Annotated in this window: 55 protein-coding genes and 1 tRNA gene (1 of these 56 running past the window's edge); 24 read left to right on the top strand and 32 right to left on the bottom strand. The window is 51.9% G+C overall.

The genetic code is table 11. The annotated features are described in order from the left end of the window. A protein-coding gene (locus ACFPOF_RS10580) for a TraR/DksA C4-type zinc finger protein (protein ID WP_378132276.1) crosses the window boundary here: on the bottom strand, window positions 1-250 show its 5' portion. It extends 161 nt beyond the left edge of the window; only the first 250 of its 411 coding nucleotides appear in the window; its start codon is at window positions 248-250; its stop codon lies off the left edge, out of view. Between the two features lie 53 nt (window positions 251-303). After that, entirely contained in the window at window positions 304-747 is a 444-nt protein-coding gene (locus tag ACFPOF_RS10575) for a VanZ family protein (RefSeq protein ID WP_378132274.1), read from the bottom strand. Window positions 748-853: 106 nt separating this feature from the next. On the opposite strand from ACFPOF_RS10575, the gene ACFPOF_RS10570 reads away from it, so the two are divergent. Next, window positions 854-1,378, top strand: coding sequence for a type 1 glutamine amidotransferase domain-containing protein (locus ACFPOF_RS10570; protein ID WP_378132272.1), 525 nt, complete (start codon window positions 854-856; stop codon window positions 1,376-1,378). Window positions 1,379-1,454: 76 nt separating this feature from the next. Here the strand turns inward: ACFPOF_RS10570 and ptsP are convergent, their stop codons facing one another. The 6 genes from ptsP to ACFPOF_RS10540 form a co-directional block, all read right to left on the bottom strand. Then, window positions 1,455-3,209: a phosphoenolpyruvate--protein phosphotransferase gene (gene ptsP / locus ACFPOF_RS10565; RefSeq protein WP_378132270.1), complete on the bottom strand. Its 1,755-nt coding sequence runs from the start codon at window positions 3,207-3,209 to the stop codon at window positions 1,455-1,457. Continuing rightward, window positions 3,206-5,053 (bottom strand): glucose PTS transporter subunit IIA, encoded by a 1,848-nt coding sequence (locus ACFPOF_RS10560; protein WP_378132325.1) that lies wholly within the window; start codon window positions 5,051-5,053, stop codon window positions 3,206-3,208. Before ACFPOF_RS10560 ends, ptsP begins: the two co-directional genes overlap by 4 nt. Before the next feature lie 280 nt (window positions 5,054-5,333). Then, window positions 5,334-5,762 carry a CoA-binding protein gene (locus ACFPOF_RS10555; RefSeq protein ID WP_378132268.1) on the bottom strand — a complete coding sequence of 143 codons (429 nt, stop codon included), beginning with the start codon at window positions 5,760-5,762 and terminating at the stop codon, window positions 5,334-5,336. A 55-nt stretch (window positions 5,763-5,817) separates the two neighbouring features. After that, a complete protein-coding gene (gene aroA, locus ACFPOF_RS10550) occupies window positions 5,818-7,110 on the bottom strand; it encodes a 3-phosphoshikimate 1-carboxyvinyltransferase (RefSeq protein WP_378132266.1) in 1,293 nt (430 codons plus the stop codon). A 57-nt stretch (window positions 7,111-7,167) separates the two neighbouring features. Next, complete coding sequence (locus ACFPOF_RS10545; protein WP_378132264.1) at window positions 7,168-7,548, bottom strand: fluoride efflux transporter FluC; 381 nt, start codon at window positions 7,546-7,548, stop codon at window positions 7,168-7,170. Continuing rightward, a complete protein-coding gene (locus ACFPOF_RS10540; protein ID WP_378132262.1) occupies window positions 7,545-7,925 on the bottom strand; it encodes a fluoride efflux transporter FluC in 381 nt (126 codons plus the stop codon). Before ACFPOF_RS10540 ends, ACFPOF_RS10545 begins: the two co-directional genes overlap by 4 nt. A gap of 79 nt (window positions 7,926-8,004) precedes the next feature. On the opposite strand from ACFPOF_RS10540, the gene ACFPOF_RS10535 reads away from it, so the two are divergent. Next, the gene (locus ACFPOF_RS10535; protein ID WP_378132260.1) at window positions 8,005-8,304 is read left to right on the top strand and encodes a rhodanese-like domain-containing protein; all 300 of its coding nucleotides are present in this window, start codon (window positions 8,005-8,007) and stop codon (window positions 8,302-8,304) included. On the opposite strand, the gene ACFPOF_RS10530 is transcribed toward ACFPOF_RS10535, so the two are convergent. Further along, the gene (locus tag ACFPOF_RS10530; RefSeq protein WP_378132258.1) at window positions 8,301-8,831 is read right to left on the bottom strand and encodes a shikimate kinase; all 531 of its coding nucleotides are present in this window, start codon (window positions 8,829-8,831) and stop codon (window positions 8,301-8,303) included. The genes ACFPOF_RS10535 and ACFPOF_RS10530 overlap by 4 nt on opposite strands. A gap of 219 nt (window positions 8,832-9,050) precedes the next feature. Between ACFPOF_RS10530 and ACFPOF_RS10525 the strand changes: the two genes are divergently transcribed. Next, the gene (locus ACFPOF_RS10525) at window positions 9,051-9,251 is read left to right on the top strand and encodes a hypothetical protein (RefSeq protein WP_378132256.1); all 201 of its coding nucleotides are present in this window, start codon (window positions 9,051-9,053) and stop codon (window positions 9,249-9,251) included. On the opposite strand, the gene gndA is transcribed toward ACFPOF_RS10525, so the two are convergent. After that, window positions 9,252-10,667, bottom strand: a complete 1,416-nt coding sequence (gene gndA, locus ACFPOF_RS10520) for an NADP-dependent phosphogluconate dehydrogenase (RefSeq protein WP_378132254.1) — start codon at window positions 10,665-10,667, stop codon at window positions 9,252-9,254. A gap of 169 nt (window positions 10,668-10,836) precedes the next feature. Between gndA and ACFPOF_RS10515 the strand changes: the two genes are divergently transcribed. Beyond that, window positions 10,837-11,370 (top strand): YceI family protein, encoded by a 534-nt coding sequence (locus ACFPOF_RS10515; RefSeq protein ID WP_378132253.1) that lies wholly within the window; start codon window positions 10,837-10,839, stop codon window positions 11,368-11,370. Between the two features lie 78 nt (window positions 11,371-11,448). Here the strand turns inward: ACFPOF_RS10515 and ACFPOF_RS10510 are convergent, their stop codons facing one another. The 3 genes from ACFPOF_RS10510 to ACFPOF_RS10500 form a co-directional block, all read right to left on the bottom strand. Next, a complete protein-coding gene (locus ACFPOF_RS10510; protein WP_378132251.1) occupies window positions 11,449-17,484 on the bottom strand; it encodes an Ig-like domain-containing protein in 6,036 nt (2,011 codons plus the stop codon). Window positions 17,485-18,167: 683 nt separating this feature from the next. Next, window positions 18,168-18,767, bottom strand: a complete 600-nt coding sequence (locus ACFPOF_RS10505) for a hypothetical protein (RefSeq protein ID WP_378132249.1) — start codon at window positions 18,765-18,767, stop codon at window positions 18,168-18,170. Between the two features lie 114 nt (window positions 18,768-18,881). Then, window positions 18,882-19,946, bottom strand: a complete 1,065-nt coding sequence (locus ACFPOF_RS10500; protein ID WP_378132247.1) for a LacI family DNA-binding transcriptional regulator — start codon at window positions 19,944-19,946, stop codon at window positions 18,882-18,884. 146 nt (window positions 19,947-20,092) lie between these two features. Between ACFPOF_RS10500 and ACFPOF_RS10495 the strand changes: the two genes are divergently transcribed. Further along, window positions 20,093-22,636 (top strand): beta-mannosidase, encoded by a 2,544-nt coding sequence (locus ACFPOF_RS10495; protein ID WP_378132245.1) that lies wholly within the window; start codon window positions 20,093-20,095, stop codon window positions 22,634-22,636. Between the two features lie 93 nt (window positions 22,637-22,729). On the opposite strand, the gene ACFPOF_RS10490 is transcribed toward ACFPOF_RS10495, so the two are convergent. After that, window positions 22,730-23,365 (bottom strand): FMN-dependent NADH-azoreductase, encoded by a 636-nt coding sequence (locus ACFPOF_RS10490; RefSeq protein WP_378132243.1) that lies wholly within the window; start codon window positions 23,363-23,365, stop codon window positions 22,730-22,732. Between the two features lie 275 nt (window positions 23,366-23,640). On the opposite strand from ACFPOF_RS10490, the gene ACFPOF_RS10485 reads away from it, so the two are divergent. After that, a complete protein-coding gene (locus ACFPOF_RS10485) occupies window positions 23,641-24,432 on the top strand; it encodes a TetR/AcrR family transcriptional regulator (protein WP_378132241.1) in 792 nt (263 codons plus the stop codon). 65 nt (window positions 24,433-24,497) lie between these two features. Here ACFPOF_RS10485 and ACFPOF_RS10480 read toward each other — a convergent pair whose 3' ends face one another. Both ACFPOF_RS10480 and ACFPOF_RS10475 read right to left on the bottom strand, forming a co-directional pair. After that, window positions 24,498-25,286, bottom strand: coding sequence for an ABC transporter permease (locus tag ACFPOF_RS10480; protein WP_378132239.1), 789 nt, complete (start codon window positions 25,284-25,286; stop codon window positions 24,498-24,500). Then, on the bottom strand, window positions 25,283-26,173 hold the full coding sequence (locus ACFPOF_RS10475; RefSeq protein WP_378132237.1) for an ATP-binding cassette domain-containing protein: 891 nt from the start codon (window positions 26,171-26,173) through the stop codon (window positions 25,283-25,285). Before ACFPOF_RS10475 ends, ACFPOF_RS10480 begins: the two co-directional genes overlap by 4 nt. 232 nt (window positions 26,174-26,405) lie before the next feature. Here ACFPOF_RS10475 and ACFPOF_RS10470 point away from each other — a divergent pair, with 232 nt between their 5' ends. After that, the gene (locus tag ACFPOF_RS10470; protein ID WP_378132235.1) at window positions 26,406-27,050 is read left to right on the top strand and encodes a DUF1054 domain-containing protein; all 645 of its coding nucleotides are present in this window, start codon (window positions 26,406-26,408) and stop codon (window positions 27,048-27,050) included. A gap of 173 nt (window positions 27,051-27,223) precedes the next feature. Here ACFPOF_RS10470 and ACFPOF_RS10465 read toward each other — a convergent pair whose 3' ends face one another. The 4 genes from ACFPOF_RS10465 to ACFPOF_RS10450 all read right to left on the bottom strand — a co-directional run bounded on the left by ACFPOF_RS10465 (window position 27,224) and on the right by ACFPOF_RS10450 (window position 32,658). Then, window positions 27,224-30,250, bottom strand: a complete 3,027-nt coding sequence (locus ACFPOF_RS10465) for an efflux RND transporter permease subunit (protein WP_378132233.1) — start codon at window positions 30,248-30,250, stop codon at window positions 27,224-27,226. A 181-nt stretch (window positions 30,251-30,431) separates the two neighbouring features. Further along, window positions 30,432-30,791 carry a DUF4180 domain-containing protein gene (locus ACFPOF_RS10460; RefSeq protein ID WP_378132231.1) on the bottom strand — a complete coding sequence of 120 codons (360 nt, stop codon included), beginning with the start codon at window positions 30,789-30,791 and terminating at the stop codon, window positions 30,432-30,434. Beyond that, window positions 30,775-31,347: a PadR family transcriptional regulator gene (locus ACFPOF_RS10455; RefSeq protein WP_378132229.1), complete on the bottom strand. Its 573-nt coding sequence runs from the start codon at window positions 31,345-31,347 to the stop codon at window positions 30,775-30,777. The genes ACFPOF_RS10460 and ACFPOF_RS10455 overlap by 17 nt, the downstream gene beginning before the upstream one ends. Window positions 31,348-31,482: 135 nt before the next feature. Next, on the bottom strand, window positions 31,483-32,658 hold the full coding sequence (locus tag ACFPOF_RS10450) for an MFS transporter (protein ID WP_378132227.1): 1,176 nt from the start codon (window positions 32,656-32,658) through the stop codon (window positions 31,483-31,485). Window positions 32,659-32,856: 198 nt separating this feature from the next. On the opposite strand from ACFPOF_RS10450, the gene ACFPOF_RS10445 reads away from it, so the two are divergent. Next, entirely contained in the window at window positions 32,857-34,329 is a 1,473-nt protein-coding gene (locus tag ACFPOF_RS10445; RefSeq protein ID WP_378132225.1) for an aminotransferase class I/II-fold pyridoxal phosphate-dependent enzyme, read from the top strand. Window positions 34,330-34,377: 48 nt separating this feature from the next. After that, window positions 34,378-34,797, top strand: coding sequence for a DUF1885 family protein (locus ACFPOF_RS10440; protein ID WP_378132223.1), 420 nt, complete (start codon window positions 34,378-34,380; stop codon window positions 34,795-34,797). A 267-nt stretch (window positions 34,798-35,064) separates the two neighbouring features. Here the strand turns inward: ACFPOF_RS10440 and ACFPOF_RS10435 are convergent, their stop codons facing one another. From ACFPOF_RS10435 to ACFPOF_RS10425, 3 genes are all read right to left on the bottom strand, one after another. Beyond that, the gene (locus tag ACFPOF_RS10435; RefSeq protein WP_209747709.1) at window positions 35,065-35,361 is read right to left on the bottom strand and encodes a DUF1292 domain-containing protein; all 297 of its coding nucleotides are present in this window, start codon (window positions 35,359-35,361) and stop codon (window positions 35,065-35,067) included. A 147-nt stretch (window positions 35,362-35,508) separates the two neighbouring features. Next, a complete protein-coding gene (locus ACFPOF_RS10430; RefSeq protein ID WP_378132221.1) occupies window positions 35,509-36,084 on the bottom strand; it encodes a copper amine oxidase in 576 nt (191 codons plus the stop codon). A gap of 144 nt (window positions 36,085-36,228) precedes the next feature. Further along, complete coding sequence (locus tag ACFPOF_RS10425; protein ID WP_378132219.1) at window positions 36,229-36,441, bottom strand: hypothetical protein; 213 nt, start codon at window positions 36,439-36,441, stop codon at window positions 36,229-36,231. A 201-nt stretch (window positions 36,442-36,642) separates the two neighbouring features. Here ACFPOF_RS10425 and ACFPOF_RS10420 point away from each other — a divergent pair, with 201 nt between their 5' ends. Further along, complete coding sequence (locus ACFPOF_RS10420) at window positions 36,643-37,377, top strand: MBL fold metallo-hydrolase (RefSeq protein WP_378132323.1); 735 nt, start codon at window positions 36,643-36,645, stop codon at window positions 37,375-37,377. A 234-nt stretch (window positions 37,378-37,611) separates the two neighbouring features. Here the strand turns inward: ACFPOF_RS10420 and ACFPOF_RS10415 are convergent, their stop codons facing one another. After that, a complete protein-coding gene (locus tag ACFPOF_RS10415; protein WP_378132217.1) occupies window positions 37,612-37,815 on the bottom strand; it encodes a hypothetical protein in 204 nt (67 codons plus the stop codon). Window positions 37,816-38,018: 203 nt separating this feature from the next. On the opposite strand from ACFPOF_RS10415, the gene ACFPOF_RS10410 reads away from it, so the two are divergent. The 8 genes from ACFPOF_RS10410 (at window position 38,019) to ACFPOF_RS10375 (ending at window position 42,666) form a co-directional block, all read left to right on the top strand. Further along, a tRNA-Val gene (locus tag ACFPOF_RS10410) sits at window positions 38,019-38,094 on the top strand. Window positions 38,095-38,912: 818 nt separating this feature from the next. Continuing rightward, window positions 38,913-39,080, top strand: coding sequence for a hypothetical protein (locus ACFPOF_RS10405; RefSeq protein WP_378132215.1), 168 nt, complete (start codon window positions 38,913-38,915; stop codon window positions 39,078-39,080). Next, complete coding sequence (locus ACFPOF_RS10400; protein ID WP_378132213.1) at window positions 39,077-39,553, top strand: Y-family DNA polymerase; 477 nt, start codon at window positions 39,077-39,079, stop codon at window positions 39,551-39,553. Before ACFPOF_RS10405 ends, ACFPOF_RS10400 begins: the two co-directional genes overlap by 4 nt. 110 nt (window positions 39,554-39,663) lie before the next feature. After that, window positions 39,664-39,978 carry an ArsR/SmtB family transcription factor gene (locus ACFPOF_RS10395; RefSeq protein WP_378132211.1) on the top strand — a complete coding sequence of 105 codons (315 nt, stop codon included), beginning with the start codon at window positions 39,664-39,666 and terminating at the stop codon, window positions 39,976-39,978. Between the two features lie 13 nt (window positions 39,979-39,991). Then, complete coding sequence (locus ACFPOF_RS10390) at window positions 39,992-41,284, top strand: arsenic transporter (protein ID WP_378132209.1); 1,293 nt, start codon at window positions 39,992-39,994, stop codon at window positions 41,282-41,284. 27 nt (window positions 41,285-41,311) lie between these two features. Next, the gene (gene arsC, locus ACFPOF_RS10385) at window positions 41,312-41,734 is read left to right on the top strand and encodes an arsenate reductase (thioredoxin) (RefSeq protein WP_378132207.1); all 423 of its coding nucleotides are present in this window, start codon (window positions 41,312-41,314) and stop codon (window positions 41,732-41,734) included. Between the two features lie 2 nt (window positions 41,735-41,736). Next, complete coding sequence (locus ACFPOF_RS10380; protein WP_378132205.1) at window positions 41,737-42,213, top strand: ArsI/CadI family heavy metal resistance metalloenzyme; 477 nt, start codon at window positions 41,737-41,739, stop codon at window positions 42,211-42,213. A gap of 21 nt (window positions 42,214-42,234) precedes the next feature. Further along, a complete protein-coding gene (locus ACFPOF_RS10375; RefSeq protein ID WP_378132203.1) occupies window positions 42,235-42,666 on the top strand; it encodes a protein-tyrosine phosphatase family protein in 432 nt (143 codons plus the stop codon). A gap of 525 nt (window positions 42,667-43,191) precedes the next feature. Here the strand turns inward: ACFPOF_RS10375 and ACFPOF_RS10370 are convergent. From ACFPOF_RS10370 to ACFPOF_RS10355, 4 genes are all read right to left on the bottom strand, one after another. After that, window positions 43,192-43,677, bottom strand: coding sequence for a YhjD family protein (locus ACFPOF_RS10370; RefSeq protein ID WP_378132201.1), 486 nt, complete (start codon window positions 43,675-43,677; stop codon window positions 43,192-43,194). Next, window positions 43,674-44,933 (bottom strand): DNA polymerase IV, encoded by a 1,260-nt coding sequence (locus ACFPOF_RS10365; protein WP_378132199.1) that lies wholly within the window; start codon window positions 44,931-44,933, stop codon window positions 43,674-43,676. Before ACFPOF_RS10365 ends, ACFPOF_RS10370 begins: the two co-directional genes overlap by 4 nt. Continuing rightward, window positions 44,930-45,106, bottom strand: coding sequence for a hypothetical protein (locus ACFPOF_RS10360; protein ID WP_378132197.1), 177 nt, complete (start codon window positions 45,104-45,106; stop codon window positions 44,930-44,932). The genes ACFPOF_RS10365 and ACFPOF_RS10360 overlap by 4 nt, the downstream gene beginning before the upstream one ends. Before the next feature lie 344 nt (window positions 45,107-45,450). Next, window positions 45,451-45,816, bottom strand: coding sequence for a hypothetical protein (locus tag ACFPOF_RS10355; RefSeq protein WP_378132195.1), 366 nt, complete (start codon window positions 45,814-45,816; stop codon window positions 45,451-45,453). A 303-nt stretch (window positions 45,817-46,119) separates the two neighbouring features. Between ACFPOF_RS10355 and ACFPOF_RS10350 the strand changes: the two genes are divergently transcribed. The 4 genes from ACFPOF_RS10350 to ACFPOF_RS10335 all read left to right on the top strand — a co-directional run bounded on the left by ACFPOF_RS10350 (window position 46,120) and on the right by ACFPOF_RS10335 (window position 49,459). Continuing rightward, complete coding sequence (locus ACFPOF_RS10350) at window positions 46,120-47,046, top strand: ComEC/Rec2 family competence protein (RefSeq protein ID WP_378132193.1); 927 nt, start codon at window positions 46,120-46,122, stop codon at window positions 47,044-47,046. Next, on the top strand, window positions 47,047-47,259 hold the full coding sequence (locus ACFPOF_RS10345; RefSeq protein ID WP_378132191.1) for a DUF3006 domain-containing protein: 213 nt from the start codon (window positions 47,047-47,049) through the stop codon (window positions 47,257-47,259). Between the two features lie 133 nt (window positions 47,260-47,392). Continuing rightward, the gene (locus ACFPOF_RS10340; protein ID WP_378132189.1) at window positions 47,393-48,283 is read left to right on the top strand and encodes a hypothetical protein; all 891 of its coding nucleotides are present in this window, start codon (window positions 47,393-47,395) and stop codon (window positions 48,281-48,283) included. Between the two features lie 267 nt (window positions 48,284-48,550). Then, window positions 48,551-49,459, top strand: coding sequence for an S-layer homology domain-containing protein (locus tag ACFPOF_RS10335; protein ID WP_378132188.1), 909 nt, complete (start codon window positions 48,551-48,553; stop codon window positions 49,457-49,459). 17 nt (window positions 49,460-49,476) lie between these two features. On the opposite strand, the gene ACFPOF_RS10330 is transcribed toward ACFPOF_RS10335, so the two are convergent. The 4 genes from ACFPOF_RS10330 to ACFPOF_RS10315 form a co-directional block, all read right to left on the bottom strand. Next, window positions 49,477-50,301, bottom strand: coding sequence for an SPL family radical SAM protein (locus tag ACFPOF_RS10330; protein ID WP_378132186.1), 825 nt, complete (start codon window positions 50,299-50,301; stop codon window positions 49,477-49,479). A 110-nt stretch (window positions 50,302-50,411) separates the two neighbouring features. Next, window positions 50,412-52,115 (bottom strand): type 2 periplasmic-binding domain-containing protein, encoded by a 1,704-nt coding sequence (locus ACFPOF_RS10325; RefSeq protein WP_378132184.1) that lies wholly within the window; start codon window positions 52,113-52,115, stop codon window positions 50,412-50,414. Window positions 52,116-52,223: 108 nt separating this feature from the next. After that, window positions 52,224-53,834 carry a response regulator transcription factor gene (locus ACFPOF_RS10320; RefSeq protein ID WP_378132182.1) on the bottom strand — a complete coding sequence of 537 codons (1,611 nt, stop codon included), beginning with the start codon at window positions 53,832-53,834 and terminating at the stop codon, window positions 52,224-52,226. After that, the gene (locus ACFPOF_RS10315; protein WP_378132180.1) at window positions 53,815-55,647 is read right to left on the bottom strand and encodes a sensor histidine kinase; all 1,833 of its coding nucleotides are present in this window, start codon (window positions 55,645-55,647) and stop codon (window positions 53,815-53,817) included. Before ACFPOF_RS10315 ends, ACFPOF_RS10320 begins: the two co-directional genes overlap by 20 nt. A 144-nt stretch (window positions 55,648-55,791) precedes the next feature. Between ACFPOF_RS10315 and ACFPOF_RS10310 the strand changes: the two genes are divergently transcribed. Together ACFPOF_RS10310 and ACFPOF_RS10305 are read left to right on the top strand one after the other, a co-directional pair. Then, window positions 55,792-56,742, top strand: a complete 951-nt coding sequence (locus tag ACFPOF_RS10310) for an ABC transporter permease (RefSeq protein WP_378132178.1) — start codon at window positions 55,792-55,794, stop codon at window positions 56,740-56,742. Between the two features lie 15 nt (window positions 56,743-56,757). Next, entirely contained in the window at window positions 56,758-57,630 is an 873-nt protein-coding gene (locus tag ACFPOF_RS10305; protein WP_378132176.1) for a carbohydrate ABC transporter permease, read from the top strand. Window positions 57,631-57,671 lie beyond the last annotated feature (41 nt).

Raw genomic sequence — 57,671 nt, 5'->3', positions numbered from 1 at the left:
GCAGCTTCGCCTGCGACAGCACAGAGGCCCATTCGTGCATTTCGTCGAACGAAATGCTTTTTGCGATAGGTGCAGCTCCAAGCTGGCCGACGAGTTTGCCGACGTCTTCCTTCACGCCGGGAAACACGTCGTTCCTGCCGCAACCCTCACAATTGTATACGGGCACATTGTTGATATTTACTTTTTTCGCGAAAATAACGGTCCGGAGCATGAGCTTCATCACGCTTCCGCAAGAACAGTGTTTGGACACCGGGGATTCTCTCCTTAAGCAAGAGCTTACCCTATCCGTATTCGCTCAGCGGTCTATGAAATCCTTCCGGATTGCCCCGTGTAATTTCTGGAACCGCCGCCCCTTGCACGAAGAATGCGCAGTGTGACAAGTACTAGAACGGCTGCCGCCGCGGCGCCGATCGCATCATGCAGCAAGTCGGCGGCATCCGGCGTGCGCATCGGCACGAAAGACTGATGCCACTCGTCTGTGACGCCGTATAACGTGCACAGTACGACAGTTAGCAGCACCCCCATCCATGTCGACGAACGCTTGGCCCCTAAAGCGAATGCGAACCCCAACCCAAGGGCGAAATAGGCGACGTAATGCATCGGATTGAAGTCGGACAAGCCTGGAAGCCACTTCTGCACCCATGGCAGAACGGTGTCTAGTTGGTCCCCGCTGCGCGAAGACGTAAAGAAGATCGTCATCATGCACACGAGCGCGGGCACGTACCTCCATCGGATTATGGTTTTCATCTTCTCGCTACCTCCCGGCATCGCTAGTTTCGGCGAAGTCTCTCATTTGATACAATTAAATAGGAATTTAAACATGGAATAATGACAGTGAAACGGAGGACGAACGATGACAGCGATCAAAAGAGTCGTCTGCCTGCTAGACGACGAATTCGAAGATTTGGAACTATGGTACCCGGTCTACCGACTGCGCGAGGACGGTGCGGAAGTGCTGTATGCCGGTCCTGAAAAAGGGCGCAAGCATCTCGGCAAATACGGCGTACCCGCCGTGGCCGACCTTTCTTACGACGATCTCGATGCGGACCGGTTCGACGGCCTGCTCGTGCCGGGCGGCTGGGCGCCGGACAAAATTCGCCGCGATGCCCGCGTGCTCGATTTTACCCGCCGTATGAACGAAGCCGGCAAACCTATCGGTCAAATTTGCCATGCTGGGTGGGTACTCGTCTCCGCAAAAATTTTGCAAGGACGAACGGTCACTTCGACGCCTGGCATTCGCGACGATATGGAGAACGCCGGCGCCACATGGCTGGACGATGCGGTCGTCGTCGACGGCAACATCGTCTCCGCCCGCAGACCGCCCGATCTGCCGCCGTACGCGAAGGCGTTCAGCGATTTGCTGTTCGGAAGACGCTAAACCGCCGAAGATAGCTTCATGCGCCGAGCAGCCTCCTTGGCCATCGCCAGGGAGGCTGCTTGCTGCGTACAGACGGCTATACGATTGGGCGAACGTTACCCGGGGCAAGTGCCGCTTCCATATTGAATTGACCCGCCATCGCCCGTACCTCGGACGCGGATTTGCAGCGAAACAAACCTTCCAGCAGATTGCGGCTATCAATCGCTTTCGTGCGCAGCAAACTCTCCTTCACAGGCAAAATCGCTTGAGCAGACAAGCTCAGCACTTCTATGCCGAGACCGAGCCAGATCGGCAACGCGTTAACGTCACCCGCAACTTCACCGCATATGCTTACAGGGATACCCTTGGTCTGCGCAGCGTGCGCAACAGTGCGAATCATGCGAAGGATAGCGGGATGGAACGGCTCGTACAGATGGCTGATCTGCTCATTCATACGGTCGACGGCCAACGTGAACTGGATGAGGTCGTTCGTCCCTATGCTGAAGAACGACGCTTCCTCCGCAAGTAAGTCCGCGATAGCGACAGCTGCGGGCACCTCGATCATGATGCCGACTTTGATGTCGCTCCGGAACTCGATGCCCTCGTTTTCCAGCTCTTTTTTCGCCTCGGCAAGCACACCGTTCGCTTCCCTCACTTCGTCCACCGATGTAATAAGCGGGTACATAATTCTGACGTCGCCGAAAGCCGTCGCCCGCAAAATGGCGCGTAGCTGCGTCTTGAACAAATCTTTGCGCTCCAGGCAGAATCGAATCGCACGGAAACCAAGAAACGGATTGTCCTCTTCGGGAAGCTCATAATAGTCGAGTTGCTTGTCGCCCCCGATATCGAGCGTTCGAATGACGAGCGGCCGTCCTTTCAGCTTCTGGGCCACGGCGCGATACGTCTCGAATTGCTCATCTTCGGTCGGAAAACGGCCTCTGTCCATGTACAGAAACTCCGTCCGGAAAAGGCCGACGCCATCCGCGCCATTGTGCAAAGCCGCGTCGAGTTCCTTCAAAGAGCTGATATTGGCGGCCAGCGTCAATTGCACGCCGTCCGACGTTGTCGAAGGTACTTCGACCAACTCAAGCAATTGTTCCTTCATTACTTTCTGGCGTTTCCGTATTTCATTGTAACGGCTGACGGTCTCCGAAGAAGGGTCTATCTGGAGCAACCCGGTTTCCCCGTCTACGATAAGCAAATCTCCCGTTACAATTTGCTGTTCCAGCTTCCCTTCAACGCCCATTAACATCGGAATGCCGAATGCCCGCGCCATTATCGCTGCGTGCGATGTCGGGCTGCCGACCATCGTCACGATGCCGAGCACGAGTTCGGGCTTCAAGTGGACAAGCTGCGACGGGGAGAGCTCCCGCACGACAAGCACGAAAGGCTGCGTATCTTCAGGAAGCGCGATTTCCGGCGCTCCGAGCAAATGTTTGAGCAAGCGGTTGCCGACATCCTTGATGTCTAGCGCGCGTTCTTTCATATATTCGTCGTCCAGCAAATCGAACATGGTCACGAAATGATCGATTGCTTCTTTGACGGCGACTTCGGCTACTTTGTATTGCCGCTGAATAATGCCTTGAATTTCGTTCATGAACACCGGATCTTCGAGAATGGCGAGGTGGGCGTCGAAAATGCTCGCTTCCTCGGAACCTACCGCCTCGTCCAGCTCTGTTTTCATCCGGTTGATTTCGGTTTTCGACCGACGAATGCCTTCGTACAGCCGTTCGAACTCCTTGGCCAAGTCGGCCACATCGATTCTTTGATCCGGCAGCTCCCATTCCCAATGAGGGAGAACGAACGCTTTGCCGATTGCAATCCCTTGAGATGCCCCCAGAGCTTGAATCATTTCTCCGCCCCCTTGATCTCTCTCTCTTTCAACACGACCGACATGACCGCCGCCTGGCCTTTTTTGACGACTTTATACGGCGCGAATCTCCAACTCTTCACAATGTCGCTATTTGTGATCACCATCGGCGTCTCGAGCGACTTGGCATGCTGTTTCAGCGTTGGGAGATGAAATTTCAGGAGCGGCTGTCCCGGCGTTACTTCGTCTCCCATCTTGACGAGGCAGCTAAATCCTTTGCCTTCCAATTGGGAAGTATTAATGCCGACGTGCAGCAACACTTCCAGCCCTTCTTTCGTCTCCAGCCCGATCGCGTGCAACGAAGGGTGTATGTGCACGATTTTCCCCTGGAGCGGGGCGACCAGTTCGCCTTTGTCCGGAATGAAGGCGACGCCCCGGCCGACGAGCCGTTGTGCGAATATCGGGTCATCGACATCCTCAAGGCGAATCATCCGGCCTTGAACCGGCGAATGAAACTGAATCTGGCGAACATCAGTCTGGATATGCTTATGGATTTCTTCGCGAATCAATTCCGAGAACGTGCCGAACACGACTTGTACATGACCCGCTCCGAGCCGAATGACTCCCGCCGCCCCCAAGTGGCGAAGCGCCTGGGTGTCGACCCGTCTGTCGTCTTCGAGCGTCAGCCTCAGCCTCGTAATGCACGCTTCCAGCCGAACGACGTTTTCTTTGCCCCCGAGCGCCTGCAAAATAAGCGGAGCGCGGTAGGGGATGTCCCCTGCCCAATCGTCCAGTCTCGTAGCGTCTTCGCGCCCTGGCGTCGCGAGTTGGAACCGCCGGATGCTCCAGCGAAACATGACGTAATAAAGCGCGCCGACGGCGAGCCCGATCGGCAGCAACCACCATCCGCGCTGTGCCAGCGGCATATTAATGAGATATTCGAGTGCCCCGGCAGAGAATGTGAAGCCATGCCTAATATGAAGCTCATATGCGAGCCACATAATACCGCCTGACAACAGCGCGTGGACGATAAACAAGTATGGCGCGACGAAGAGGAACGCAAATTCGACCGGTTCGGTCACCCCTGTCAGGAACGAACTGAGCGCGGCGATGCGGAATTGCTTTCTCGTCTTCGGTTTTAAGTCTTCGCGGGCCTCGTGAATAATCGCGAAAGCGATAGCGGGCAACGCGAACATCATCGTCGGATACAAGCCGGCCATGAAATAACCCGCGGTTGGATCACCCGCGAAGAAACGCGGCATATCACCGAAGTAGACGGCTCCGTCCGATGTGTCGTATTGCCCGACCTGGAACCAGAATACATGGTTGAGCAGATGATGCAGCCCAAATGCAACAAGGATGCGGTGCAAGAAGCCGTAGAGGAAGATGCCGAAGCCACCAGCGGAGTAGACGAGCGTGCCTGCGGAGTCCGCCCAGCCTCTAAGTCCTTCCCCAACGCCGATCATAAGCCAGGCGAAACCGAGCGACACGACACTCATGAAGAGAGGGACAAACCGCGAACCGCCTAGAAATTGCAAAAACTCAGGCAATTGGAACGACTTGAAGCGGTCGTGAGCCCATCCCGACAGAACGCCGATTACCGCCCCGGCGAACATTGAAGGCTGTACGCCGTTCGGGTCATACGTCGTCGTTACGATCGTGAAGATAAACATGCCCGTCAGCGCAGCCATGCCCGCCGTCGCCGTCTGGTTCGATAAGCCAAGAGAGATACCGATCGCGAACACATAAGGAATGTATTGAAAGATCGCCAAACCGGCTGCGTTCAGCAGCTCCGGCACTTGATTCCAGCTGAGAGCGTCCCAAGGGAGACGTGCCAGCATCAAGAAGATGGCAGCCGCCGGCAGCACTGTCATCGGCAGCATCATCGCCCGGCCGAGCCGCTGCAAGTAGCCGATTCCGTACACGTTTTTCCCTCCCTTCTCCTGCAAACGACAATAAGAATGAAAAGAAGATGATCATAAGTAGAGCGCCGATGTATCTCCCTCCAGCCGCTTCCTCTCCGCCCATTGCCTTAACGATATCACAAAGGGGGCAATGGGCTCCAAGAGGCGGACGTAAACTCTTACGGGAGATACATCTGTGCTCTTATGCCGATCATCTCAATCTTTATAACGTCAGTTCAACCAAACGGACGGGAAAAATACTTTATTCTTTCCCGTGTGGCAGGAGAATGGAATCCTCCACTTTGATGCAGCGGTCCATAATGATGTTCAGGCCGCCTGCTTGGGCGATCGAACCCGCTTCTTCGTTCAGGATGCCAAGTTGCAGCCACAGCGTCTTCGCGCCGATCTCAACCGCTTCTTGAGCGATCGGGGGCGTATGCTCCGGTCGGCGGAACACGTTCACGATGTCGATCGGCACAGGTACGTCCTTCAGCGAAGGGTAACTCGTCTCGCCGAGAATGGTCGATGCGTTCGGATTAACCGGGATGATCCGATATCCTTTCTTCTGCATCGCCGCAGATACCATATGCGACGTCTTGTCGGGATCGTCGGACAAACCGACGACGGCAATTGTGTTCGATTGTTGCAAAATCGCTTTGATCTCGTCCCGGGACGGGTGCGTATAAGACATTTTCAGCGCCTCCTTGGCATTGGGAATGACTTGAGCGTAAACATTGGCAGCGGGTTTATTCTGTCCATTCCACTTGTGCGCCAAGCGCTTTTAAGTGGTCGAAGTAAATCGGATACGACTTGGCGACATGGTGCGCGTCCTTGATCCGGATCGGCGCTGCTGAACGAAGGCCGACAATCGTCAGCGCCATGATAACGCGGTGGTCGTAGTGCGCATCGATCTCGACGCCGCCTTCAACTCCTTCTGGGCGCCCGTGGACGATAATCTCGTCTCGTTTCTCCTCGACGTTCGCCCCCGCTTTGCGAAGTTCCGCCAAGTAATCGGTAATGCGGTCGCATTCCTTGTAACGCAAATTTTCTACGTTATAGAACCGCGAAGTGCCCTCGGCGAATACGGCCGCAGCTACCATCGCGAGCACGCCGTCGGTGAACTCGTCGCCGTCGAACTCGCCTGCCGTCAACTTGCCGTTGCCACGCACGTGGACGATATCGTTCTCGTGCGTCAGCGGCACGTTCATCGCTTTCAGTACTTCAACTACAGCGCGCTCCCCTTGTTTGCTGTTTTCCATCAAACGGTGGACGATTACGTCGGACTCGGTTACCGCCGCCGCCGCAAGAATAGCTGCCGAACCCGGATAATCGCCCTGCACCGTGTACGTCTGTGCTTTATATTTCTGTTTGCCATGAATGCGGTAATGCATCAGATCATCGGAAGCTTCAATGACGATACCTGCCTGCTGCAACACTTCGAGCGTCTGGCCGATGACGACTTTCGATTTCAAGTCGTGCAGCACTTCGATCTCGCTATCTTCGTCGAGCAAAGGTGTCACGAACAGCAACGAGCTGAGAAACTGCGAGCTGACGTTGCCCGATACTTGGATTTTGCCGCCGCGCGGATGGCCGCCTTTGATCGTCATCGGCAGCTTGCCGCTATTATGCTCGATCGTTACCCCCATGCTTTCAAGCGCTACGATCAGATCGTCGTGGGGACGTTTCCCGAGCGATTCCGGATACGTGTTCACGAAATGTACTTCCGGCAACAACGCCGCAACCGACATGACGAAGCGAAGCACCGCGCCCGCATTGCCGACATTCAGTTCCTTCGTCGGTTTCGGATGGCGGCCGAAGCCAGTAATGACAATCTTGGACTCGTCCTCTTCGACGATTGCGCCCAAGTCGCGAATGCAACGGCGCATTGCCTCTCCGTCTTCGCTGTGAGCCGGATACAGTATCGTGCTCGTACCTTCTGCAAGCGCAGACACGAGCAAGTAACGGGTCGTATAGTTTTTGGAGGACAAAGCCTGAATTTCTCCGCTTAGCTTCTTTGTCGGGGTAACGATCATATCCATTCAGAAACACGCTCCCAAAAGTAGTTATTCAAAAAGTCCGACATTTTAATAAAATGCCTATGTACGCATCATGTCGCCGATCGCGACCCCGAGTGCAGTCAATCCGAAACCGAGAACATAAGTTGCTGCGATATAACGGAACAGCATTCTCCTGACCCCGCTGCGCAGCATAGACGCCTTCTGCACATTTAATGTCGAATAAGTCGTGAGCCCGCCGAGAACGCCGGTGCCGACGAACGCGTATACAGCAGCATGATCACTTTCGACATGCCATCCGATAAGAAGCCCCATCAAGAAAGACCCGATAAGGTTTACGGTTAACGTCGCGTAAAATCCCGGTTTCTTCTTGGTTGCGACAACCCGGCTCGCGCCGTAACGCGCCAACGCACCGATTGCCCCTCCAACTCCGACAAGGCAGGCGATTCCGAACTGGCTCATCCCCGCTGCACGCCCCTTCCCTTCGACAACCCGATCGAAGCGAGCCACCAGCCTCCGACGCCGCTTAGCAACACGTACACAGCCGCCAAACCGTAAGCATCCTGCTCAAGCAGCTGCCAAAGCTGACCGTTAAAGGCGCTGAACGTCGTATACGCACCGAGGAAACCTGTGCCTGCAACTTCCGCGATCGCGGGCGATACTTTGCCTCGAGTAAGCGCGCCTGTCAGCCAGCCGAGGAGGAATGAACCGGACATGTTAATGAACAACGTAGCCCACGGAAACGGTTCCGCACCTTCGCCGAGCGGGATCGCCCCGATGCCGTAGCGGGCAATCGCGCCGAGGAAACCCGCTGCCGCGATGCCGATCACGATTTTCATGCCCGTCGCCTCCGAATTGACAGCGCCATGCGCAGTTTCTTATGATAAATAAGATTATAGAAAAGAGAGGTTGGCTTTCATGAGCGATTACGCAACGATTACCGTCGAACAATTGAAAGATCGTCTGGACGCCGGAGAGCACATTCGCCTCATCGATGTGCGCGAGGATGAAGAAGTCGCCCAAGGCATCATTCCCGGAGCCGTTCACTTGCCGCTCGGACAAATTCCACAGCAGCTCGCCAGCATTCCGAAAGATGAGGAAGTCGTCTTCATCTGCCGCAGCGGTTACCGGAGCGATCAAGCTTGCCAATATTTGGCCGCTCAAGGCTACAAAGTAACCAACATGCTCGGAGGCATGCTCGCCTGGAACCAGCTTTAACGCATCGGCATCCGGTCAAACAGAAAATCCGCCAGCTCTTGCGGTGTGCGCGCGGACGTGTCGACCGTCTCTTGTGCGAAGTCGTAGGCGTGCCGCCTCGCTTCGAGCAACGCGTCGATACGTTCACCTGCGTCGCCTTCAAGCAGAGGGCGAGTCCCTGCCGCTGCCGCGCTCGTTACTCTGGCGAGCAACGTCTCCCGATCTGCCGTCAACGCGACGACCCAGCCGCCTTTCAGCATCGTTTCCCGGTTTTTTTCCCGCAGCACGGCACCTCCGCCAGTCGCCACCACTTGATTCGAACGACGTAGCATGACCTGCAGTACGTTGCTTTCTAAATCTCTGAAAGCTTGCTCCCCGTCTTCGGCGAAAATGGCTTTGATGCTTTTGCCTGCCGCTTTCTCGATCTCTTCGTCCGTATCTTTGCTTTCCCAGCCGAGTTTCTCCGCAAGCAAACGGCTGACCGTCGATTTGCCCGTACCCATGAACCCGACAATAATCACGTTACGGCTTGTGCCGAATTTTTTCAACGCAAGTTCCCCATTTCGTGTTTTACGCAGTATCTATCATAGCATATCAATTGCGAGGTATAAAACGAGCGAAAATTCCGTAACTTTGATAGTGTACGGAACATTCCGATACATAGCCGAAGGTGATGTTGCGCTCTGGACATTAAACATTCCGTTCCCCAGCACGAACTACCGCTTAAGCGATTGCTTGATCCGTCTTACCCGTTATGTCGGGAGGACGTGTTATGGGCGCTTGGCTTCGTGAAGAAAAAAGTGGCCGATAGAGCGCCCGAATGGTCGGGGCTCGATCGGCCACAACTGCTTGCCCATTTCGCCTGCTTCGCGGATATGGCCTTGTTGCTCCTGCACCGGCGAAGCCCGGGCAATCAGGAAACCGCCTGCTTCCGTAAAATGTTAAGCGAACTGTCGCAGCAGAGCTAATTAACCGTTGATCCAGTTGTGGTGGAAAGTTCCTTCTTTATCGAGCCGCTTAAACGTATGCGCGCCGAAGTAATCGCGCTGCGCTTGGAGCAAGTTCGCCGGAAGGCGCTCGGAACGGTAGCTGTCGTAATACGCGATCGCGCTCGCGAACGACGGAACCGGAATGCCGTAAGCGATCGCCGTGGTGACAACTTCGCGCCATGCGTCCTGATACGATTCGACGACGTTTTTGAAGTACTCGTCGAGAAGCAAATTGCGAAGACCGGGCTCGCGGTCGTACGCGTCCATGATGTTCTGCAAGAAACGCGCGCGGATGATGCAACCTCCGCGGAAAATCTTCGCGATGTCGCCGTAACGCAAGTTCCAGCCGTACTCCTCGGAAGCTGCGCGCATTTGCGCGAAGCCTTGGGCGTACGAGCAAATTTTGCTCGCGAACAGCGCTTTGCGCACTTTCTCGATGAACTCGGCTTTGTCGCCGTGGAACGGCTTCGTTTGCGGACCTTTCAGCACTTTGCTCGCGGCAACGCGCTCTTCCTTCATCGCGGACAGGAAACGCGCGAAGACGGATTCGGTAATGATCGATAACGGAACGCCCAAGTCGAGCGCGCTTTGGCTTGTCCATTTCCCGGTGCCTTTCTGGCCCGCGGAGTCGAGAATGACGTCAACCATCGGTTTGCCGGTTTCTTCATCTTTATGTGCGAAAATATCCGTCGTAATCTCGATCAAATAGCTGTCGAGTTCGCCTTTATTCCACTCGCCAAAAATGTTATGAAGCTCTTCCGTCGATACGCCGACGACGTCCTTCAGCAATTGGTAAGCTTCGCAAATCAGCTGCATGTCGCCGTACTCGATGCCGTTATGCACCATTTTGACATAATGTCCCGCGCCATCAGGCCCGATGTACGTACAGCAAGGATCTCCGTTTACTTTAGCGGAGATGCCCGTCAGAATCGGCTCGACGAGACGATAGGCTTCCTCCGGTCCGCCCGGCATAATGGAAGGGCCTTTCAACGCGCCTTCTTCGCCGCCTGATACGCCTGTTCCGATGAAATGGAATCCTCTGGCCGTCAAATCTTTGCTGCGGCGCTGCGTATCCGGGAAGTACGCGTTACCGCCATCGATAATAATATCGCCTTGATCGAGGTGCGGTACGAGCGACTCAATCGTCGCATCCGTGCCGGCGCCCGCTTGCACCATGATCAGAATTTTGCGAGGTTTCTCGAGGGAAGCGACGAACTCTTCGACAGAGAACGCGCCGACGAGGTTTTTGCCTTTGCCTTCAGTGCTCAGCAGATCGTCCGTTTTCTCGCGCGAGCGGTTGTATACCGCAACGTTAAAACCGCGGCTTTCGATATTAAGCGCGAGGTTGCGTCCCATGACCGCAAGGCCGACGACGCCGATGTTCGCTTTCGACATGTTTTTCTTCATCCTTTTAACACAAAATTTTCACAATACGATTATTGTACTCTTTTTGACCCGAGATGAAAACCATCATTTGTTATGGGCAAAACCGGAAAAATCTACTTGCGTTTTTTCGTTACTTACTGTTTAATAGTAAATATAAATTATTAAGGAGATGTTAAACATGGCGGCAAGCAACTGGACATTAGATAAATCTCATAGCGGAATTTCTTTCAGCGTTCGTCACATGATGATCACGAACGTTCGAGGCAGCTTCAACGATTTCGATGCGACGGTATCCGCCGATCCGGCAGATTTGTCTTCGCTCGACGCAACGCTGACGATCGATGTGAACAGCATTAATACGAAGGACGAAGGCCGCGACGGTCACTTGAAATCCCCGGACTTCTTTAACGCAGAGCAATTCCCGAACATTACATTCAAGAAAACCGCGCTGACGGCTAAAGGCGGAGACGACTACGCGCTGACGGGCGACCTGACAATCGCAGGCGTTACGAAATCGGTTACGCTGAACGCGGAAATTTCCGGCCCGGCCAAAGACCCGTGGGGCAACGTGAAACTCGGTGTAGCCGCAGACGGCGTCATCAACCGCTCCGAATTTGGCCTTACTTGGAACGCTGCGCTTGAAACGGGCGGCCTGCTCGTTGGCGACGCGATCAAAGTGCATATTGAACTCGAATTCGCTCAAGCGAACTAAGAGACACATAACACAATTTAAACAAACTGCCCCTAATCGTGCCTAAGCATGATCGGGGGCAGTTTGTTTAACTAGGTATTAATTCAAGCTCCACGCATGATAGAGTAATACCGCCGCTTCCGCTCTGGATAACGTATCGAGCGGATGAAGATTGCGTCCGTCTCCTTGAACGATCCCTGCGCGGACAAGAGCCGAAACGCTTTCTGCGGCATAAGAGGAGACAGCCGCCCGATCGGCGAAGCGTTCCAACTCGGACGCGCCTCCGGCCTCGTTGTCTTTGCCGGCCGCTTTCATCGCCCGATTGAGCATGACAAGAGCTTCTTGTCTTGCGATCGGCTTTAACGGATTGAATCTGCCTTCGCCTGTTCCATTGACGATACCGAGCGTCTTGGCGATTCGGGCCGAATCGGCATAATAGGCTGCGGCGTCGATATCGATGAAATTCGCTCCTTCGGCATCTGACTTCAGTTCAAATGCACGCACGAGAAGCGTGACATAATCCGCTCTCGTCATTCGAGCCGTCGGCCGGAACTCCGATTCCGAGAGTCCGTTTACAATGCCCTTAGACGCCATCACTTCAATTGCTTTGCGCGCCCAAGAGGTGTTGCCAATGTCCTTGAACGTTGTCTGCACAAAGGCAACGGCGTATTCGCTGAAATGGGTCGTCGAGAAACGAACCGTTCGCGTAGCCGGATCATATTTGCCGTTCGGCACAGGGACGATCTTCCCTGAACGCTCGATGTACCAGACGACGAGATGTTCCGCATGCGCAGCCTCTTCCGCTGTCGGCACATAAGGAATCGTCAGCACTACCGGCGATTTCGGATTACGCCACTCGACTTGCTTGCCATCGACCAGCAATGAGACTTCGATGACCGGATGCCGCCCTACCTTCTTCTGCAATGCCGCATCGAGTGTCGTCACGTCTACGGTTTTCAAGATGAGGGCTACGGTTTGTCCTTCCGTCAGCTTCATTCCGGAAAGCATATTCGACGTCGACTCGATCGTTCCCCATTCGGTTTCGATCCGGACTTTTACTTTCGGATCATTCGCATTCAGTGATTGCTGAGGCAAGTTCACGACATAAGAACCGGCTCCAGTCGCAGCTGGCACTTCGATCCTAACCGTGCGGACGCCTTTCGCGTCAGGAAGCGCCGAGCTCAAAGCCTCTTTCCAGTCGCTTTCCTTCACCGAGACGGATGCAACTCCGGTAGCTGCGTCGACATTAGGCGTAATGGCTTTAATTACACCGTTGCCTACGGTAGCTCCCGGCGCAGCGGTCACTGGTGGCTCGTACGGCGCCGTGACCGTAATTTGCACCGGCTCGACCGCATCCTTCTCGTTATACAGCTCGAGCTCGGACAACGCATAACGGTTGTCGCTTGTCATATTGGCGGCCCACAAGAGGATATATAGACCTTTTATTCCTTCAAAGCTGGTCCCCTCAAAGCTCGGCAATGCAATCGTCTGCTCCTCATACACGTCAGGGCTATTCGTTAGCCATGTCAGCTTTGGACCGGAAGGCATCTCATCCCAATTCTGGCCGTCCACCGTCGTAGATATGTCCATCACCTTCAAGCCCTGCTGCTGCGCGTTGTTGACGATGAGTACCATTTGGTTCATATCCTGCGGTTCATTCCACTTCAAGAAAATACGATGCGGCGGACTGAACTCGTCCTTGGCATTTATTTTGTCCTCCGGAACGCTCACGCTTTGAAAATACGTTCGTACGTCGCCGTCAATGATCTTCTTCGGCGAATGCTCGCCTTGCGGATCGTACTCTACGCTATTCCAATCTAATTCGACCCCGGAATACGTGGAATTGACCGCGCTCGCCTTTCTCGCGAGGTTCTCGTTGCGCTTGACTTTTATTCGATAGGTTTGCGTTGTGGCTCCGTCGGCCGCGGTAACAACGATGGAAATCACGCTATTGCCCATCGGCACCTTTGCAGTAACCGTATATCCCGCTCCGACAGCAACTCCGTTCACCTTCATCGAGCTGTCCGCTCTCTTCATCGTCGGCAAGAGCTGGATCGTATCCTGCGATGAATCGATCTTCACGGTATAGTCGGTCCGGGCACTGTCGAACTCGATGTCCCCAGCCGCTCCCTTAACGACTAATGAGGCCAATGAAGCGTCGCTATTTGGATTCGTCACATGAACAGTGCTCGTCGCCGTGAAATGTCCCTCTTCCGTCGTTGCCGTAATGACTGCCGTCCCTGCGCCTACGGCGTAAACGATACCGTTGGCATTAACGGTAGCAACACTGGTGTTGCTGCTCTTCCATTCCGTCAGCTGATTGCTCGCGTTCCCCGGCGTGAATGCAGCAGTCAGCCTGATCGTCTCGCTGACGTTAAGCTCCGCAGACGCGGGAACAACTTGCACACCCGTTGCGGGAATATCAGAGACCGTCATTTGCACCGGCTCGACCGCATCCTTCTCGTTATACAGCTCGAGTTCAGACAACGCATAACGGTTGTCGCTTGTCATATTGGCGGCCCACAAGAGAATATATAGACCTTTTATCCCCTCAAAGCTCGTACCTTCAAATCTCGGTAATAGAATCGTCTGCTCCTCATACACGGCAGGATTATTCGTTAACCATGTCAGCTTAGGACCGGAAGGCATCTCATCCCAATTCTGGCCGTCCACCGTCGTAGATATGTCCATCACCTTCAAGCCCTGCTGCTGCGCGTTGTTGACGATGAGTACCATTTGGTTCATATCCTGTGGTTCATCCCACTTCAAGAAAATACGATGCGCCGGTTCGAACTCGTCCTTGGCATTTATTTTGTCCTCCGGCACGCTCACGCTTTGAAAATACGTCCGAACGTCGCCGTCAATGATCTTCTTCGGCGAATGTTCGCCCGCCGGATCATATTCTACGCTGTCCCAATACACTTCGACTCCGGAATACGTAGAATTGACGGCGCTCGCCTTTCTCGCGATGTTCTCGTTGCGCTTGACTTTTAAGCGATAGGTTTTGGAGGCAGTACCGTCGTATGACTTGGTGACGAACGTAATAAGGCTGTTGCCCATCGGTACCGTAGCCGTTATCAGTTGCCCACTCGATACAACTTTATCATTTACGAGAATGTTACCTTTTCCGCTTTTCATCCGCGGCTGCAGCTTGATCGTATCAACTTCGGAATTAAGCTTTACCTCGTAATCGTACTTGTTGCTATCGAATTCGATATTCGACCGACCGCCGGTAACGGATAACTCCGACAACGCAGCTTCACTATTCTCATTGATTACTGTAATTGCACTTGTTGCCTTATAAGAACCATCGGACGAAGTGACTGTAATCGTAGCTATACCCGGAGCGATTGCCTCCACTTTGCCTGTTTGGTCAACTTTTGCTACGGCGGCGTTGCTGCTCGACCACGATACTATTCGATTCGAAGCGAGCGGCGGTTCGACTTCTGCTGTCAACCGCATTACATCTCCCGCATAAAGCGATGCCGCAGGCGGGCTGACATGAATACCCGTTACGGGGACAATCGTCTGCTCGACTTGAATTTTAGCGAACGATTTGAAGTTCCCGTCAACCGTTATCGCCGTAACATATGCCGTTCCGCCGGCAACAGCCGTGACTTTACCGTTCGCATCGACCGTGGCGATGCTTCGGTTGGACGTTACCCAGCGTACGCCTTTTTCGGTAGCTGACGCTGGCGATACATTCGCTTGCAGCGTTTGCGTCTCTCCCGCTTTCAAATTCACAACCTCAGGGACACTAACGGAACTTGCCGCGACGTATCCGCTTCGAACTTTCGTCTTATCCAGCCGGAACAAATCGGCGACGCCGCCCTTTAACTCCACGTCCAGCTCGTAGCGGTTTCCGCCGAGGGACTTTAGAGCGACCGGCTCCACCTTGCCCGTATCTCGACTCACCTTCTCCAGCGCTTCCGGAGCATAGGCTGCCAAGTTCAATTCAAGAACGATCTTTTGTTTCGTTTCATCTCCGGACCCGTGTTGATCCGCAGGTAATTTTCCGTTCCCCGACGTCAGCCCGTTCATAACCATGAAATATTCCATATCTGAGCTGCCGAAGAACGAGTCCATTCCCGGCAATGGTTCGAAATAACCGATTAGCGCGTCGCCGTTCAGTCTATCGTTCTCCGAACCAAGGTTTTGAACGGAAACGTTCCTCAAGTAAGAGTGCTTCGACCGGTCGTTCGCATCGAAGACGGACGTCTCCCTCGGAAGTTTGTTGCTCGCTGGCTTGCCATTCTCCATATGCTGTCCCGGTACGATATTGACGTCCGTACTGTTCAAACGAACGAGGTGAGGGCCTAAATTGCGGATTTGCCGTGCCATCTCGGCATATTGATCGTATTGCGCCGTCGGTTTGCGATCCTTATCGAACAAGATGAATACGTCCGGATTGTCGTATTCCCAACGGAACAGGCTAAGCCACTTGCCCCCCAGCGTCAAAGTAGCAAAGGGCATGCCGTTGATCTGAGATTCCGTAATTCGATAGGTTCCCGTGGCGCCCCCGGTTGACCCGGTTTGGAACCCGAGCAGGTATTGACCGAACGCGATCGGGCTCCGCCCCGTACTGTCGTAGCCTCGCAGCGCAAACGTCCGTTGATCGTTAATATTGTCGACGATCGACTTGAACAGATTGTTATCGGTTCCCGGGATCGTGAACATGTAATCGTCGTACGTGAGCAAATCAGGTTCAGCTGTACGCATATATTCCTCGTAATTGTCGCGCTGCCACTGATGGGACTGCTGATTGCTATGGACGAGCACATCCGGATACTTGTCGTGGCTAACTTGGAACCACTCCGCGAACGCCTTCACTATGTCCGGGCTATAGTTTTGTTCGTCTCCGATCGAGACTGTGACCAAATCATCGACATGTTCTAATTGTTGCGCGGTTAGATAGCCGTTATTCTTGACTTCGACCGGCGGCCCCGAGTTGAGACCCCCTCCTCCAAACTCCCCCATCACGAACGACCATTGCATGCCATCCACGCTATTGAAGAGAGTCTCATTAAACCAAGGCGATTCGTAAAAGGTCGCCGTCGTAAAATGGCTGTTCTCCCACTCCTTCTGCGATGCATATTTACGGCCGGTGTCTTCGGTCGGCATCCAAGTTTGCATCTGCAGTCCTTTATCGATGAGTACCCGGCTGGCGCGAGACAGCGTCTTCGGAGGCAGCACCGTTACCGTCCGAACTTTCGCCACGGATTCCCCCTTGGTGTTCGTCACGGTATAACGGACCCGATAGATTCCGCCCTTGCTCGTATCGACCTGACCTGAAGTTTGGATGCTCACGGTCAAGTCGTCTCCGTTGACATCCGAAGCCGTCGCGCCCTTTTCCGTATAAGTTTCGTTTAGCGCCAGCGTCATGTCAGATTCACCGTTCAAACGGATGGAAGGCCAGACAAAGCCTGGTGCTTCACGCATCTGATCTTCTGTTAACGCAACATCGTACATTTGCAGCTCATCCACGTATCCCGGCCATGCGTTATACGTTTCCGGGAACTGGTCTGCACCGATTATGATATGATTTTGATTAGAATTCATCTCAGTATTGTATGATATCGTTTCCACATTGCCGTTAACAAAAAGCTTTATTTGATCAACATCGCGAACGAGCCCGACATGATACCATTTCTTCGGCTCGATCGGCGTTGAACCGATCGTCGTCGTATTCCCTAATGAAGATTGCAATCTACCGTCCGCTCTCCGAGACAGCAGCGTCAACCCGGATTTCTCGCCTTGTTGCTGAAGCAACACGACTTCCCGGTTCGTAAAGGTTGAATTAAAATAGACAAGCAGGCTGATCGAAAAATTGCTCCCCGTGTCGATCAAATGATCGTTCGGCACGGTCGCATAGCTGTTGTATCCGTTGAACAGCATCGCATTGCCGAATTTGCCGCTACCCAGTGCTGCATTGCTGGCAATCAAATTATTCCGCGAATAGGTGTCCGGCGACATGTTGTCTTTCATCGTCTCGAATTTCCATTCCCCGACAGGGGTGGGAGTAAGGCTTCCCACTTCCGCAGATGCGCGGGATAAGCCGTTGCCGATTGGCAAGCCCAAACTACTTAAACATAAACTGAGCACCACAACAATGCTAATCCATCTGAAGCGTTTCATTTTCGTCGATCTCCTCCTTGGCCTACTGGTAAATAAACAATCGATATTGCAAAATCGATTTCCCTTGTTTCACCTTCCTTTCGCAAGAAATAATAACGCTTTCATGAGGGAGTGCTAGCAAGCGGGCAGGGTCTGCCAAGCGTGTAATAACACCCTTATTTTTCATTATACAAATCCCCGCCTACAACGTCTTGTCTGAGAATGCGACAGATTTGCATAGTCCGAAAACAATTTCCGTTGTCAGAAATCCCCTGTACGGTGAACTTCGCAATGTTCATCGTCTTTTTGAGCTCGGGGAAAGATGTCGCATTTTTAAAGTCATCTTCGTCACGTTAAACAAAAACTACGATGGCACAATCGACTAAAAAAAGTCGATATGCAGCGGAATAGCGCTATGGCACAGTTTTATTCGTCCCGAAATGGCTTCGGCGGTGCGAATAAGACGGTGGCATAACGTTATTGGTATTCCACAGAAGTATATTAGGGGGTTCTTGTATGGAATAACGTTACGCCGTAGCCTTATTTGTTCTTCAACAGGCACCGGAGCTGTCGATAGGGTGATCCCGTAACGCTATTCTCTCCCACGGGGCTTTCGCTTGTTTGTGAATTGTGCCGTCGGGCCACACAAAAAAACCGGAGAGCTGTCGCTCCCCGATTCCTTATCTATCGTCACTATTTTGGGGTCATAATTCCAATACTAACATCTCGGTGCGCATGCCCCTCAGCTTCTCCTTGCTTGCTTCCGCTTCTTCCGTATTTCCTTGTACAAGAGCCTCATGAAGGACGGCAAGCTCGTAGTCGATTTCAAGGCGAAGAACGCCCGCTCGTTGCTCGGCTCTTTTGGACTTGAACGCCTGAACCATGTCTTCGATCGTCACCTGAGGACGCTTCTGAAAAATAATCCGATGTTCCATGCCGGACACCTCCACGAGACGGATAATTTCGCCGAACATAATGTTCTCAATTCTGAGCACTTGATGATCGTGAATTCTCTTGACGACGGCGTGACCGCGGGAGCTGTTAATGAGCTTCTCGATCCATTGCGCCAGCCTCTCATCCTTGACCACATAATCCCCGACGAGCTTGTAACGCCCGAGTACCCGGAGAAAACGAAGCTTCAGCAGCTTACGGCCCGTGCGGACGGAAACGATGAAGTGATGATCGTTCTCGTTCCAGTAAAGCGAGTAACCTTCCTGGATGAGTTCCCGGATCAAATTCTGAATTTGGCGACGATCGAAACGAAGCTCCAGATTGCAATATTCCACTTCATGGCTGCGGTTCACGGCCATCCCTCCTCCTGCAATTCGCATGGTTTGAGATATTGACCGAATTGTCTGACTATTGTGGCTTACTTCTATCTTATACTCCATCTTATGTTATGGCAACTTGGTTTCTGACTATTTTCTGGCGGAACGGCTGGTAAATGTTGCGATGGACGTCACCGAACTTCTTGCAACAAGCCTCGGATTGAGTAAAACTCGCAGCGTGTTGCCATTCGGATCGGAAAGACGACGGCGAAGCGTCTCCAAAACAACTGTGCCAACGTTCTCGCGAGGAAAATGGATGGTCGTTAATGGCGGTTCGTACCATTGCGCCGCCTCCAGATTATCAAACCCGATCAAAGAAACTTTGCCAGGCACACTGATCCCGCGGGAAGTTAATAAACTGCCCACGCAAAAAGCGAGCGGGTCGTTCGCGCAGAAAAATGCCGTCGGTAAATTTTCGAGATCTAGTTGATTATGAATCGCCCCATAATAATCAACTTTACTGTCAGCTGCTCGCAGACGAAGATCATAGATAAATCTTTCTTCAAGTTGAAGTCCATAATGCTGCATAGCATCCATGAATCCATGACCGCGTTGCCTGAAGCTCGGCGCCAAGCTGTTATCGCCGATAAACCCGATTTGTCGATGCCCATTGTCGATCAGATGTTTGACAGCGAGAAAGGCGCCTGCATAGTCGTTAGCCCCGATTGAATCAATGTGCGGAACGACATCATATTCATTGTCGATGGCAATAGCTGGAACACCTTTACGAAACAGTTTTAGCGCGAACGCTTCCGGAATGAGTCCGAACAGCAAGTAAACATGCGGTTTAATAATCGGTAATTTGGGCATTTGCTTCAGTTCCGCATCGATCGGCCACAAGTCCAAAGTGCATCCGCCGGCCTTAAGTTCGCGATCGAGCGACATATAGATGGGAGCAAAGTGGGGATCGGCTAGATTGCTCCTGTCCACGACTAATAAAACGTTTATAGGATTACTCGTCCCCTCCTCGAGAACTGTTCCATTGAGCGGTTTTCTTCTTTTGTCGTAACCAAGCTCGGCCGCTGCTTCATTGACTTTACGGCGTGTTTGCTCCCCAATACCCGGATTACCGCTTAATGCTTTGGATACGGCGGCTGTCGACAACCCCAGTTTCTGCGCAATGTCGAGAAGCGTAATTTCTTTTCTTTTTTTCACCCTAACGACAACTCCCGTCATCAATACGTATATTCATCTTATGTTAATCTAACATAAATTAATATAAATTAACCTTTGATTTACTTAATATTAATTTAATATGATGAAACTATATACTATCTCCGTTTCCGATCAGGAGGACGAACATGATAAAAACAATCGACCTTAACGGTGCTTGGCTCTTAAACGGGATCGACGAGTCAGCCCGCAAAGCGCCCATTGCCATCGAGGCACAAGTGCCCGGCCATGTACATCAGGATTTGGAACAAGCAGGTCTGATCCCGGATCCTCGTATTCGAAAAAACGCCGATTTATGTCAATGGGTCGAGCACATGCAATGGACGTATACGAAAACGTTCGAGCTTGCCGAGCTGAGCGAAGGCGCCCCTGTTCTCGCATTCGAAGGGCTGGACACGTTCTCGGACATTTATTTGAACGGCATTTGGCTCGGTACAACCGATAACATGTTTTGCAGCTACCGATTTGAAGTGGCCGGAGTGCTGAGATTGGGCACTAATGAAATTCAAGTTAAATTTAAGACCATTGAGAGCTCGCTATCCGGGAAGCCGTATGCCGACTATCCCGCCGCCTTCTCTAACGAGCGTGTGTATGTCAGGCGTATGCAGTGCACGTTCGGATGGGACTGGGTTCATCGTTTGGTTAGCTACGGCATTTGGAAACCCGTCCGTCTCCTGTTCGAACCTTCTGTTTCAATTCGGGATACTTTCGTATACACGCGTGCATTGGATGCGAGCGGGGCATCCCTCCGTTATACGCTTGAAGTTCGGCGTCGCACATCCGAGCCTGTCAAGGCACGGATAAACATTCACACCCCCGATCTCCATGCTGTATGGCAAACAGAAAAGCCAGTTTACGGCGACAAACTGGAGTTGGACGTTTCCTTGCGCGAACCGCAGCTTTGGTGGCCGTCCGGATATGGGGGTCAACCTTTGTATATAGTCGAGACGACCCTTTACTCCGCTTCGGGAAACGAAATCGAAACGCGAAGCGATTCATTCGGCATTCGCACCGTCAGAATCGAGCAATTGAAAGATCAACCAGGCAGCCCGGAAGAAGAAATGACGAGCGGTTTGAGGCAAGCTCACCCTCAATGGGATCGAAATGGAAATACAGCCGGCAGCAGCTTTACTTTGATCGTTAACGGCCGTCCGATCTTCTGCAAAGGTGCGAACTGGGTACCTGCGGATCCCTTTCCGTCCCGCATTAGCGAACGGCATTATGAGCACCTTCTCCAGCTCGCTCACGACGGACATATCACCCTTTTGAGATGTTGGGGCGGCGGCATTTACGAATCCGAAGCCTTTTGGAAGTCATGCGACAAACTCGGCATACTTGTGTGCCAAGACTTTATGATGGCTTGCGGCTCTTATCCCGACGGCGATACCGAATGGACTAGTTCCTTGCGCTTGGAATTCGAATCGGCCATCCGCACGTTGAGACAGCATCCAAGCTTAGTGTGGTGGAATGGCGACAACGAAAACGGGCTTTTCGACGATGAAGACAATGCTGCCTATCCTGGCAGAAAGATCGCAGAGACGATCACGGGGCGTCTTTGTGCCGAATTGGATCCTTCGCGGCCGTTTACGCCAACGAGTCCTTTCGGGGGCTCCCCCAACCTTTCGTTTACGATTGGAACGAGCCATCATACCGGAATCATGCTGGAAATGTTCGATTATTTACGCGCCCATGATTTACGAGATTATCGGGAATATTTTGCTTCGTTTGTTAGCCGGTTTTGTTCGGAATTCCCGATGTTCGGTACGCCTGAAAAACATACGTTGCTCAAATTTATGACTTTAGAGGATCTTAAGGACCCTGCCTATGAAATGCTGGAGTATCATACTAAAAACCATCCGGGATTAACCGATTTCTCGCTGTTCAAAGTTCTTCTCATGCTTGCCGACAAATTGATGCCGCCATTTTCCACCGTGATGGAACAAATCGAGAAGATGTCTTTCGTGCAGCACGAACTGACGCGTCTGGTTGTCGAAGCCTACAGAAGACAGCGCCATTACGCCAGCGGTATATTGTTTTGGATGTATAATGATTGTTGGCCGGCAAGCGGATGGAGTCTCGTCGATTATTACGGTTACCCGAAAGCCGGCTATTACGGCCTGAAAGCTGCGGCCAAACCTGTCATTTCCTCTATTGCGCATGACAAAGCGAACGGCGCATTTCAGTTTTGGGTGTGCAGCGACAAGCCGGAGGACATTCGGGGCCGAGGACGGTTGCGTGTACTCTCGCTAGACGGAGTCGATCATCATGCGGAGAAATGGTCCAAAGAAGCGGCTTTCATTGTACCTGCAGGTACATCGAGGCAGTTGGATACGATTGCCGATGAAACGCTGTTGCCTTTACTGGATAACCGGCATATTCTTGTCATGGAAATCGAGGGTGACTTCGGAGCCGACCGTAGCGTATGGTTCAACGGGTTGCCTTCTGAAATGTCTTTAACGCCATCAGGCGTACAAATTGTCACGCAAGACGACAATTCATTAGTTGTCAGCTCGGAAAAATTCGCAAAAGCCGTTCATCTGCACGGCGAACTCGTATTCACTGACAATTATTTCGATCTGTTGCCGGGAGAAACAAGAACGATCGGCTATCATGCTATCGACGGCAGTAAAGGCCACGTTAAACCAACTATCGAATTATTCAGCTGGAATTAGGAAAGTTTCGCATGGTTCGGAGAATAAAAATACAGACTGTCGAGATTTCCTCGACAGTCTGTACCCCTGGAATCCGAACGATTAAGCTCGCCACTAGAATGCAAGCGCCAGCTCGCGCGCTTTGTTCATGGCTTCTACCTTGATCGCTTGTGCCCTCTCCGGCATTTGGTTATGACCTTCAACAAACAGTCCTTCCAAGGTTGATATGCCAAAAAACCTCATCACGACATCGAGATGGAAATGCCCCGCCTCCACTGCTGCATTCGGGCCGCCGGAATAAATTCCTCCTCTCGCTTGAATATGCAGTGCTTGCTTGCCTCCCAACAACCCAACTGGCCCTTGGTCCGTATATTTGAACGTCTTGCCTGCAACTGCAACGGCATCGATATACGCTTTCATTAACGGAGGGTACGAAAAATTCCACATCGGCGTCACGAATACGTATTTATCCGCTTCTACAAATTGATCTACCAGTTGTTGAAGCCTTTCGACTTTATGTTTTTCCTCGGGGGTTAAAAGATCCGATCCGGTCCCCGCCCCCAATTTGCTCCATCCGCTGAATACATCTTTATCCAACATGGGAATGTCCGCTTGATATAGATCCAGCACAATTACCGTATCATTCGGATGTCCCTTACGATAAGAATCGATAAATGCTTGCGCAGCCGCCAAACTGGCGGAAGACGATTCATCAAGCGGATGGGCCTGGATGCAAAGAAGTGTTGACATACTGAATTTTCTTCCTTTCAATAGAATTTGCGAGACAAACTCATCTTATCTCCAGAGCCAGCATCCAGGGAGTTCCCAAGACAACAAGCTTATTCTGAAATCGATGATGCCTGTTCCAGGTACCGATACGATGGAAAAACTGAAAAGGTTATCCCATAACGACTCGGATTAGGCTATAGTCCAAAGACATCCGCATGTATATTTGAATTGCCGGATGTGTTATACTGTGTACACAATAAACAATTTCGCAAGTGATTTTACGGAGGAACACGAAGATGCGCAACGGAGACGGTATGGACAACGCAGAGCTGCAAAACTTGCCGAACGGAGTATTGCTCAGTTGGGGATTCGTCAAACAGCAAAGGCGGGGTCCGAAGGGCGAATTAAGCGTCAAACAAATCGTTGAAGCGGCGATCGCCATTGCCGATAAGGACGGGATTTCCGCTGTCTCCATGAGTCGGATTGCCCAGTCATTGGGGTTCTCGACGATGTCGCTCTACCGCTATATCGACAGCAAAGAAGATTTGCTGACGCTGATGCAAGACACGATATGCGAAATTTCGATTCCGCCGGACGAGCCAAACAAAGATTGGCGTGAAATGATGCGTGAATATGTCCGCGCAACGGTCGGCGTTTTTCTCAAGCACCCTTGGTTTGGAGATCTCCCCGTATCCGGCGTGCCGCTCACGCCGAACAACCTCCATATTGTGGATTGGGCGCTTCGTTCTATGAGGGAATTGCCGTTGAACGATTACGAGAAATTGTCGATGGTGTTATTATTAAGCAGCTATGCTAGATCTTCAGGCCTGATTATGCGGGACATGGACCGCGCCGTTCAGCAGGGTTCGGCTCCTGAAGCTTTCAGCGGGAACGTCTATACCGACGCGCTTAAAACGTTGGTTACCCCGGAACGATTTCCAGATTTAAGCCCGATCGTCCAATCAGGCGTATACACGGAAGAAAACAACTTCGACACACCGGTTAACAATGATTTCGATTTCGGATTGGAACGGATTCTTGACGGGATCGAGCATTATTTATCGTCTAAGACTAAAAATCCTTCATGATTCACCATGAAAATGGCGACGCAGGAATGTTCTCCTGACGTCGCCATTTGTATTTAATCTCCTTTTTACCTGCGCCCAGCTTTACGATTAAAGGAATACATACACCAAACGATCGAAGCCAGAGCAATTACAGCGCACCAGGCTATAGATAACCAGGCGCTATTATGGATCGGGGTTCCGGTAAGGAGCCCTCTAATCGTTTCAATGACAGGGGTTATCGGCTGGTTATCGGCGACTCCTCTCAGCCAAGCCGGCATCGTGTGCGTCGGCACGAAGGCGCTCGAAAGGTATGGAAGGAACAGCAGAATAAAGCCATATCCGCTCGCAGCCGCCGGGTTTCTCGTCGCCGATCCGATTGCCGCAAACAGCCACGTAAAGCTTACAATAAATAAGGTAATAATGCCGATAGCGCCAAGCCATTCCAGGAAACTCCCGGAAGGCCGGAATCCAACAAGAAGAGCGACTCCAATGACAATGCCCGTCGTGCACAAGTTCCGGATGACGTTGGCCACGACATGCCCGGTAATGACGCTCAGACTGCGAAGCGGCATCGTACGGAACCGATCGATAATGCCATTGGACATATCATCGGCCACGCTTACTGCGGTTGAGGACGAGCCAAATCCGGCACACAGCAAAATAATGCCCGGCACGACATAGTCTACATAGTTGCCGGTTGGATCCAGCGCCCCGCCGAACACATAGGTGAACAGCAGCATGAGCATGATCGGCAGCATGATCGAAGTCATTAGAGCTTCAATATTCCGAATGCTGAGGCGGATGCTTCGCCCGAGAAGGATCGTGTTAGTCGTTAATAACGATACAGGTTTAATCGCCGTTTGCCGGGTTGTCATGATACGGATTCCTCCTGATTGGTATTGGACGTAAAGGCAAGAAACACGTCATCCATGCTCGGTTTGCGGATACTTACATACGTGCTCTGAGGGAATGTGGTTGTCAGTTCATTCAGTTTTTGCTGGATGTCAGCCAAATTTCCATTCGTAGGAATCGTACGTATGATCTCTTTATTTTCATTGTGCAACTCAATCATTTCTCCTCCTATTCGTGACTTTAGTTCCTCGGCCGTGCCTTGTGCGACAATACGCCCGCCGTTAATGACCGCAATTTGGTCGGCTAACTGATCGGCTTCCTCCAAATACTGCGTAGTCAGGAACACGGTGATCCCCTTTTGCTTCAAGATCAATACTTTTTCCCATAACACCCGCCTGCTCATCGCATCCAACCCTGTTGTCGGTTCGTCCAGGAATATGACCGGTCGATCGACGACGAGACTAATGGCCAGATCAAGCCTGCGTCGCATGCCTCCCGAGTAGGTTTTTACCCGTTTGCCGGCTGAAGCTTCGAGATCGAATTGTTGCAATAGCTCGCCGGCGCGGGTGCGCGCCATAGCCGCCGATAGGCCGGATAATCTGCCGATCATCCTCAAGTTCTCCTCCCCCGTCAGCTCGTTGTCAACGGCTGCGAACTGACCCGTGAGACTGATCGATCGCTTGACGTCGGCTTTCTTCGTAACAACATCGTATCCCGCGATTTTTGCTGTTCCTTCGTCCGGAGAGACAAGCGTAGTCAAAATGTGGATCAACGTTGTTTTTCCCGCGCCGTTGGGGCCGAGAAGCGCAAAGATGGTGCCGGAAGGAACGGATAGATCGACACCGTTGAGTACAACTTGCTTACCGAACTGCTTGCGTAAACCTTTTACTTCGATCGCTAAATGGTTCATTGGTTTTCTCCCTTCAGTTGACAATTAACTGTGTATATAATAAACAGATGATTATGTAAACAGTATATGTAATACTCAATTATTTTGCAATACATTTATTTTGAAATTATTCCGACGAAGAAATGCAGTCTTATCGGGAGTTCGTCGGCGAGCAAGCCGCTTGAGCTTGCCCGGCAAGTTCCCGGATGGTACACTTTTCGAAAAAGACGCACAAGATGAGGAGAAACCCGTCATGACCATCGCCCTATCCCCGACGGATCGCTTTACCGGTTTTCGCGACAGCGACTTTGAAGTATTCGAGATTGAAGGTCTCGAAGCAAGAATGGAAGCATTGATCGATCTAGTACGCCCGAAGTTCCATGCTCTGGGCGAGACGATAGCCGCCTCGCTCTCAACTTTGACCGGCGAAGAAATGTTCGTTCACGTCGCTAAACACGCCCGCCGCACGGTTAACCCGCCGAACGATTCCTGGGTTGCGTTCGCCAACAACAAGCGCGGCTACAAAGCCCATCCTCACTTCCAGATTGGACTGTGGTCCACGCACGTCTTCATCCAGTTCGCGATCATCTACGAATGTCCGGGCAAAGAAAATTTCGCGGAGAGGGCGCTTGCAGAGCTTAGTTCGCTTCGCCGGGCGATTCCGGACGACTTCGTCTGGTCGAAGGACCATATGGTGCCAACCGGGTTGCGCCACGGTGATCTGTCCGACGAAGAGCTGGCCGACCTGCTGCACCGACTGAAAACTGTCAAAGCGTCCGAGCTGACCTGCGGTATTCATATCCTTCGGGGTGACCCGATTCTCGCCGACGGAGATGCACTTCTGCACCTCGCAGAGCATACGTTCCGTACGTTGCTTCCGCTCTATCGCATGGCTTAACGAATCAAGCAAACACGCCTTCGGCGTCCTCTCGGCGCCGGAGTAGCTTTGCGTAGACGATTCAGGAAAGCATAAACGTGAAACTTATACTTTCTGAATCGTTGAAAAAGGACCTCAGTCCCCACTTTGCAGTGGTTGGAGACTGAGGTCCTTTTGTTTGAGTGCTTTGCGCTTTATTGCGCCGCTGCTTCGCGGATGGCCGCCGCGCGGGATTTGCGCTGACGTGCGGACTTCCGGAAGTAGAACAGTTCGTAGATACACGGCACGATGACGAGCGTCAGCAGCGTCGAGACGACCAAGCCGCCGATGACAACGATCGCGAGGCTCTTGGAGACGATGCTTCCGCTCTCCGCCGAGCTGAACACGAGCGGCAGCATCGCGCCTACAGTCGCGGTTGCCGTCATCAGAATCGGACGCATCCGAATGCCGGCCGCTTCGATCAGCGCTTCGCGAATCGTCATGTTTTTGTCGACTTCGTTGTGGCGCACCCGGTCGATCAACACGATCGCGTTCGTGACCACGATGCCGACGAGCATGACGACGCCGAAGATCGCCGTGAAGTCCGGCGTAATACCGGTAACGATCAGACCGAGAACGGCGCCGATCGGGATGAAGAAGATCGAGAAAATGATGGCCAGAGGCGCCTTGATCAGCTTAAACGTGAACACCATGATCAGGTAGACGATGCCGATCGAGACAATAAGCATCGAGAACAGGCTGGACATGTCTGCCGATTGGTCCGCAGACGCGCCGCCGACGTCGATCGTCACGCCTTCCTGCGCCTTGACTTCCTTCACTTGCTTGTTGATTTCCGCGCCGACTTTAGACAACTGAGACGGTTCAACAGACGCCGATACGCGGATATAGCTTTTGCCGTCCTTGTGGAAGTACGACGTCGCCTTCTCTTCCTTCACCCATTGGGCGACCGAAGACACGGGAGCCGGACCGGCATCGGTCATGACGGTCAAACCGTTCAACGCGCTTTCGGAATCAGGCTTCATGATCGGCTGCAACATAACCGGAACCGACTGGTTATCGATCGTGACGGAGCCGATCGGCACTGCGTTCAGCATGCCTTGCAACTGTTGAGCGATATCTCCGGCTTTCGCTGTCGCAGGATCGACTTTCAAGGTGTACACCGTTTTCTTCTCTTGCTGGTTGCTTTCCACTTTCAGAACGTCTTTCACCGGTTTGATTTTGGCCATTACTTCTTCGGCCGTCTTACCGATTGCATTCAGATCATCGCCTGTAATATCGACAATGACTTGCGTCGAGCTGCCGCCGGACAAGAACGTTCCCGTTCCCGACGTAATCTCGCCGCCAGGGTAGTTGGACGCCTGCGCTTTGATGTCTTCCATCGTCTTCTCAGCGTCGGCGCCGTCTTTCATTTTCAACATATACGAGACGAGCGTCGGAGAAGATACCGAGCCGTATTTGGCAGCGTCGGCGCTATTGCCGTTCGACATCGTCACCCACTCGACGTCTTCGCGCTTCATCAAATATTGCTCAAGCTTCGTACCGTTCTCCAGCACCTGAGCAACCGGCGTATCCGGTTTGTATTGGAGCGATACGCTGACGTTCTCCGCGCTTGATGAATCGATCGCGCCTTTCGGCATCGCCATGTACGTGCCCAGCGAACCGATTAACAGCACGATAACGATAACGATCGGAATCCACTTGAATCTCAAGTTCCATTCGAGGAACTTCGTGAAGCGACGTGACGGCTGATGTTCCTTGATCGTCGAGTTTCTCAATATTCTGGAGCTCATAAGCGGGATGACGGTCAAAGCGACGATCAGCGAAGAGAGCATCGCATACGTCATCGTCAGCGCGAATGGAAGCAAGAACGACTGCAGTCCGCCTCTCAGCAAGCTGATCGGCAAGAAAACGCAGATTGTGGCCAGAGTCGACGACGTAATGGCGCGAGATACTTCTTTGGTCGCGTCGATGACGACATCGATGGAAAACTTCTCTTTCTGAAGTCTGCGGAAAATGTTCTCGATAACGACGATACTATCGTCGACGAGCCGTCCAACCGCAACCGCAACGCCGCCGAGCGTCAAAATATTCAGCGTAATGCCGGACAGATCGAGCAAATAAAGCGTCATAGCAAGCGACAGAGGAATCGAAACGATTGTAACGAGCGTCGCGCGGACGTTGCGCATGAATATCAATATAACGATGGTCGCAAGCAACGCGCCGATAAGCACTTCGCGAATCATGCTGTTAACGGAGTGTACGACTTGCTCGGATGTGCTGATGTAAACGATCAAATTCATTTGCGACTTCGAATCGTCGTTGTACTTCTTAACGATTTTGTCGACTTCGCTGCCGACTTTAACCGCGTTGGAATTTGCGCCCTTGGAGATGATGAAGTTAAGCGCATCTTTGCCTTTCATGCGGAACAAGCTTTCCTTGGAATCGTCGTAAGTGACCGTTGCGACGTCTCCAAGCTTTACACCTTTGGCGATCGGCAGCTGCTTTAACGTCTCGACATCGCTCAGCGTCGCGGAGACGTTCAGGTTGACGATCTGGCCGTCCAACGTGCTTTCGCCGACGGATGCAGACGCGCTGCGCCCTTGCAGTACGCCGTACAGCGATTGTACCGGCACGTTCTTCGCCGTCAGCTTGGCGATGTCGGGCACAACCGTAATTTTCGGTTCCGACTTGCCCGACATTTGTACGCTGCCGACGCCGTCAATCGATTTCAATTCATCGAGCAATTGCTGCTCCAGCTTTTCCTTCTGCGCGTCCGTTACCCCGTCTGCGAACGTTGCCGTGAGGAACGAGATCGGAATCATCGCCGTGTTGAACTGCACGACATATGGAGGCGATACGTTGGCCGGAAGCTTGACGGCAGCTACCGCCTTCTCTACTTCCTGCTTCGCCTCTTTCATGTTCGTGTTGGAATCGAAGTTCAAGTTCACTTGGCTGAAGCTGTCTCCCGATGTGGAGAAAATGTTCGTTTTCCCTTTGATCGAAGTGAGCGCTTGCTCCAGAGGCCCCGTTACTTCTCGATCCATCGAAGAAGCGTCATAGCCCGGCCCGATGACCGAAACGGTTACTTGCGGGTTGTCCGCCTCCGGCAGAAACTCCCTTGGCAGATTCGTATAACTCATAATTCCCATCGCGAGCACCATAATGACAATGACAATCATGGCCGCCTTATTGCGGAATGCTCCGTTGATCAAGCTCTTCACTTGTATGATTCCCCTTCCAATCCATAGTTTGCTGTCATCTAGCATAACGTTTTCTTAATTTTGTGAAAAACGACTCCAGACCGGACTTGAACCTAGACTAAAGTCTGATCTCACCTCCTGCCGAAGACGCCCTTTCTTTTCCAAGAATAAAGGGCGAATATGAACGGAGTATGAACTTCGACTAATTCAGCAGCCATTTTTCAGCTTCTTCTTTGCTTTCATACAATCTGAAATGGTTGCCTGCGTTCGTTTCCGCAGCCATTTCTTTGAATTTACCTTTATCCATTGTCTCCTGAGGAATGATTGCAGCAACTTTAATCCCATAGTTAATAAATTTTTGAATCATATTACCGGCTAATTTGGTTTTAAGCTTGAAAAAGTCTTCCGATAAGACTGCATCGTGTATCATAAGCGCGTTTATCCCATGCTCCCAGCACAATGAGATCAGATCAAGTGCATCGTGTTCTGTACTTAATGGTTCAGTTGTAGAAATGATCTCAATATACTTTTTGCTCTCCAATTCTCTAATTTGGACGTTCATTGTCTGTTTCCTCCCCTACTTCGTTCTCAAGCAACTTCTGACGTGTTTCGCGGATCCATATAAGCTCATTATTATAGGTTGATATTATATTTGCTGAAATCATATCCCATATTAAGCTTTCCCTCGCGCTTCTATTAGGCGAATGAAGGGCACGTCTGTTTTTCTCGTTCTGCATCATCAACTGCAGTTTGATCTCATTTTCATAATTAGAGAGCATCTCGCTTAATTGTTGATTGCTTAACAGATCCGACCATGCAAGCTGCACCAAAAATGTTTTTTTGATCTCGGGAGCTTCCGGTGATGACATCAGCCATTTTTTTAGTTCTAGAAGTCCTTCTTCTGTTATGGAATATATCTTTTTTGAAGGAGAGTTGGTCTGGTGAACCACTTCGCTCGTTACCAAACTTTCCTCTTCCATATTCATTAGCGCTTTGTAAATTTGATTATTATTACCGGACCAATACATGAAAGAGGAATCCTCAAAAATCTTTTTAAGTTCATATCCCGTTGAGGACTTCCAACTCAATATGCCAAGTATGGCTGATTGAATAGACACGATTTCACCCCATTATCAATAACATAGGTTAAAAGTAACATATGTTACTTCGTTCGTCAATTTGATAAAAAAAACGACCGAAAGGTTTCCCCCTCAGTCGTTTCGGAATTTTGTATAAAATGTCTCGATTCGAGATCAAGCCGCGCTCGCTTTCACGCGGTCCTGGCTGCGGAATTGGGCGAGCAGGCCGAGCGCCGCCAGCGACAATACACCGGACGCGACGAATGGCAGCCAGTTGGCAGCGCCGAGCAGCGCTGCCCCAAGAACAGGGCCGACGATACGGCCGAGACTGTCCATCGAAGAGCTCAGGCCCGATGCAATGCCTTGGCCGACAGTTGTTTTCTGCGTAATCAACGATGTAACGCAAGGTTTGATCAGCGAGTTGCCGATGCCGAACACGCACAAGTAGACGGTAGCGATACCCCAACTGTTCGCAGTCAACAACAGGAAGAAACCAATTGCGGAAATGACGAGACCGATCGCAATGTAACGGCTCTCCTCGCCATTTTTGATTTTACGGCGAACGAAGCCGCCTTGGACGAGCGCTCCTGCCAAGCCGCAAAAGAAAAACATCATTCCGATCTGCAGCGGGGTTACCCCAAACTTATCCATTCCGTACAGTTGAAGCGTCGCTTCGAGTATCGCCAGAGAGAACGTCACGAAAAACGCGAGCACATATAGCGACTTCAGCGCGCCCTGGAACGCTGCCCAGCGCGACGTCTTCACTTTGCTGCTATTCGCCGCGCGCGCCTCAGGCGGCAGCGACTCGGGAAGTTTCAGCCATGCCGCGACAAATACAATAAAGGAAAGTGCGGCGGCCGCATAGAACGGCGTATGGATTTGAATCTCGCTAAGCAGTCCGCCGAAGCCAGGCCCGAACGTAAAGCCGAGCCCGATGCTCATACCGACGACCGCCATTCCTTTCGTTCGTTCCTTCTCGGTCGTAATATCCGCGACATACGCGACGATACAGGACACGACAGCCCCGGAAAACAAACCGCCGAGAATACGGGAGGCGTACATGATCGCCAAGTTGTCGCCCGACATTCCGAATAACAGGAAGCTGACACTGAATCCAAGCACGCCAATCATAATAACTGGACGACGGCCTATTTTTTCCGATACTCCGCCCCAGACCGGGCTGAGCAGGAAACTCATCAAGGAATAAATGGCGAGCATCGCTCCGGTGTGCCAATTCGCCGATTCTTTGCTCGCTTCGGATACGAGCTGCGGCAATACCGGAATGATGATGCCGAACCCGATAAAAACCGTAAAGAGCATAAGGCCAACAACTGCTAATTTGCTTTTCACGTTCATGTCCTCTCCTCTGATAGCTGTTGGAAACTTCGCCTGGCAAACAACATCATAATAATAAATGGTAGCATAACGCAGGCTTCGTTCCAAATCCTATCGGTGGCGTTTATGTGACAGGTTGATTTCCTCCCCGTTTTTGTTATACTCATGCTTGTTTATCGAATGATTTTCATCGGAAAGGCAGGGAACTTTACTTTGGATCATAATCGCACACCGCTGTTCGACGCGCTGCGTTCCCACGCGAAGCAGAATCCCGTACAATTCCACATCCCCGGCCACAAGAAAGGCGCGGGCATGGATCCTGAATACCGCGAATATATCGGCCAAAATATCCTCGACATCGACTTGATTAACATTGCGCCGCTAGATGACCTTCATCAGCCTGTCGGCGTTATTCTAGAAGCGCAGCAGCTCGCCGCGGACGCGTTCGGCGCAGATGCGACTTATTTCTCCGTGCAAGGAACAAGCACCGCGATCATGGCGATGATCATGTCCGTCTGCGGGCATGGAGACAAAATCATCATTCCGCGCAACGTGCATAAATCGATTTTGTCCGCGATCATCTTCACAGGCGCTCGCCCCGTGTTCCTGTCCCCTGTAAGGGATACGAACCTCGGCATCGACCATGGCGTCACGACGCGTTCGGTGCGCCGCGCGCTCGAACGCCATCCCGACGCCGCCGCCGTGCTCGTCATCAACCCGACTTATTACGGCGTATGCACGAACTTAAAGGAAATCGTCGATCTCGTCCATGAATACGATATTCCGGTTCTCGTCGACGAAGCTCACGGCGCTCTGATTCATTTCTCCGACGAATTACCGCTGTCCGCGATGCAAGCAGGCGCAGACATGGCCGCAACGAGCGTTCACAAACTTGGCGGTTCAATGACGCAAAGCTCCATTCTTAACGTGCGCAAAGGCCTCGTCAATACGCAGCGCGTGCAGACGATTCTCAGCTTGCTGACGACGACTTCGACGTCCTATCCGCTGCTCGCTTCGCTTGATACCGCACGCCGACAGCTTGCGATTCGCGGCAAGGAAATCGCCGAACGGACAGTTGCTTTGGCGAAGAGCGCCCGGGAGCAAGTGAACCGCATTCCTGGCTTGTATAGCTTCGGCGAGGAGCTGCTTGGGGATGAAGCGACCTACGATTACGATCCGACAAAGCTGGCGATTCACGTGCGTCACCTCGGCATTACCGGGTACGACGCGGAGAATTGGCTGCGCGAACATTACCGGCTCGAAGTCGAGCTTAGCGACATGTACAACATTTTGTGTCTGATCACTCCTGGGGACGACGAGGAATCGATCAACATCCTGATCGAAGCGTTAAACGCCATGTCCGACGCCTATCACTCGGAAACGAATGAAATTCAAGAAATCGTCGTCAAAATCCCGGAAATTCCCCATCTCGCTCTTACGCCAAGGGATGCGTTCTATGGGGAAACGGAGCTTGTTCCGTTCAAGGAATCGGCCGGCCGAATTATCGCGGAATTCATCTACGTCTACCCGCCGGGCATTCCGATTTTGCTACCTGGGGAAGTCGTCTCGCAAGAAAACATCGACTATATCGTCGATCACCTCGAAGTCGGCTTGCCGGTGAAGGGTCCTGAAGACCGCTCGGTCACGAATGTCAAAGTGATTATGGAAGAAACCGCCATCTCTTAATTGTCAGCATTACGGGAAAATGCTATCATGGGCGTGGGGGTGGAACCGATGAGTCAAAGCGCTTTCATCAAGCTGGTGCAAGGCTCGGCCGTCGCCGAGGTAGATGTAAACGGGGTGAAGGAACAGTTATCGCGTTACCGCGAGCAAATGACCCTTACCGGTCAACAGCTCGGCTGGGACTACGCCGAAGCGGCTTTCCCGTACCGAATCGAAAGCAAGCCCGAAGCGAACGACCAATGGTTCATCTTGAAAGGCCAAGTGCCGCAATATCGCTATATCGTCATCGGTACCGGATCGCGCGATGAAGACGGCGTTTCCGTGCCGTACATCCAGCTCGTTCTACCGGAAGGCTCCACGCACGGAGATAAAGCGAAAGCGAACGAACTGTGCAAATGGATCGGCAAGCAGTTGCAAGCTGAAGTGAAAATGTTTAACGGACGCACCATCTACTTCAATCCACGCAAATAAATTCGTTTTCCCATACGACCCAAAAAGCAGCAGCCGCTTTCCCAAAGGAAACGCGGCTGCTGCTTTTTTTTGGGGGGCGTGAGCCCGGTTTACGAAACGAAACTCGCTTAGGGACAGTTGCGAAATAACGTGAAGGATATCCCGTAGGATTTTGTCGGAGTACAAGGAAGCGAAACCGCCGCGTAGCAGAGCTACGCAAGGTTGAAGCTGACGCAGTAATCCGGCAAAAGACAAGGGATAGACGAACGGTCATTTCGTAACAGTCGCTTAGCCGTTGTCGTTCTCCAACGCGGCAAGCTCTTCATATACACGCATAACCGTTTCCCATTCCTGGTCGTCTTCGATATTGACGAGTACTTCGTCTTCTCCTTCTTGCTCGACACGGAAAATAACGCCGTCGTCTTCCGGATCGTTGCGATCCAGAAGTACAGCGTAGGCACGATCGTTCGATTCGAATGTATACACGAGCACCATCTCGTGTTCGTTGCCGTCCTCGTCCGTTACGATGAACACGGCTTCGTCGTGGTCATGGTCGCAGTTCTCGTCATGGATATGATCGCTCATGGCGAACCTCCGTTCAATCGTTGGAATTGTTGGTCTACTCACGTATCGTATCACTTCCGGTAACGAGGGTCAATCGAGACGTCTTTGTGCGAGTATAACAAAAACCGCTAGACGCCTGTGCGTTGTAGCGGTTTTCATTGCGCAGAGTTATTTGGAATTAATCACTTTCTCGGAGACGACTTGATAGGACGTTTCCCCTACCGGCCTCACCCAGAACCGGACCTTGTACGGTCCTGCCGAATCGAAGCTGTAGGAAATGTCCTTCATCGTAATCCAGAACGCTTCCTTGTCCGGAAAGTCGCTGTCGCCGAGCTTGCGGGACTCGATGAGCGTCTCGCTATCGTAAGGGTCGGAAATCGTCAGCTTCAACGCGTTGATATCCACTTTTAACGAGTCGACCTGAATAAACGTATTGAATTTCAGCTTCTTGTCTTTCGGCACGTCGCCGAAAATCGTACCGTCCCTGTAGCTCGTCAGCATATGAACGTTGGGCTTGTAAAAATCGAATTTGTTGTCGTCCTTCACGACGATTCCTTGAAGCCGATCGGCAATCACGTCGGTCGACACGTATGTCTTATTGTCTATGACGATAACACCGGACGATTCTGACTTCTTGTTTATCCATAGCCGCAGTTTCTGAGTCGCACCGTCCGCATAAGCGACGCTTCCCCAGATCAAACTTAAGGCTAGTGTTAGTAGAACGAGTTTACGGACTTTCATCATGAGCATCCTCCGTCTTCACCGTCTCGCATTCCATGTTTATAATCGGTTATACCACCCATGGAGCGAAAAGTTGCGCAGGTTCGGAGAAAATTTCCTTGTCGCTTTCTGGCGAAGCTTGCGCTTGCCCGGGAAATGGGGGAGCGGTTATTTCCGCGCCGTCATTTGAGGTAACGTCAGCACGCAGGGAACACCGTTTCCGACGGCTCCGGGCTCCCTCATCCTGGCCAAATAATCGAGGCCTCTCTTGCAGGGCGTCTTGCATACGGCGCACGTCTCGGAGGTGACGATTTTCATTTGCGGCCTCGCGGTTTCGGAATGCGCCTTTTTCTTCTTTTTGCTCGCCTTCGCTGCTGCCATCGGAATCTTCCTTTCGCTTCGCGCTGTACGCGGGAGTCACTCCCCCACAGCTTATGCGGCACATGCCCATGCCGCTACTGCAATGCGATTGCATTTTTCCAGTTGCCTCCTTACTTAACACAGCAGATTATGGTACATTGGTTTAAGCGTCGACATGCATGTTCCGTACAATGCGTAGGGGGAAGCTTAGTGAAAATTCAAATGCTGGGAACGGGAAGCGCCTTCGCAAAATCATTTGACAACAATAACGCTTTGCTAACGGTAGGCGAACGCAGGCTCATGATCGATTGCGGCATTACCGCTCCCAAGACGTTATTTCAACTTGGCTACACTTTTGGCGATATCGACGCGTTGCTGTTGACGCATATTCACGCCGATCATATCGGAGGCGTCGAAGAGTTCGCTTTCCAAATGAAATTCGTATACGGCCGCAAGCCGATATTATATATCGCCGACACGCTCATTGAACCGCTGTGGGAGCATTCTCTGAAAGGCGGCCTGCAGCAAAATCCGGGCGATACGTTGGCCGACTACTTTGATGTAAAGCCCCTTTCGGAAGGCGTCACGCACGAATTGTTGCCTGGTCTGCGCGCCGAACTGCTGCTTACGCGCCACATTCCGAACAAGGCCAGCTATTCACTGCTCTTGAATGATACGTTTTTCTATTCCGGTGACATGGTTTTCGATTTGGAATTGCTGGAATCGCTCGTGAACGAACGGGGCATCAATGTCATTTTTCACGATTGCCAGTTGCATCCACCTGGAGTCGTTCATGCGTGCCTGCCGCAATTGTTGACTTTGCCCGCCCATATTCAGCGTCTAACCTATTTGATGCACTACGGGGACGACCAACCTGATTTCGTCGGCCGTACGGGACTGATGAAATTCGTCGAGCCACACACGACATATGAACTGGACGAGCTCACAGCGAAGTAACGGGCCTATAGCATTAACGCATTCTCTCCTGAAAGGAAGACACCGCATGTTAACCACGTTTATTATCGGGGGCGTCATTGCCATCCTGCTTATATGGATTGTATTGTGGGCAACCAAGAAAGCCTACTCCCGCAAATGGGACGAAGAAGAATAAATAAAAAGGGAGACTTGCGGCTTCGGCGCTCGCAAGTCTCCCTTTTATTTTCCTTCGGAATACGTCGTCGTTCCGTACATTCAGCGCGCTTCTTCCCTTTCCGCGACGTCCGAAGCGCCCTCCCCTCGACCTTGCCCCCATAAAGGGAACGCCGCCCATGTGAACCGCTTGTCGTAATTCATGGAATCCCGCTTCACGAATCTGGCAACCGCCGTAAGGACGCCTCCGATCAATCCGAACAGACCGATTAGCCATATGACCAGCAAGGCCGCTTCTCTCATCATGAGTTGTTCCTCCCGCAAGGTTACCGCTATTACCATATGTACGTTCGCTTGAGCGGAATCATCCCTTTGCGGCAACCCTTTTCGCGCGAAATCAATCGATTCAAAAAGATTAAATTTTTTCCTGATGAAAGTGTTGACTTCGCCCTCCCAACTTGGTATGATATCTCTTGTCGCCGCTGAAATAAACTAAGCAAACAACACATGATCTGATAGCTCAGCTGGGAGAGCACTATCTTGACAGGGTAGGGGTCACAGGTTCGATCCCTGTTCAGATCACCATTCATAAGCGACCGAGAGGCCTTGCACCATAAGGCCTCTCTTTTTTTGTCTTCATTTCACTTTGGTTTATTGAATCACTAATAATTGCAATTTGCCGCTCGCTCTCCGTATAAATGCCGATAATCACCTGCTCTGTCTATAGGAAGCGGTAAACCCTGTGAATCGCTCCTTTATTTGTTATGTCCTATCTCTCCTCTGTGATTCCTGATCCAGCACAGAAGCCTAGGCCCAACTTTTTTAGGGCAAGCATCATGATTTGATAGGAGTGAATAGGTTGGTATCATCAAATTTAAGGAGGAGTCAACCTTTGGCAAATGACCCCCAACATATGCCACATCACCACTTTCATCATGAACCACATCATGTAATTCACGTACACCACTTTCATCATCATATGCACCATCACTCGCCCGGTTGGCAAGGTAGCGGTTGGCAGGGACAAAGAATTGACGGTACGAATTATAATCAAAATTGGCAAGGTATTAATGGCCAAACATACGAAAATCCGACTCGTTATAGGTAACTGGTTAGGGGGAAGAGACTTCGTTCCCTCTCCCTCTTTTCACGATCGTTCGATCCCTGTTCAGATCACCATTCATAAGCGACCGGAATCCTTGAGGAATCAAGGGTTCTTTTTTTGCGTTAAGGACCCTACTCGCCCTCCCCTTTACCCAAATCCCCCTCTCGCCGCTGCACGAAATCCACGATTCGACGAATCCCCCTTGTTTTCCTTTAATTTGTATATTATTTTCACTTGAATAGGAATGTATGTTCTGGTTATAATGACGAACAAACGTTCCTATTCGGAGGCGAGCAACATGATCGAGGAATATATAACAATCGCGTATAACTTTAAGTTGCCAGTGGAACTCATGGTCGGAAGCACACACGTAAATGGCTTTGTAGAGCAGATCAACGATGACGACAACATCGTAATATCTGGCCAGCGTTACGTACTACAGGAGATCGATGCGATTGTTTCATGACGACAGAGCGGACCATTTATCTAATCGATTGCCAGTCATTTTACGCCTCTTGCGAAAAGTCTGCCCACCCGGAACTCAAGCACAAACCGGTAGCGGTGGGCGACCCTGATCGGCCGTCAGGGATTATCTTAGCGGCTTGCCCGATCGCCAAATCTCAAGGGGTAACGACGGCGGAGCGTGCATCGACCGCCCGGGCGAAGTGCCCGGAGCTTGTCGTCGTCCGCCCCCGCATGCAGCGCTATATCGAGATATCGCTGCTAATCACGCGGATATTTGAGTCGTATACGGATCTGGTGGAGCCGTATTCGATTGACGAGCAGTTTTTGGACGTGACCGCTGTCCTCCACAATTATGAGTCCGCTGACGCTCTCGCCAAGATCCTTCAGGAAGAGGTGCTTCTGGCCAAGAGCACTCACTGCTCTTGGCTTTATTTATCGTTTGCTTCAAGGATTTGTTTTCGTAATGTTAACTGAAATGCTGATTTATATTAAATTAGCATTCACTAATATTATTGTTTACTAATATGCGGCGGGCTGTTTATAATACAAAATGAGAAAGCACAGTAAGAAAGGAGCGAATCAGAATGACATCTGTCGATGAAATGTTGGAGTCCATGAAACTCCTCTCGGATAAAAGCAGACTCACGATACTTTCACTGCTGAAAGAGAAGGAAATGTGCGTATGCGACATCGTTGCACTCATGGAAACGACACAATCGAACGTAAGTCAGCATTTGAAGAAACTGAAAACAGGCGGTCTGATTAACGAGACAAAACGCAGGCAATGGGTTTATTATTCTTTGAATTTAGACGACAAGCCCTATTTGAAAGAGATTCTTGCCCAACTGCCTTCCATGAAAGAACGAATACACACGTACAGCGCACAAAGCTGCGACTGATTTCGGAGGATTTATGCTAACGATCGCTTCAATCATCTTTTTAGTGACACTCATTTTTGTCATCTGGCAACCTAAAGGATTGAATATTGGCTGGTCAGCCTGCGGCGGCGCAATCATTGCCCTCTTGTGCGGTGTCGTTAACTTCAACGACGTCTGGGACGTCACGCAGATCGTTTGGAATGCGACACTAGCCTTCGTTGCGGTCATCTTGATTTCGTTAATCCTTGATGAGATCGGATTCTTCGAATGGGCAGCGCTCCATATGGCCAGGTTTGCGAAAGGAAATGGCAATCTGATGTTTGTCTACGTCATTTTGCTTGGTGCTGCCGTTGCGGCATTTTTCGCGAATGATGGAGCTGCCCTTATATTGACTCCGATCGTCCTGGCGATGGTTCGCGCTTTGAAATTCGATACCCGCATGATCTTACCCTTCATTATGGCGAGTGGCTTTATCTCCGATACAGCTTCTTTACCACTTGTCGTCAGTAACTTGGTCAACATTGTGTCCTCGGACTTCTTCGGTATCGGTTTTGTGGAATACGCAAGTCGTATGATTGTACCGACGTTCTTTGCCATCACATCGAGCTTGCTTGTTCTCTACCTGATGTTCCGCAAAAGCATCCCTAAAAATTATGATCTTTCGCAACTGAAGAAGCCTCGTGAAGCTATCAAGGACATGAGATTGTTCAGGATTTCTTGGGTCATTCTCGCGGTTTTGTTGATTGCGTACATGACGAGTGAACTCATCGATGTACCAGTCTCGATCATCGCTGGCGTCGCGGCAATCGTCTTCCTTCTTCTTGCAAGACAAAGCGAAGGCATTCACACGTGGAACCTCGTCAAAGGCGCCCCTTGGGCCGTTGTCGTTTTCTCGATCGGGATGTACGTTGTCGTTTACGGCCTGCGTAACGTCGGTTTAACGGATGAACTCGGAACTGTATTTAAGTGGGTATCCGAGCAAGGACTTTTCGTGGGCACAGTAGGTTCTGGATTCATTGCCGCCATCCTGTCCTCGATCATGAATAACATGCCGACGGTCATGATCGATGCGTTGGCGATCCAGGGCACGGAGTCTTCCGGTATCGTTCATGAAGCATTTGTCTATGCGAATGTCATCGGTTCCGACTTAGGGCCGAAGATCACGCCGATCGGTTCCTTGGCTACCTTGCTGTGGCTGCATGTCCTTTCTTCTAAGGGTGTTAAGATCGGTTGGGGGTATTATTTCAAGGTTGGCATTGTTCTAACCGTTCCGGTGCTGTTTATCACGTTAACGAGCCTGTATCTCTGGTTGAAGATCATTCACTAATCAATGAAATCAAAGGAGAAATTCAAAATGGATAAAAAACTCGTGTATTTCCTCTGTACGGGCAACTCTTGCCGGAGCCAAATGGCGGACGGATTCTTGAACGCGATTGGCGGCCATCTGTACGAAGTGCAAAGCGCCGGGTTGGAAGCCCACGGACTGAATCCTCGTGCCGTGAAGGTTATGGCGGAAGCTGGCGTAGACATCTCAAACAACGCTTCGAAGACGATCGATGCCGAAACCTTGAACCGAGCAACTTATGTCATTACCCTTTGTGGCCATGCGGACGAGCATTGCCCGGTCATTCCCAATCCGAACGTGATCAAGTGGCACTGGGGATTCGACGATCCAGCGAAAGCAACAGGCACCGAAGAAGAAATCTTGGATCAGTTCCGCGTCGTCCGAGATGCCATTAAAGCAAGAATCGATAAATTCGTTCAGGATGGCAATTAAGAATGGCAACGATTAAAAGAATGCATGTTGCCGTAAATTGCTCTGATCTCGAGAAATCGCTCAACTTCTATCGTAGCTTCTTCGGGGCTCAGCCGACAAAGGTGAAAGACAATTATGCGAAGTTTGAATTGGACAATCCAGCGTTGCATTTTTCGTTAAACGTTCGTCCGTTTGAAAAAAACGGCGTTCTGAATCACCTCGGTTTTCAGGTTAATGACACTGAGGATGTTCTTGCGATGGGTGAACGTTTGCGTCATGATAACCTCGTGTTGATCGATGAGATGAACACGACCTGCTGCTACGCAGTTCAGGATAAAGTATGGGTATACGATCCAGACGGTAACGCTTGGGAGATTTTCTATACGAAAGAGGATTCGGAATTTGAATCTGCGGGTGATGCGCGGGATTTATCTTTATGTTGCGCCCCGCCTTCCGCACCGGCGGCTGTTGAGTTCACGAACTTTCGTAAAAGCAAGTAGAAAATAGGGGGTGTTCGGCAAGTGGAAAAGCACTATCATTCCCTTCATGAAAACCGTATCTTCATGGGTGGAGCCAAAGATGTCGAAGCAATGGAAAAGAATGAAGGTATAGATGTCATCGTGGATCTACGGGAAGAGTCGACCGGCTGTGCCTATCCCGATTCCAAAGCAAAATGGGTTAGAGTGCCGCTAGGCGACAATTCAACTGAAAGTGAGCATCTTCTCTTCAAACAAGCGATTGATGAAGTTGTTAACGCCTACAATGCCGGCCAGAAAGTTGCTTTCCATTGCGGCGGTGGGAAAGGTCGAACTGGAACAGTCGCTGCGGGCACGCTTCTTGCTCTTGGAATTGTTAAAGACTTAGATGAGGCTGAAGCAACCGCCAAAACGATACGCTCCGTTATCGACATTAAACCTACACAGAAAAATGCACTTAACATGTTATTCTCGTAATCATTCAAGAAACAAGATATCTCGCCTGATTCTGTTCAAGTTACCACCCCCGCTCTCTAATTATGTTCACAACGCGCATTGGAATTTACACCTTGATGACGAGGAAGTTCCGTGGTAGCATCGTGGTAGCAAACTTCAAACAACAGCCGAATATTACGGATTACTCCAGGAGAGAGGAAGTGCTCGAAAGCCCTACAGCAGTAGGCTTCCGAGCATTCGCGGATACGGGTGGAAATGCCCTGGACTACTTTGACAGGGTAGGGGTCACAGGTTCGATCCCTGTTCAGATCACCATTCATAAGCGACCAGAATCCTTGAGGAATCAAGGGTTCTTTTTTTGCGTTAAGGTGTTGTCGATCCAGAATAAACGCTTTGGGGGCCAATTGGGGTCTAACGGCCCCCGCGCGTTATCGAGAATAGCGCAATCATCAGTCATTGCTTTGAATGGTTATAGAGTATTGCTGACCGATTGCGTTAGTCCCATTTCGTTCGCACCTCTTTGGTAATATACAACGCAACCCCGGATCAACGTCCGGGGCTTTTGGTTTCCATATTTGGCGGGCGAAGCACATCATTGATTGCCCGTTTTAAATGCAGTCCGATTTGCTCTCTCATCACTTCCCGAGTCATGCCGAAACTTCCCGTGAGTCCGCGACACAAATATTGACTGGTGGTAATATTGTCGATAAGCTCCTGTTTGGTAACCTTAATGTTCTTTCGCTTCATTTCACGATTCACCCCATACTTAGTGCGACTCACGCTGTCCAGTAGTAGTTGCATGAGCACTGCCATTGTTTTGTGCAAGGTGATATTAGAGTTACCCACTTCCTCGATCGATTGCTGCAACATTTTTTGAAGTTCTGGCAGTAATATCGACTCCCTTATAAGCTGCATCTCCTCTGATGTAGCTCCGGCAATCTGTTTTTCTTTGTCACGTTGCTCATATTTTACCTGGTGCGCATCCAGCAAAAACTTTGGCCCCCATCGATTGTTAGCGTCCAGCTTGGTCATTTAAAATGGCCTCCTATCTGTCCGGCGCGTTCTCTTGCCACTCCCGCCTCCAGATGTGAGGAGGCCTTAAGTATTGCTGCACTTCCAAAGCGGTCCTTAATCGAATCGACGGCCCGCTCGAGGTCGTAAGCGCGAGCACGATCATCAAATAACGTCAGTTGGGTCACGTCGTCGTCCGATAGCTGTGTCAGCGACACGTAAATGTGTGAGACGGGCATGCCTTGCCAATTCGCGCGGAACAGTCTTAATGAGGCGGCTCCGACCTCGTGCGTTAGAGATGTGGCATGTGGTAACGTCACTTGCCTGCCAAAACGCGCGGCTCCCGTGCCATCTGACTCCCCTAACCCGACGGCGACAACGCGCCCCTGCTTGCCGATTTTCCGTGCGCGCCGGCATACCTCAGTCACAAGCTCACTCAGTACAATTTCGATATCTTCTCGCTTTGTGTATAGGCTGGCTCGAAGCGTCTTGCCATGGCTCACTGACTGCAGCTCATTGCGGATTGAGGGGACAACTGGCGACGGGTCTAACCCTCTGGCTGTCTGCCAATAATATTCAGCCTGAATGTCTGACTGACGCCCCATGCGTTGCCTAAGTCTGCGCTTAAAGTCTGGTAACGTCATACGGGCGATATCCCCGATCGTTTGACAACCCATAATCCAAAAATGTGCAGTCATCTTGCTGGCCACCATGAACATCTGATTCACCGGCAGTGGCCAAAGATCGGTCTCTAGGTTGTCGTACCCGAGACGGAATATGCCATCAGGATGCTTTTTAGCAAAGTTGTCCGTTGCCATTTTGGCAAGAATCTTTGTTGGGCCAATTCCGGTTCGACACCACACACCTGTAGATAGCAACACCTCATGCTGTATCTTCTTAGCGAGCGCTTCGGCGGACTCGTACTTGTGAAGCACGCCTGTTATGTCCAAAAATTGCTCATCGATTGAGTACGGCTCAACCAAGTCTGTATAGCTCTCAAATATCCGCGTGATCATAAGTGAAATTTCGATGTACCTCTGCATCCGAGGACGTACGATGACGAGTTCAGGGCACTTCGCGAGAGCTGTCTTAGCGCGCTCCGCCGTTGTGACGCCGAAAGATTTTGCAATAGGGCAGGCAGCTAAGATAATTCCGGACGGCCGATCAGGGTCACCTACCGCTACCGGTTTGTGCTTGAGTTCCGGGCGCGCTGCCTTTTCGCAAGATGCGTAAAATGACTGGCAATCGATTAGATAAATGGTTCTCTCTTGGCTCACGTTACGATCGCTTCGATCTCCGTTAACCCATGCCACTTTCCGGCCAGCAAAAAACAATCTTCTTCACCGATCTCCTCGATCTTTCCAGACAAAACCTTACCACCGATCATGATACTCACTGGCTGACTAAAATTGTGCGATATTGTTACATATTCTTCGATGTGTCCGCTCAAGATGATCGCCTCCGTGGTCAAATAAGAACGCGTGTTCTTATTATATAACACGAACGCACGTTCTATACAATGATCAATTTATCCCAAGGAAACAAAAAAAAGCCCTTGCGGAGTCGCAAAGACTTATCGGGTTACCCGCGCCACGAGATATAATTCGTTGCCCGGTCGATCTATAGACGATCTGCATCGGCGACACACGGCAATCAAAAAGGTGTCCAACTCCAAACTTGTCTATCACCCAGACGAATACTGGCGTTAGCGTTCGGATCGTCGATTAGTCCCAAGACAACTTTCGGTTGGTGGTATCGAAGGATATTTGATTTATAAGTGCCTTCGAAAGTGATCTATTCACTTTCATGAGTCTTCCTTTCAATAAGTTTTTTGATCGCAATTAAGTTTAAATTGGCCTTCCGTGCATTTTTGATTAGTCGGACGTGCATAAATCCAATTACAGCAACAAGCACCATATTCAAGATACCTGCAAATACAATGCTTGTAGTATCAGAGAATTTTGTACTCACCTTATTGATATTAAAAGTGAAGGAACCGATGATAATCCCGACTATAATCCCAACAAATGAATTCAGCACTGGCCTGGAGCCCTCATCTGCCGAGAAATACATCTCTAGTTTCTTTAACTCATCTAAAGATTTACCCTCAAATCGTTTTAACGCGCTCTCTACTAGGGCGAGTTCTTTTGAATAACTCATGATAATCCCTCCTGAATCGAATAATTTCGACATAAGGAAGGATTTCCCTTCATGAAATCGAATATCGCGTCCCGATCGCTACAAAGTAGGCTTGCCAGACCCGTGATGCAGCCCGAAATTGTAGATCGAGTCTTATACACCTCCGTGGCATTCAGGCCGATTAGAAATTCATCTGTAAATCGTTTTTGTGTCCACCGGATGACTGCAGAGATACTTAACCCGAACAACAAAGATACCCGTTAGACTTCCAACCGTTCCCGATGTAAAATGGCAATATTCCGCAACAAGAGGAGCATTAACAACATGTTGAAGTCTATCATAAGCGGATCGATGCGTCGTGCCGTTCCGGCCATCTTCTCGCTCGCCATGCTGACAGCTTGCGGCAATTTGCCTACCGCCGGTGCACCGGGCGCCACTAATGACAACGCGCAAGCCGAAACACCGCAAACGGGAGTGCTGCAGCCCCCAGCCAAGGGCAAGCTGTCCGTTTATTTCCTTGATATTGGGCAAGGCGACTCTACCTACATCAAGACAGCTGCAGGCGACGACATCCTGATCGACGGCGGCAAGAACGACGCTGGCGCTCGTGTCGTGGAATACTTGAAACAGCTCGGCGTGGACGATCTGGAAATCGTCATTGCAACGCACCCGGATTCGGACCATATCGGCGGACTAGACACCGTCATTAAATCCTTCAATGTCAAAGCCGTCTACGCGCCGAAAGTGTCGCATACGACCGATTCATTCAAAGATTTCTTGCTCGCCGTCAAGCAAGCGGGACGCACGATTAAGGAAGCAAAAGCCGGCGTCCAGCTCCCCCTTCAAGGCACGGAAGCTGTTTTCGTCGGTCCGGCCAAAAGCTACGGCGACGATCTTAATGATTGGAGCGCGGTCGTTCACCTCTCTTACGGAACAACGTCTTTCCTGTTCACCGGCGATGCCGAAAAAAAATCGGAAAAAGACATGATTGAAACTGGGGCAAAGCTGAAAGCTGATGTGCTGAAAGTCGGGCACCACGGCTCCGTGTCGTCGACGAGCGAAGCATTCCTCCAGGCCGTTGCTCCGACTTATGCAGTTATCAGCGTCGGCCGCAATTCGTACGGCCATCCGGCGGAAACAGTGTTGAACCGACTTGAAAACCAGGGGGTATCCGTGTTCCGAACAGATACAGACGGCACTGTGACAATCGTCAGCGACGGAAAAAAACTACAGCTCAGGAAGGTGAGATAAATGGAGCATGGCGTAATCGACCGTTTCGAAGAGGATATCGCGGTGATCGAATTTTCGGGTGTAACGCGCGACTTCGCAAGGAGCGAACTCCCCTCCGAAGCGAGGCCCGGCGACGCTATCGTTCTCGACAACGGTGTCATTCGCATCGATAAAGGCGGCACTGCGGAACGCCGCAAAGAAATCGATCGACTTATGGACGAATTGTTCGAGTAGGCTTCTGTACCGCAGTCATCCATATGCGACGCAGATGCCAATTTTAGCTGACGTCACGCGCTTGTCCCTGACAGGGCCAGTCCGCACAGCATAAACTATGCCGACCCTATAATTCGGGAGGTGTAGTTTGAGAATGGATTATCAACAACTCGTTCCCACTGAAAATTGGATAATGGAAGACAACATTGAAGCTACCGTACTCGGCCCGGGATCCGGCGGACGCTCGGGAGGCTCCGCCGGTCGTTCCGGCGGACGTACTGGCGGTCGTTCCGGCGGTCGTTCCGGTGGACGTACTGGCGGTCCTTCCGGTGGACGACCTGGCGGCGCTTCCGGCGGGCGCCTTGGCGGCCTGTCTGGCGGACGACCTGGCGGTCCTACCGGTGGACGACCTGGCGGCGCTTCCGGCGGACGACCTGGCGGCGCTTCCGGCGGGCGCTCTGGCGGCGCTTCCGGCGGGCGCTCTGGCGGCCCTTCCGGCGGGCGCTCTGGCGGCCCTACCGGCGGGCGCTCTGGCGGCCCTTCCGGCGGACGACCTGGCGGCCCTTCCGGCGGACGTACTGGCGGCCCTTCCGGCGGACGCCCTGGCGGCCCTTCCGGCGGACGACCTGGTGGCGCTTCCGGTGGACGACCTGGCGGCCCTTCCGGCGGACGACCTGGCGGCGCTTCCGGTGGACGACCTGGCGGTCCTACCGGCGGGCGCTCTGGCGGCCCTTCCGGTGGACGACTTGGCGGCCCTTCCGGCGGGCGCCCTGGCGGCCCTTCCGGCGGGCGCCCTAGCGGCCCTTCCGGCGGGCGCCCTGGCGGCCCTTCCGGCGGGCGCCCTAGCGGCCCTTCCGGCGGGCGCCCTGGCGGCCCTTCCGGCGGGCGCCCTGGCGGCCCTTCCGGCGGGCGCCCTAGCGGCGCTTCCGGCGGGCGCTCCGGCGGCCCTTCCGGCGGGCGCCCTAGCGGCGCTTCCGGCGGGCGCTCCGGCGGCCCTTCCGGCGGCCGCCCTGGCGGTCGTTCCGGTGGACACTCCGGACGCTAATCGGCGGTGATCAAATGAGCTACCCTGTAGCTGGCGCTTGGACAGGAGCAACCATCGCGCTCGTTCTGTTCGTTCTACTGTCATCATCTTGAGAGCAGGTTACTAATCCATAGCGCACTTCTCGCCAGGCCCCAAAGGGTTTGGCGATTTTTTTACCGCCCGAGCTTGTCATTCTTGCAATACATAATCAAAATCTGCGCAACATTTTCCAACCAAGCCGCGTCTGAAGATTGCCTGGGAAAACAAATACGAGGAGGAAATCATGTAATGAAAACAAAAAGAAAATTACCGATTGCCCTATTGGCGCTTGTCGTCGCCTTCTGCCTGACGTTAAGCGGCTCCGCTTTCGCGAACAACAACTCTTCCAAACACGGGAACAATGCCGATAACGCAGCGATCGACGTAGCGACCTCCGTTACGCTCATCGTGAAAGGCTTGGGTCTGAACATCGACAACCTTCGTTTTATCAAGGAGCCGAAAGCGAGCGACTACTTTACGAAAGTCAAAGACAACGCGTCGTACGCGAACGACTTCATCATCGCTCAGTACAACGGACTTGGCCTGCCGAAAGACATCAACCCTGCCGCCAAAGTGACGAGAGAACAATTCTCTGTCTGGCTGTACGGCGCGCTTAGCCATAAAGGGGACTACGCTTGGGTTGAGATTTTCGCCAACATCAAAGATGCGAAGAACATCTCCAAAACGTCGATGGAAGCGATCCAAAGACTGCTTATCGCTAAAGTTGTCACGCTCGACAGCAAAGGTTACTTCTACCCGAAAAACAAAGTAACCGTCGCGCAAGCGAAGACGATGGTTGCCAGAACAGCGACATTTATTAAAAATACGAAGCCGATTCCGCAACCGGAGACGCCAGTCCTGTTCGACCCGCAAGTAACGACGGAGAAAGAAACGGACGCCGTCTCAAAAGTAACGTTAACCGTCAAGGCGCCTCACGCTGGTTACGGCCTCATCATTACTGGTATCAAGTTCGACGGCGACACCGCCTATATCCAATACAAAGCTCTTCCACCCGATCCGGACAAAATGTACGCTCAAGTCATTACCGAGCTGAAAGCTGTTACCTACGTCGCTTCGAATTACAAAGTCGCGCCGGAGCCGCAGCTCATCGTTGATCCAGCTCCGGGCGGTTCTACCGGCTTCCCGATTGCGTCGTAATTCGTTTCTGCTAGCTGTTAGCGCACCGGAGGCGCGAAGCCGTCTGCACCGGCGCCCACCGCCTCTCTGCCGATTAGCTTGACCAACGCATTCAACAACTTATCCGCAACGGATGGATCGTACCACTCGATCCATCCGTTTTTGTTATGCAGCTCCTTCATGCCAAGTGCCGCGCTTCGCTTGCCCCCGCTGCCGTCCCCGCGGAAATAATCGTCAACGACGATTCGCGGCGCAACATCCGCCAGTTTCTCTGCGAACGCAGGTGTATGCGGCAATATCGGAGATACCGCGACTTGCGTGTCGATGCCGGCTTCGCGAAGCTGGCGCAAAACTCGCCATCTCGCCGCAAGCGGCGGCGAAGAAGGCGCGATAATCCGCCGGACATCCTCTCTGTCCGTCTCCACCGTCATGCTGACGCGGACGCGATCGCCCAAACGGCTCAGCACGTCAATGTCCCGCGAGACAAGAGGGCTTCTCGTCTGGAGCAACACGAATGTCGGCGGCTCAGCCACCATCTCTTCCAGCAAAGCGCGAGTCACGCCGGCGTCCGCTTCAAGAGGCTGATATGGATCGGTCGCCGTCGAGAAAAACACGGTAACCGGCCCCTTTCCCTTCTCCCGCTTCAGTTCCGCGCGAAGCTTACCCGGATCGGCCTTTTTTCGATCAACCCACGTGCCCCACGGTTCACCGCGGAACAGCCCGATCGGCATTCGCCGCACATAACAATAAGAACAGCCAAACGTACAGCCGACGTACGGATTCAACGAATGCGAATAGCCTTGAAGATATCCGCCTGTCGGTGTCAGCCACCGGCCTGTACCGCTCATGTTCGCACCAACCATTGCCGAAGCGTATCCCTCACCATTATCGATCCCGCCCTTCCTTAGGCATTTATTATAACAAAAGAAGCTCCCCGGCAATTGGGGAACTTCTTTTGTTTTGTTGCTGTCTCTTACTTCGCGCTCGTTACAGACTTGAACCAATCGTTCACTTCTTTCGTCACCTGGTCGCCGCCATTGGCTTTCCAGCTTGCTACGAATTGGTCGAACGCATCAACCGGCAGTTTGCCGTAGATGATTTTGTTAAACGTCTCTTGCTCGGATTGGCGAAGCAAGTTCCATTTGGAAACCATCGTCGGCGTCGCCGCGCCCGTAAGGTAGTTTTGTTTGCGGATGTCGATCTGCGACATAACCACCTTCGCTGCATACCAGTTTTCCGGCTTACGGAATTCCGCAAGCTGCTTCTCGTAAGGCGTCTCTGGCTTCGCACCGTCAGCCAGCTTCACGAGCGTTTTCATGTACAGATCCGGAATGCGAGCCGGGCCGGTAATGAACGGGAAGTCGTTGTTAAAATCTTTGATTTTGCCTTTGTCGCTTGTCGGCTTGCCGTCGATCATATCCCAGTCGTAGCCTTGAGCGAAGCCGTATTCGTATTTGCTGCCGACGGCCGGGTTCGCCAAATTATCCAGCAAATAGTTGTAATACAAAATGATCGCTTCCGGATGTTTGGCGTCTTTGTTGATCATAAAGCTGCTGTTAACGCCGGAGTTCTGCCACTTCGTGCCCATCTTGCCGTCAGGTCCGGCAGGTACCGGATACGCCTTGAATTTCGAGCCTGCGACGTTCTTGAGCAAGTCCGGAGCCGGCCAGTCCGGCACCCAGTTCGCGCCAGGAAGCACGCCCGCGTTGCCCTTCGTCCAAAGCTCGGCGGACTTGCCCTCATCCCACAGCGCGGAGTCCGGATGAATGTAACCTTTGTTCATCCATTCCTGCAGCTTGGCGAGCGCTTGTTTCACGCCCGGATTGACGGAACCGTATTCCAGGTTGCCGTTCGCGTCCTTGTTCCACTGTTCTTCGACAGAACCGTAAGCGCCGAACAACCAGTCAAGACCGCCCATCCACGTGTTCGTGTTGTTTTTCAAGGAAATCGCGAGCGGATATACATCTTTCGGCTTTAATCCGTCCGGGTTATGGTTTTTGAACTGATCCATAACGTTCTCAAGATCGGCGATCGTCTTCGGGGCTTGAAGGTTCAGCTTCTCCATCCAATCTTCGCGAAGCCAGAGCAATGTATCATCGTTGTCCGTGTATTCCATGATCGGAAGGTTCCATTTCTTGCCGTCCTTCGTGAACGGATACCACAGCTCAGGGTGTTGCGCGGCGTGATCTTTCCAAGTCTTGTTCGCGTACTTGTCGAACAGCTCGTCGATCGGAATGAATTGACCGGACTCGATCAATTGGTTCGTCAATACGGGATCGGTCGGCACCATGACGAAATCCGGAAGTTTCTCGCCGGAAGAGATCGCCAGTTGCAACTTCTGCTTGTACTGGTCGCCGCCTGCCGGGTACCACGTGTCTTTGTATTTCAAGCCCAATTGTTCAAGCATCCAACGGTCGTGGACGTTGTTCTCTTTCGTATCGCCGTTTGTATATTTCTTCGGCATGATAATCGTGCTGATCTCGATCGGCGGATCGTACTTGCCTCGTGCGAATACGGCATCTGCCGAATTCGGATCGGCTGGAGCTGTGCTGCTTGCCGCCGGCTCGCTGCCGGAAGCTGCCGGCGAAGCGTTGTCTTTGTCGTTCGAACTGCAAGCGGTAAGTGCGACGGTTGCCGCAAGCGACAGCATGAGCCAAGGTTTTCTGGCATTTCTCATGTTCGTTATCCCCCTACGGTGTTTGTTTGCTACATGTGTAACTGTACCAACTAGGCGTGGGAGGCATCTATATGACTTTGTTAGTTTCGATAGGAGTCTGTCATGCGTTTACTGTCCGTCCCGGAACTCCTGCGGCGTAACGTTATACTGCTTCTTGAACACTTTGATGAAATACGCCGGGTCCAGATAACCGACTTCCGCGCTGATCTCATACACCTTCTTATCCGTCGTCCGTAGCAGTCTGCAGGCACGTTCCATGCGAAGGGCGGCGATGTAGTCGCTAATCCCTTCGCCTGTTTCGATCTTGTAAATTTTGGACAAATGCGTCGGATGAAGGTTCACATGGTCCGCCAACGCCCTCAGCGATACATCGAGATGGAGGTTCGCTTCCGCATACGCCTGGATTTTGCTCACATACGACGAGCGAATATCTTTCACTTCGCTGGATGTTCCCGCTTTCAGCTTCTCCAGAACGCTAAGCGCCCATTTCCGCAGCTTGCCGATCGACTCGAACGCTTCCCCGCTTCTCATCGCCTCCAGATCTTCGCCGATAAGCGAAACGAGCGTCTTGCCGCCTCGATGCGCAGCGTACGCGAATGCCGAAGCGATCGCATACCCGGCCTCCATGCAGTGCTCCCAAGATTCGGACCAGATCTCGTCGAGCTCCGCGCATACGGCGGCAATCTTCTGCTCGGCAGCATCCCAGCGCCCGGCATCTAGCAAACCGATAAGCGTTGGCGGCATATACAGCGCGTCGAGCGGTCGCTGCTGCGCTTGGCCGCGAGCAACGCTCGCCCGCATGACGAACTCTTTCTCATCGCCGACGATTTGCCTGAAGTAGTCGACCGCTTCGCGGTAACGAACAGGCAGCTCGTCCGGGAAACGGAAACGATCGGCGATGACGACGGACAACGAGCCTTTCAGAAATTGCTTTGCCTTCGCCTCCAATTGCATGGCGAGCTTCTCCAGCAGCGCGTCCGTTCCACCTTCGCGTTTCTTCTCGCCGTTCGGTTGGAGAAGGAACGCCAAGTAGCCGTGATCCTCCTTCACTCCCCACACGCTCGCATATTCCCCAAAAATCTCTTCGGCCATGTTCATAACCGCATATTCCATGAGCTGCTGACCGTTATTCTTGTACTGTCCGAACTCTTCCTCCATCCGAACGAGCAGCATCGCGCATTCTCCTTCGCGGAACGGCAAATCATAGCTCTCTAGCTTACGTTCCCACTCAGCAGAAGACAACCGCTGCCCCCGCAAGCCATCAAGAAGCAGCTGACTGCGCAGCACGGGCAAATTCTCCCGAAGCGTGTACAACGTTCGCTCCAGCGACCCCACGCTTTCCCATTCTTTATTCAGCTCGTCGACCGCTGCCTGCACGGCGCCGAATAGCTCCGGATCGGTCGGAGGCTTGAGCAAGTAATCGGCCGCATGATGTTTCAACGCCTGCTTCGCATATTCGAAATCGGAGTGCCCCGACAAAATGATACACTTGATCCGTTTATCCTTTTCCCGGATGCGCTCGATCAATTCCAGACCCGACATCTCCGGCATCAAAATGTCCGAAATGACGATATCGATCGGATTCGTCTCGATGATTTGAAGCGCCTCCCTAGCGGAATACGCTTTGTGCACTTGCTCAATGCCGAACTTATGCCAAGGTTTCGTCATGGACAAGTTGTCCACCCAATGCGCCTCGTCGTCAACGATTATCATCTGCATGCCGATTGTCCCCCAACTTTGTATTGTCCTGACGCGATTCGCCAGTCTCGCTCTGCCATATGATTTCCGCGCGGAAGCCGCCGAACGGGGACGACGCGAATCTTAAATGCGAACTTTCCCCGAACAGGTTAACGACCCTCTGGTTCGTATTCCATAACCCGCAGCCCATCTCATCCCGAAGCGGCTCGAGCATCGTCCGATTCAGCTTCTCAAGCTCAGTTTCCGGCAAACCTGGTCCATCGTCGTCGATCGTCACGATACGGCTTCCGCCCTCCATTGTGCCTTTGATCGTAATACGGCCGGACGAATACGTTTTGCCGACGCCATGCATGACCGCGTTCTCGACAAGCGGCTGCAGCAGCAACCGCGGCACATGCTCCGACAGCATCTCTTTCGGTATGTCGATCTCGTAATGAATTCTGCCGTTGCGCAGCTTCTGAATATCCAAATAGTTAACGATGAGCTTGATTTCCTCGTCCAGCGTTGCCGTCTCCCGCTCCATTCGCGTCGTATAACGGTAATAGGCGCTCAAATTGTACGCCATGGTGACAACCGCTTCTTCGTCTTTCATCTGCGCCATGTTAATAATATAACCGAGGCAATTATACAAGAAGTGCGGGTTGATCTGCGCCTGCAATTGCTTTAAATTCGCCTCCCGTGCACGCAGCTTCTCGTTCAGCACGTTCTCGATCAGCTCCTGGATTTGCCGCGACATATCGTTGAAACGGTGGAACAGAAACGAGAATTCATTATTCGTATTCGCCTGGATACGGACGGCGAAATCACCTCGTTGCACGCTCTGCAATCCTTTGATCAGTTTGCGAATCGGACGTTGCACGTTCCTGTACAGCAGCACCGAAGCGGAGAAACCGATGACAAGCAGCAAAATCGCCGACGAATAGAACAAGTTGCGGCTGAACGACATCGGACCAAGCAAATGCCCGAGCGGCACGTAATCGACCAAGTACCAATCAAGCTGCGGAGAGCGGACCGCGCTCGCCAAATAACTTTTGCCGTCAAGTTTGACCACCTTCTGCATCGAATCGCCAATCGTTTCCCGATCGAGAAACGCGACCAACTCATAGGTCAGCGGCTTGGAAGCCGTGCTGTTCAATATCGGCGAATCCCCTTTGTGATAAAACAGCGGATCGCCTTGTCCCCCTGCCTTGTACGCATCGAGCATGTTCTGGATATTCTCGTGACCGAATTTCGCGACAACGACCAGATTGCTGCCTGTGAGCACCCCTTGCTGACCATACGAATCGGCGTAGAACCGATAAAATGCTTTCGCAGTTCCAGGAGCCACAGCCTTCCCGTCGCCATACGTCCACTTGCCCGTCATGTTCTTTTTCAAATACTCATTGTCGTATTCAACCGCCGTCTCGAAATTCGACAGCGCTTCTTTGTTCTGCTGCGAGAACACCGCGTATCGGACCGGCCATATGTTTGTCAAACCCGACTGCAGCCGCATTTTTTCTTCGATGACATACCTCGTCTGCATTTTGTCGTAGCGGTCTTCCCAGATGTTAAGGCCGTTGAACTTCTGCACGTTCGGGTCCTTCGAGAACGTCATGACGAAATCCATCGCCTGCGTAATTCTCGAATCGATCTGACTCGACAAGAACGAAAGCTGCTTCATATTCGATACTTTCAGTTCCTTACCGATGACGTCGAACGCAACGTTGTTGGCATATGTGAACAGAAAGAGAACCGGAACGAACAGGACGAGAATGAGTGCATTCATTTTCGTAAAAAAACTGAAACCAGCTTTGTATTTATTTTTGACGTAGTCGATGCTTCTCCCCAGCTTCATCGTTTTTCCCTCCGAATGTCATCCCTAACAAAACCCTATCGATCCTAACAAAGTCATATAGTTCGGTTTGAGCCCTTGTTTTACTATTAATAGCAGGGATCGACGCGTTATACAAATGAGATTTTTTAGGAACGGGAGAGAGCGATGGACGCAAATACCGCAGTACAACCGACAATCAAGGCTCCGCCGCGCGCGAAAAGAAAATTCGGCAACAAGCAATCGTGGATGCTTCATCTCATGGTGCTGCCCGCCGCGCTGGCTGTGTTCATCTTCAGTTACGTCCCGATGGCAGGCATCGTCATGGCATTCCAGGATTATAAGCCGGCGCTTGGCTTTACCGGCTCCCATTGGGTCGGGCTCAAGCATTTCCGCTACATGTTCGAGAACGATTATTTCGTCCATATCATTTGGAATACATTGCTCTTCGCAGGCTCGAAAATCGTGCTGAATCTGATCATTCCGTTCGTCTTCGCGCTCATGTTGAACGAAGTCAGGAAAATGGGCTACAAAAGAGCGATTCAGACGCTCGTGTACTTGCCGCACTTCCTGAGCTGGGTGACGCTGTCGGGCATCCTGATCGACGTGCTTGCGCAAACGGGTCTTGTTAATCAATTTTTGTCGCATGTATTCGGCATCAAGCCGATCTTCTTCCTAGGGGACGGCACTTGGTTCCGGCTCACGATCGTATTCAGCGATGTGTGGAAGGAATTCGGCTTCAACACGATCATTTTCCTGGCGGCGCTGGCCGGCATTAATCCGAGCCTGTACGAAGCCGCGGAAGTCGACGGAGCAAGCCGTTGGAAGCAAACGTTATATATTACCATTCCTTCGCTCGTGCCCATCGCAATGGTCGTCGTGACGCTGGCGCTCGGCAACGTGCTGAATGCCAACTTCGACCAAGTGTTTAACCTGTACAGTCCGATGATTTACCGTCAAGGCGACATCATCGATACGTTCGTCTACCGCGAAGGCCTTCTAAGCGGCCAGTTCAGCTTCGCGACGGCGGTCGGCTTGTTCAAGTCGATGATCAGCCTCCTGCTGATTATCACTTCCTATCGGCTCGCAGGTCGCTTCGGCGGCTACCGCATCTTCTAGAAAGGGAGTCCTCGCATGTATCATAAAACATTGCCTTATCGACTATTCACCGTTTTCAATAACGCACTGCTCGGCCTCATCGCGATCGGCTGCCTGCTGCCGATGTTCCATCTGCTCATGGTATCGCTCAGTTCGACCGCGCCAGCCAACGCCGGGCTCGTTACATTCTGGCCCAAAGGCTTCACGTTAGAGGCATATTCCAAAACGTTCGGCAACGCGAACTTCCTTTCGTCGCTATGGGTATCCGTCAAACGGACCGTATTCGGCACGGGACTCGCCCTGCTCGTTAACACCGCCGCCGCTTACGCATTGTCCAAAGACGCGCGTATCTTCCGCGGGCGCACCGTGTATATGTGGTATTTCGTGTTCACGATGCTGTTTACCGGCGGCCTCGTCCCCGGTTACGTGTTGATCTTGAAGCTTGGTTTGATGAATACGTTGCTCGCGCTTATCCTGCCTGGTCTTGTCACCGTGTACAACGTCATTTTGCTTCTCAATTTCTTCCGCAACGTGCCGAAGGACCTTGAGGAGGCCGCCTTCATCGACGGCGCAGGTTACCTACGCTCGTTCGTCGCGATTTACTTGCCGATCTCGCTGCCCGCGATCGCGACGATCTCCTTGTTCACGATGGTCGGCCACTGGAACGCTTATTTCGACGGTCTGATCTACATTAAAGAGTCGGAAAATCTTCCGCTGGCCAGCTTCATGCAGACGATCATCGTGCAAGCCGACATGACGAAGTTCGACCCGGCGATGGTCGCCAACATGTCGCAGCGGACGATCCGCGCTTCGCAAATTTTTATCGGCGCTTTACCGATCCTGATCGTCTATCCGTTCCTTCAGCGCTATTTTGTCAAAGGAATTTCTATCGGCGGGGTTAAAGAATAACCGGCATAGTCACGACAAAGGGCTACTCCATTGGAGTAGCC

The sequence above is a fragment of the Cohnella soli genome (genome assembly GCF_042655525.1).
Classification (GTDB): domain Bacteria; phylum Bacillota; class Bacilli; order Paenibacillales; family Paenibacillaceae; genus Cohnella; species Cohnella soli.
This window is presented reverse-complemented; position numbering and strand designations above follow the sequence as displayed.

Bases quoted from the DNA above. Each gene is read 5' to 3' on its own strand.
- ACFPOF_RS10575 (WP_378132274.1), bottom strand. From the start codon at position 747: ATGAAAACCATAATCCGATGGAGGTACGTGCCCGCGCTCGTGTGCATG.
- ACFPOF_RS10570 (WP_378132272.1), top strand. From the start codon at position 854: ATGACAGCGATCAAAAGAGTCGTCTGCCTGCTAGACGACGAATTCGAA.
- ptsP (WP_378132270.1), bottom strand. From the start codon at position 3,209: ATGATTCAAGCTCTGGGGGCATCTCAAGGGATTGCAATCGGCAAAGCG.
- ACFPOF_RS10560 (WP_378132325.1), bottom strand. From the start codon at position 5,053: ATGATGCTGCCGATGACAGTGCTGCCGGCGGCTGCCATCTTCTTGATG.
- ACFPOF_RS10555 (WP_378132268.1), bottom strand. From the start codon at position 5,762: ATGTCTTATACGCACCCGTCCCGGGACGAGATCAAAGCGATTTTGCAA.
- aroA (WP_378132266.1), bottom strand. From the start codon at position 7,110: ATGGATATGATCGTTACCCCGACAAAGAAGCTAAGCGGAGAAATTCAG.
- ACFPOF_RS10545 (WP_378132264.1), bottom strand. From the start codon at position 7,548: ATGAGCCAGTTCGGAATCGCCTGCCTTGTCGGAGTTGGAGGGGCAATC.
- ACFPOF_RS10540 (WP_378132262.1), bottom strand. From the start codon at position 7,925: ATGAAAATCGTGATCGGCATCGCGGCAGCGGGTTTCCTCGGCGCGATT.
- ACFPOF_RS10535 (WP_378132260.1), top strand. From the start codon at position 8,005: ATGAGCGATTACGCAACGATTACCGTCGAACAATTGAAAGATCGTCTG.
- gndA (WP_378132254.1), bottom strand. From the start codon at position 10,667: ATGTCGAAAGCGAACATCGGCGTCGTCGGCCTTGCGGTCATGGGACGC.
- ACFPOF_RS10515 (WP_378132253.1), top strand. From the start codon at position 10,837: ATGGCGGCAAGCAACTGGACATTAGATAAATCTCATAGCGGAATTTCT.
- ACFPOF_RS10510 (WP_378132251.1), bottom strand. From the start codon at position 17,484: ATGAAACGCTTCAGATGGATTAGCATTGTTGTGGTGCTCAGTTTATGT.
- ACFPOF_RS10495 (WP_378132245.1), top strand. From the start codon at position 20,093: ATGATAAAAACAATCGACCTTAACGGTGCTTGGCTCTTAAACGGGATC.
- ACFPOF_RS10490 (WP_378132243.1), bottom strand. From the start codon at position 23,365: ATGTCAACACTTCTTTGCATCCAGGCCCATCCGCTTGATGAATCGTCT.
- ACFPOF_RS10485 (WP_378132241.1), top strand. From the start codon at position 23,641: ATGCGCAACGGAGACGGTATGGACAACGCAGAGCTGCAAAACTTGCCG.
- ACFPOF_RS10480 (WP_378132239.1), bottom strand. From the start codon at position 25,286: ATGACAACCCGGCAAACGGCGATTAAACCTGTATCGTTATTAACGACT.
- ACFPOF_RS10475 (WP_378132237.1), bottom strand. From the start codon at position 26,173: ATGAACCATTTAGCGATCGAAGTAAAAGGTTTACGCAAGCAGTTCGGT.
- ACFPOF_RS10470 (WP_378132235.1), top strand. From the start codon at position 26,406: ATGACCATCGCCCTATCCCCGACGGATCGCTTTACCGGTTTTCGCGAC.
- ACFPOF_RS10460 (WP_378132231.1), bottom strand. From the start codon at position 30,791: ATGAACGTCCAAATTAGAGAATTGGAGAGCAAAAAGTATATTGAGATC.
- ACFPOF_RS10440 (WP_378132223.1), top strand. From the start codon at position 34,378: ATGAGTCAAAGCGCTTTCATCAAGCTGGTGCAAGGCTCGGCCGTCGCC.
- ACFPOF_RS10435 (WP_209747709.1), bottom strand. From the start codon at position 35,361: ATGAGCGATCATATCCATGACGAGAACTGCGACCATGACCACGACGAA.
- ACFPOF_RS10430 (WP_378132221.1), bottom strand. From the start codon at position 36,084: ATGATGAAAGTCCGTAAACTCGTTCTACTAACACTAGCCTTAAGTTTG.
- ACFPOF_RS10425 (WP_378132219.1), bottom strand. From the start codon at position 36,441: ATGGCAGCAGCGAAGGCGAGCAAAAAGAAGAAAAAGGCGCATTCCGAA.
- ACFPOF_RS10420 (WP_378132323.1), top strand. From the start codon at position 36,643: ATGCTGGGAACGGGAAGCGCCTTCGCAAAATCATTTGACAACAATAAC.
- ACFPOF_RS10415 (WP_378132217.1), bottom strand. From the start codon at position 37,815: ATGATGAGAGAAGCGGCCTTGCTGGTCATATGGCTAATCGGTCTGTTC.
- ACFPOF_RS10405 (WP_378132215.1), top strand. From the start codon at position 38,913: ATGATCGAGGAATATATAACAATCGCGTATAACTTTAAGTTGCCAGTG.
- ACFPOF_RS10400 (WP_378132213.1), top strand. From the start codon at position 39,077: ATGACGACAGAGCGGACCATTTATCTAATCGATTGCCAGTCATTTTAC.
- ACFPOF_RS10395 (WP_378132211.1), top strand. From the start codon at position 39,664: ATGACATCTGTCGATGAAATGTTGGAGTCCATGAAACTCCTCTCGGAT.
- ACFPOF_RS10390 (WP_378132209.1), top strand. From the start codon at position 39,992: ATGCTAACGATCGCTTCAATCATCTTTTTAGTGACACTCATTTTTGTC.
- arsC (WP_378132207.1), top strand. From the start codon at position 41,312: ATGGATAAAAAACTCGTGTATTTCCTCTGTACGGGCAACTCTTGCCGG.
- ACFPOF_RS10380 (WP_378132205.1), top strand. From the start codon at position 41,737: ATGGCAACGATTAAAAGAATGCATGTTGCCGTAAATTGCTCTGATCTC.
- ACFPOF_RS10370 (WP_378132201.1), bottom strand. From the start codon at position 43,677: ATGACCAAGCTGGACGCTAACAATCGATGGGGGCCAAAGTTTTTGCTG.
- ACFPOF_RS10355 (WP_378132195.1), bottom strand. From the start codon at position 45,816: ATGAGTTATTCAAAAGAACTCGCCCTAGTAGAGAGCGCGTTAAAACGA.
- ACFPOF_RS10350 (WP_378132193.1), top strand. From the start codon at position 46,120: ATGTTGAAGTCTATCATAAGCGGATCGATGCGTCGTGCCGTTCCGGCC.
- ACFPOF_RS10345 (WP_378132191.1), top strand. From the start codon at position 47,047: ATGGAGCATGGCGTAATCGACCGTTTCGAAGAGGATATCGCGGTGATC.
- ACFPOF_RS10340 (WP_378132189.1), top strand. From the start codon at position 47,393: ATGGATTATCAACAACTCGTTCCCACTGAAAATTGGATAATGGAAGAC.
- ACFPOF_RS10335 (WP_378132188.1), top strand. From the start codon at position 48,551: ATGAAAACAAAAAGAAAATTACCGATTGCCCTATTGGCGCTTGTCGTC.
- ACFPOF_RS10330 (WP_378132186.1), bottom strand. From the start codon at position 50,301: ATGGTTGGTGCGAACATGAGCGGTACAGGCCGGTGGCTGACACCGACA.
- ACFPOF_RS10325 (WP_378132184.1), bottom strand. From the start codon at position 52,115: ATGAGAAATGCCAGAAAACCTTGGCTCATGCTGTCGCTTGCGGCAACC.
- ACFPOF_RS10320 (WP_378132182.1), bottom strand. From the start codon at position 53,834: ATGCAGATGATAATCGTTGACGACGAGGCGCATTGGGTGGACAACTTG.
- ACFPOF_RS10315 (WP_378132180.1), bottom strand. From the start codon at position 55,647: ATGAAGCTGGGGAGAAGCATCGACTACGTCAAAAATAAATACAAAGCT.
- ACFPOF_RS10310 (WP_378132178.1), top strand. From the start codon at position 55,792: ATGGACGCAAATACCGCAGTACAACCGACAATCAAGGCTCCGCCGCGC.
- ACFPOF_RS10305 (WP_378132176.1), top strand. From the start codon at position 56,758: ATGTATCATAAAACATTGCCTTATCGACTATTCACCGTTTTCAATAAC.